Annotated in this window: 50 protein-coding genes and 2 tRNA genes (2 of these 52 running past the window's edge); 18 read left to right on the top strand and 34 right to left on the bottom strand. The window is 46.1% G+C overall.

What is annotated here, in order from left to right; genetic code table 11:
• From CWI76_RS00810 to dnaE, 6 genes are all read right to left on the bottom strand, one after another.
• Positions 1-729, bottom strand: partial view of an efflux RND transporter periplasmic adaptor subunit gene (locus CWI76_RS00810; protein ID WP_126758493.1) — the 5' portion only. The gene continues 489 nt to the left of window position 1, outside the view; 729 of the gene's 1,218 nt are visible here — the first part of the coding sequence; it begins with the start codon at positions 727-729; its stop codon lies off the left edge, out of view.
• Between the two features lie 119 nt (positions 730-848).
• A complete protein-coding gene (locus tag CWI76_RS00805; protein ID WP_126758492.1) occupies positions 849-2,531 on the bottom strand; it encodes a cation:proton antiporter in 1,683 nt (560 codons plus the stop codon).
• Entirely contained in the window at positions 2,501-3,382 is an 882-nt protein-coding gene (locus tag CWI76_RS00800) for a DMT family transporter (RefSeq protein WP_126758491.1), read from the bottom strand. The genes CWI76_RS00805 and CWI76_RS00800 overlap by 31 nt, the downstream gene beginning before the upstream one ends.
• Positions 3,383-3,417: 35 nt before the next feature.
• The gene (tilS, locus tag CWI76_RS00795; protein WP_126758490.1) at positions 3,418-4,452 is read right to left on the bottom strand and encodes a tRNA lysidine(34) synthetase TilS; all 1,035 of its coding nucleotides are present in this window, start codon (positions 4,450-4,452) and stop codon (positions 3,418-3,420) included.
• Positions 4,453-4,468: 16 nt separating this feature from the next.
• Positions 4,469-5,425 carry an acetyl-CoA carboxylase carboxyl transferase subunit alpha gene (gene accA, locus CWI76_RS00790; RefSeq protein WP_126758489.1) on the bottom strand — a complete coding sequence of 319 codons (957 nt, stop codon included), beginning with the start codon at positions 5,423-5,425 and terminating at the stop codon, positions 4,469-4,471.
• Between the two features lie 18 nt (positions 5,426-5,443).
• A complete protein-coding gene (dnaE, locus tag CWI76_RS00785; protein ID WP_126758488.1) occupies positions 5,444-8,947 on the bottom strand; it encodes a DNA polymerase III subunit alpha in 3,504 nt (1,167 codons plus the stop codon).
• Positions 8,948-9,118: 171 nt separating this feature from the next.
• Between dnaE and CWI76_RS00780 the strand changes: the two genes are divergently transcribed.
• Genes CWI76_RS00780 through CWI76_RS00765 form a run of 4 tightly spaced genes read left to right on the top strand, consistent with a single transcriptional unit; the run spans position 9,119 to position 12,485 of the window.
• Positions 9,119-10,240, top strand: coding sequence for an MlaE family ABC transporter permease (locus CWI76_RS00780; protein ID WP_126758487.1), 1,122 nt, complete (start codon positions 9,119-9,121; stop codon positions 10,238-10,240).
• Entirely contained in the window at positions 10,234-11,001 is a 768-nt protein-coding gene (locus CWI76_RS00775) for an ABC transporter ATP-binding protein (protein WP_126758486.1), read from the top strand. Before CWI76_RS00780 ends, CWI76_RS00775 begins: the two co-directional genes overlap by 7 nt.
• 3 nt (positions 11,002-11,004) lie before the next feature.
• Entirely contained in the window at positions 11,005-11,892 is an 888-nt protein-coding gene (locus CWI76_RS00770; protein ID WP_126758485.1) for an MlaD family protein, read from the top strand.
• Complete coding sequence (locus tag CWI76_RS00765; protein WP_126758484.1) at positions 11,889-12,485, top strand: ABC-type transport auxiliary lipoprotein family protein; 597 nt, start codon at positions 11,889-11,891, stop codon at positions 12,483-12,485. The genes CWI76_RS00770 and CWI76_RS00765 overlap by 4 nt, the downstream gene beginning before the upstream one ends.
• Positions 12,486-12,517: 32 nt before the next feature.
• On the opposite strand, the gene CWI76_RS00760 is transcribed toward CWI76_RS00765, so the two are convergent.
• The gene (locus CWI76_RS00760; protein WP_126758483.1) at positions 12,518-12,760 is read right to left on the bottom strand and encodes a hypothetical protein; all 243 of its coding nucleotides are present in this window, start codon (positions 12,758-12,760) and stop codon (positions 12,518-12,520) included.
• Positions 12,761-12,920: 160 nt separating this feature from the next.
• Here CWI76_RS00760 and CWI76_RS00755 point away from each other — a divergent pair, with 160 nt between their 5' ends.
• On the top strand, positions 12,921-13,466 hold the full coding sequence (locus tag CWI76_RS00755; RefSeq protein WP_157980786.1) for an Hsp20/alpha crystallin family protein: 546 nt from the start codon (positions 12,921-12,923) through the stop codon (positions 13,464-13,466).
• A 53-nt stretch (positions 13,467-13,519) separates the two neighbouring features.
• Here CWI76_RS00755 and CWI76_RS00750 read toward each other — a convergent pair whose 3' ends face one another.
• The 8 genes from CWI76_RS00750 to dnaQ form a co-directional block, all read right to left on the bottom strand.
• Entirely contained in the window at positions 13,520-15,745 is a 2,226-nt protein-coding gene (locus CWI76_RS00750) for an NADP-dependent isocitrate dehydrogenase (RefSeq protein ID WP_126758481.1), read from the bottom strand.
• 84 nt (positions 15,746-15,829) lie between these two features.
• Positions 15,830-17,035, bottom strand: coding sequence for an EAL and HDOD domain-containing protein (locus CWI76_RS00745; RefSeq protein ID WP_126758480.1), 1,206 nt, complete (start codon positions 17,033-17,035; stop codon positions 15,830-15,832).
• A 100-nt stretch (positions 17,036-17,135) separates the two neighbouring features.
• Complete coding sequence (locus tag CWI76_RS00740) at positions 17,136-19,730, bottom strand: TonB-dependent receptor plug domain-containing protein (RefSeq protein ID WP_126758479.1); 2,595 nt, start codon at positions 19,728-19,730, stop codon at positions 17,136-17,138.
• Positions 19,731-19,911: 181 nt separating this feature from the next.
• Positions 19,912-22,104 (bottom strand): M3 family metallopeptidase, encoded by a 2,193-nt coding sequence (locus tag CWI76_RS00735; RefSeq protein ID WP_126758478.1) that lies wholly within the window; start codon positions 22,102-22,104, stop codon positions 19,912-19,914.
• Positions 22,105-22,216: 112 nt separating this feature from the next.
• The gene (locus tag CWI76_RS00730) at positions 22,217-22,564 is read right to left on the bottom strand and encodes a YkgJ family cysteine cluster protein (protein WP_126758477.1); all 348 of its coding nucleotides are present in this window, start codon (positions 22,562-22,564) and stop codon (positions 22,217-22,219) included.
• Between the two features lie 39 nt (positions 22,565-22,603).
• A tRNA-Asp gene (locus tag CWI76_RS00725) sits at positions 22,604-22,680 on the bottom strand.
• 29 nt (positions 22,681-22,709) lie between these two features.
• Positions 22,710-22,786 (bottom strand) — tRNA-Asp (locus CWI76_RS00720).
• A 144-nt stretch (positions 22,787-22,930) separates the two neighbouring features.
• Positions 22,931-23,617: a DNA polymerase III subunit epsilon gene (dnaQ, locus tag CWI76_RS00715; protein WP_126758476.1), complete on the bottom strand. Its 687-nt coding sequence runs from the start codon at positions 23,615-23,617 to the stop codon at positions 22,931-22,933.
• Positions 23,618-23,806: 189 nt separating this feature from the next.
• Between dnaQ and rnhA the strand changes: the two genes are divergently transcribed.
• A complete protein-coding gene (rnhA, locus tag CWI76_RS00710; protein ID WP_126758475.1) occupies positions 23,807-24,277 on the top strand; it encodes a ribonuclease HI in 471 nt (156 codons plus the stop codon).
• Here the strand turns inward: rnhA and CWI76_RS00705 are convergent, their stop codons facing one another.
• Both CWI76_RS00705 and CWI76_RS00700 read right to left on the bottom strand, forming a co-directional pair.
• Positions 24,278-24,673, bottom strand: coding sequence for a rhodanese-like domain-containing protein (locus tag CWI76_RS00705; protein WP_126758474.1), 396 nt, complete (start codon positions 24,671-24,673; stop codon positions 24,278-24,280).
• 9 nt (positions 24,674-24,682) lie between these two features.
• Positions 24,683-25,429: a methyltransferase domain-containing protein gene (locus tag CWI76_RS00700; protein WP_126758473.1), complete on the bottom strand. Its 747-nt coding sequence runs from the start codon at positions 25,427-25,429 to the stop codon at positions 24,683-24,685.
• A gap of 65 nt (positions 25,430-25,494) precedes the next feature.
• Between CWI76_RS00700 and gloB the strand changes: the two genes are divergently transcribed.
• Positions 25,495-26,208 carry a hydroxyacylglutathione hydrolase gene (gene gloB, locus CWI76_RS00695; RefSeq protein WP_126758472.1) on the top strand — a complete coding sequence of 238 codons (714 nt, stop codon included), beginning with the start codon at positions 25,495-25,497 and terminating at the stop codon, positions 26,206-26,208.
• 41 nt (positions 26,209-26,249) lie between these two features.
• A complete protein-coding gene (locus tag CWI76_RS00690) occupies positions 26,250-27,848 on the top strand; it encodes a LysM peptidoglycan-binding domain-containing protein (RefSeq protein WP_126758471.1) in 1,599 nt (532 codons plus the stop codon).
• Positions 27,849-27,851: 3 nt separating this feature from the next.
• Here CWI76_RS00690 and ligA read toward each other — a convergent pair whose 3' ends face one another.
• From ligA to smc, 3 genes are read right to left on the bottom strand one after another with little or no spacing between them, the layout of a single operon-like run.
• On the bottom strand, positions 27,852-29,894 hold the full coding sequence (gene ligA / locus CWI76_RS00685; RefSeq protein ID WP_126758470.1) for an NAD-dependent DNA ligase LigA: 2,043 nt from the start codon (positions 29,892-29,894) through the stop codon (positions 27,852-27,854).
• A gap of 2 nt (positions 29,895-29,896) precedes the next feature.
• Positions 29,897-30,850 (bottom strand): cell division protein ZipA, encoded by a 954-nt coding sequence (gene zipA, locus CWI76_RS00680; protein WP_126758469.1) that lies wholly within the window; start codon positions 30,848-30,850, stop codon positions 29,897-29,899.
• Between the two features lie 33 nt (positions 30,851-30,883).
• Positions 30,884-34,345 (bottom strand): chromosome segregation protein SMC, encoded by a 3,462-nt coding sequence (smc, locus tag CWI76_RS00675; protein ID WP_126758468.1) that lies wholly within the window; start codon positions 34,343-34,345, stop codon positions 30,884-30,886.
• 244 nt (positions 34,346-34,589) lie between these two features.
• Between smc and cysZ the strand changes: the two genes are divergently transcribed.
• The 4 genes from cysZ (at position 34,590) to rnk (ending at position 38,396) form a co-directional block, all read left to right on the top strand.
• Positions 34,590-35,336 carry a sulfate transporter CysZ gene (cysZ, locus tag CWI76_RS00670; RefSeq protein WP_126758467.1) on the top strand — a complete coding sequence of 249 codons (747 nt, stop codon included), beginning with the start codon at positions 34,590-34,592 and terminating at the stop codon, positions 35,334-35,336.
• Between the two features lie 49 nt (positions 35,337-35,385).
• The gene (locus CWI76_RS00665) at positions 35,386-36,216 is read left to right on the top strand and encodes a hypothetical protein (RefSeq protein ID WP_126758466.1); all 831 of its coding nucleotides are present in this window, start codon (positions 35,386-35,388) and stop codon (positions 36,214-36,216) included.
• A 65-nt stretch (positions 36,217-36,281) separates the two neighbouring features.
• Positions 36,282-37,640: a 30S ribosomal protein S12 methylthiotransferase RimO gene (rimO, locus tag CWI76_RS00660; protein WP_126758465.1), complete on the top strand. Its 1,359-nt coding sequence runs from the start codon at positions 36,282-36,284 to the stop codon at positions 37,638-37,640.
• Positions 37,641-38,015: 375 nt separating this feature from the next.
• Complete coding sequence (gene rnk, locus CWI76_RS00655; RefSeq protein ID WP_126758464.1) at positions 38,016-38,396, top strand: nucleoside diphosphate kinase regulator; 381 nt, start codon at positions 38,016-38,018, stop codon at positions 38,394-38,396.
• Positions 38,397-38,410: 14 nt separating this feature from the next.
• Here the strand turns inward: rnk and rmuC are convergent, their stop codons facing one another.
• Both rmuC and CWI76_RS00645 read right to left on the bottom strand, forming a co-directional pair.
• Positions 38,411-39,784 carry a DNA recombination protein RmuC gene (gene rmuC, locus CWI76_RS00650; RefSeq protein WP_126758463.1) on the bottom strand — a complete coding sequence of 458 codons (1,374 nt, stop codon included), beginning with the start codon at positions 39,782-39,784 and terminating at the stop codon, positions 38,411-38,413.
• Complete coding sequence (locus CWI76_RS00645; protein ID WP_126758462.1) at positions 39,777-41,288, bottom strand: fumarate hydratase; 1,512 nt, start codon at positions 41,286-41,288, stop codon at positions 39,777-39,779. The genes rmuC and CWI76_RS00645 overlap by 8 nt, the downstream gene beginning before the upstream one ends.
• A gap of 155 nt (positions 41,289-41,443) precedes the next feature.
• Between CWI76_RS00645 and pabB the strand changes: the two genes are divergently transcribed.
• The 3 genes from pabB to CWI76_RS00630 are packed head-to-tail and all read left to right on the top strand — an operon-like array spanning position 41,444 to position 44,769.
• Positions 41,444-42,784: an aminodeoxychorismate synthase component I gene (gene pabB, locus CWI76_RS00640; protein ID WP_276567242.1), complete on the top strand. Its 1,341-nt coding sequence runs from the start codon at positions 41,444-41,446 to the stop codon at positions 42,782-42,784.
• Entirely contained in the window at positions 42,781-43,377 is a 597-nt protein-coding gene (locus CWI76_RS00635; protein ID WP_126758460.1) for a CoA pyrophosphatase, read from the top strand. The genes pabB and CWI76_RS00635 overlap by 4 nt, the downstream gene beginning before the upstream one ends.
• Positions 43,378-43,395: 18 nt before the next feature.
• Entirely contained in the window at positions 43,396-44,769 is a 1,374-nt protein-coding gene (locus tag CWI76_RS00630; protein WP_126758459.1) for an L-serine ammonia-lyase, read from the top strand.
• 24 nt (positions 44,770-44,793) lie between these two features.
• Here CWI76_RS00630 and cysB read toward each other — a convergent pair whose 3' ends face one another.
• Positions 44,794-45,768, bottom strand: coding sequence for an HTH-type transcriptional regulator CysB (gene cysB, locus CWI76_RS00625; RefSeq protein WP_126758458.1), 975 nt, complete (start codon positions 45,766-45,768; stop codon positions 44,794-44,796).
• Between the two features lie 91 nt (positions 45,769-45,859).
• Here cysB and CWI76_RS00620 point away from each other — a divergent pair, with 91 nt between their 5' ends.
• The gene (locus CWI76_RS00620; protein ID WP_198678541.1) at positions 45,860-46,198 is read left to right on the top strand and encodes a translation initiation factor; all 339 of its coding nucleotides are present in this window, start codon (positions 45,860-45,862) and stop codon (positions 46,196-46,198) included.
• 2 nt (positions 46,199-46,200) lie between these two features.
• Here CWI76_RS00620 and CWI76_RS00615 read toward each other — a convergent pair whose 3' ends face one another.
• The 4 genes from CWI76_RS00615 to CWI76_RS00600 all read right to left on the bottom strand — a co-directional run bounded on the left by CWI76_RS00615 (position 46,201) and on the right by CWI76_RS00600 (position 52,700).
• Positions 46,201-47,859 carry an ATP-binding SpoIIE family protein phosphatase gene (locus CWI76_RS00615; protein WP_126758457.1) on the bottom strand — a complete coding sequence of 553 codons (1,659 nt, stop codon included), beginning with the start codon at positions 47,857-47,859 and terminating at the stop codon, positions 46,201-46,203.
• Between the two features lie 2 nt (positions 47,860-47,861).
• Complete coding sequence (locus CWI76_RS00610) at positions 47,862-48,167, bottom strand: STAS domain-containing protein (protein ID WP_126758456.1); 306 nt, start codon at positions 48,165-48,167, stop codon at positions 47,862-47,864.
• A gap of 148 nt (positions 48,168-48,315) precedes the next feature.
• The gene (locus tag CWI76_RS00605; protein WP_126758455.1) at positions 48,316-49,602 is read right to left on the bottom strand and encodes an amidohydrolase family protein; all 1,287 of its coding nucleotides are present in this window, start codon (positions 49,600-49,602) and stop codon (positions 48,316-48,318) included.
• Entirely contained in the window at positions 49,599-52,700 is a 3,102-nt protein-coding gene (locus tag CWI76_RS00600; RefSeq protein ID WP_126758454.1) for an amidohydrolase family protein, read from the bottom strand. The genes CWI76_RS00605 and CWI76_RS00600 overlap by 4 nt, the downstream gene beginning before the upstream one ends.
• Before the next feature lie 126 nt (positions 52,701-52,826).
• Here CWI76_RS00600 and CWI76_RS00595 point away from each other — a divergent pair, with 126 nt between their 5' ends.
• Complete coding sequence (locus CWI76_RS00595) at positions 52,827-53,297, top strand: c-type cytochrome (RefSeq protein ID WP_126758453.1); 471 nt, start codon at positions 52,827-52,829, stop codon at positions 53,295-53,297.
• Here CWI76_RS00595 and CWI76_RS00590 read toward each other — a convergent pair.
• Positions 53,294-53,926, bottom strand: coding sequence for a cytochrome b/b6 domain-containing protein (locus tag CWI76_RS00590; RefSeq protein WP_126758452.1), 633 nt, complete (start codon positions 53,924-53,926; stop codon positions 53,294-53,296). The two genes, CWI76_RS00595 and CWI76_RS00590, sit on opposite strands and share 4 nt — an antisense overlap.
• Positions 53,927-53,984: 58 nt before the next feature.
• Between CWI76_RS00590 and CWI76_RS00585 the strand changes: the two genes are divergently transcribed.
• A complete protein-coding gene (locus tag CWI76_RS00585) occupies positions 53,985-54,365 on the top strand; it encodes a response regulator (RefSeq protein ID WP_241967917.1) in 381 nt (126 codons plus the stop codon).
• Here the strand turns inward: CWI76_RS00585 and tyrA are convergent.
• The 6 genes from tyrA to ffh form a co-directional block, all read right to left on the bottom strand.
• Positions 54,327-55,463 (bottom strand): bifunctional chorismate mutase/prephenate dehydrogenase, encoded by a 1,137-nt coding sequence (gene tyrA, locus CWI76_RS00580; protein WP_126758451.1) that lies wholly within the window; start codon positions 55,461-55,463, stop codon positions 54,327-54,329. The two genes, CWI76_RS00585 and tyrA, sit on opposite strands and share 39 nt — an antisense overlap.
• 97 nt (positions 55,464-55,560) lie before the next feature.
• Positions 55,561-55,920: a 50S ribosomal protein L19 gene (gene rplS / locus CWI76_RS00575; RefSeq protein WP_092854254.1), complete on the bottom strand. Its 360-nt coding sequence runs from the start codon at positions 55,918-55,920 to the stop codon at positions 55,561-55,563.
• Between the two features lie 20 nt (positions 55,921-55,940).
• On the bottom strand, positions 55,941-56,717 hold the full coding sequence (trmD, locus tag CWI76_RS00570; RefSeq protein ID WP_126758450.1) for a tRNA (guanosine(37)-N1)-methyltransferase TrmD: 777 nt from the start codon (positions 56,715-56,717) through the stop codon (positions 55,941-55,943).
• On the bottom strand, positions 56,717-57,247 hold the full coding sequence (rimM, locus tag CWI76_RS00565; protein WP_126758449.1) for a ribosome maturation factor RimM: 531 nt from the start codon (positions 57,245-57,247) through the stop codon (positions 56,717-56,719). Before rimM ends, trmD begins: the two co-directional genes overlap by 1 nt.
• Positions 57,248-57,274: 27 nt before the next feature.
• Positions 57,275-57,523: a 30S ribosomal protein S16 gene (gene rpsP, locus CWI76_RS00560; protein WP_055438631.1), complete on the bottom strand. Its 249-nt coding sequence runs from the start codon at positions 57,521-57,523 to the stop codon at positions 57,275-57,277.
• A gap of 107 nt (positions 57,524-57,630) precedes the next feature.
• Positions 57,631-57,671 carry the end of a signal recognition particle protein gene (gene ffh / locus CWI76_RS00555; protein WP_126758448.1) on the bottom strand. 1,333 nt of this gene lie beyond the right edge of the window, so the window shows 41 of its 1,374 coding nt (coding positions 1,334-1,374); its start codon lies off the right edge, out of view; the stop codon is at positions 57,631-57,633.

Below are 57,671 nucleotides of genomic sequence, written 5' to 3'. Positions count from 1 at the left end.
ATGAGGGTAAGCACCATCATGATTCGCTTCAGGTAAATCAATATAAGCCAAATCACGATCACTTAAAGGTACACGAATCTCCGCAACTTCTGAGCCAAACAGGGCACCTACTTGCGTATTCACACTGAGAAACTGACCAATATCGACATTTTTATTCTGTAGGATGCCGTCGTACGGCGCACGAATGACGGTTCGATCGAAGTCTCGTTGCGCTTTAGCTACCGCAGCCTCCGCTGATTGAACAGCAGCAACCGCACTTGCTACTTGAGGTTCACGTATACCTAATGCTGGAATCTCGCCCATTTGGAGCGATTCCCACTCATCTTTGGCGACTTGTGCCCGCGCACTTTCTTCAGCCAACGCGGCTTTCGCTTGAGCCAGTGACGCTTTCGCGCTTTGTAGCGCTACGCGATAATCATCTGGGTCAATACGGATAATCACATCGCCTTTCTTGAAAAAGCCACCATTTACAAAGTTATCCGAAACTTCAATAACTTGCCCACTCACTTGCGTAACCAAATTGGTCATATGCTTAGGCTTTACGTTCCCTTGTCCATTGACTTGAAAACGAATATTTTCAGGTTGTGCTTCAACCACCTCGACTAGCACTGGTGGTCGTTCAGTACTGCGCTGCGGCGGCTTAGGACGTAAAGCTGTCATTAAAATCAATAATAGAATTGCGACAATTAAAATGAGAGGGGGTAATAGTGCGCGTTTCTTAAAGGCCATAACATCCCAGTTCCGTAAGTTAAAATTCTTAAATTTATTTCATACCGTATAGTATGACGAAATCTTGCCATCGCCGTTAGTAACAATGTGTTAGCAGTTGTAAACGAAAAGCGCGCTTTCTATGCGCGCTTACGTATTTCCTCTAGCATTTTTTCAGCCGCATGATCCGCTGCGTCGTGAAGTGGAACAAATATTTCATCAACTCCCGCCTGATTGAGTTCTTTTCGTGTCCCTGGTTGATGCGCTGTAATGACAATTTTGCCCTTAAATTTATGTTGCTTTAGTGCATCGATTAACATCAGCTGCGTTTCAATATCCGGAATAGTACATACCACGGCGTGAGCCGAAGAAAGAGGTAGCGAATCAATAAATTCTTGATCGGAAGCATCACCATATCGCATCGTGATATTTGGGTGGTGGAGCGAACGAGTAACATCAGGATCAAAGTCAACAGCAATGACTCTTATGTTGTTATCGGCAAGTTTTAATGCATATTTTTCGCCGTAACGGCCCGCACCAAATACAATCACTTGCCCCTTATAATCAATCTCATCTGGACTTTGGGTATCGGCGATTTCACGAAACGGCTTGTGCCGCTCGAAAACATCTAAGTACGGTTCAAAGACGTTATATAATTGCCTCGAATACAGAATCATATATGTTGAAGCTGCAATCGTGACTAAGCCGACTAAGGTAACTAAACCTAAGGCTGATTGCGGAATATGCCCTAGCGAAATTCCCATCGCAATAAATATGATTGAGAATTCACTAATCTGCGCGACGGTAAGGCCAGCCATAAAACCTGTCCGTTTGCGATATCCCATATAGCCCATAATTGCCATGACAATCAGTGGATTTCCAATGAGTACAAACACCGATAAGACGATTGCGGGCGCAATCGCATCGCCAAGTGTTGTCATATCTAACGCGCTACCAAGCTCAATAAAGAAGAATAGTAAAAGAAAATCTCGCAAACTTGTTAATCTTGCGCCAATCGCTTCCCTATAGGAGGTTGATGCGAGTGAGAAGCCGGCTAAGAAAGCGCCAACTTCCTTTGAGAATCCAAAGTATTCACCGCTGGCAGCTAATAATGTTCCCCAAGCTATTGCAAACAACAAAAGTAACTCTTGAGACTTGCCAACTTGTTTTAGTAAGTAGGGCAACATAAACTTCATTGCCAATCCGACAAGAATGATTGCAATAATTAGTTTCATTGCAATTTCAGCAATAATGAGAAAAACCCCAGCGTCAGCAGCCGCAGCGCCGCCACTTCCCATAGCCATCATCGCAATAACCACAGCAATGTCTTGTACAATCAAAAACCCCATTGCAATTCGGCCATGGAGTGAATCAATTTCTCGTTTGTCAGCTAATAGCTTGACGACGATAATCGTACTTGAAAATGTTAGAGCGACAGCGACGTAAATCGCCTCAATCATCTCTAACCCTAAAACTAAGCCTAGTCCCCATCCGAATACAATAGTAAATAATAACTGACCTAAACCAGTTGCCAGTGCAACCGGGCCTAGATGACGAATGAGATGCAGGTCAAGTTTCAAGCCGACCACAAATAACAGTACGGTAATCCCAACACTCGCTAACAACGCAATTGGCGCATGATGATTAACCAAATCAAGGGCTGAAGGACCCACAACAATACCGGCGACAATAAACGCGACAATCAATGGCTGCTTTAACAACATACCGATCAGCCCAAGACCGCATGCTATTACCAGCAATAACGTAAACTCTGCATAGATATCTAACACGTTCACTCCCGCAGTCGATACAAACCAACGCATATAAGCGATAAGCCAATTAGCGTGGTTATTTGAATGGTTTCACCGAGTATAAAATAAATTAAGATCAATGAAATAAATGGGCTTAAAAAAATCAACGTTGAGATTTGTGCTGTTTTCGTGGCTAATCGCATTGCAGTAAGCCACAAGAAAAAGGTGATACCCATTTCAAAAAGACCAACGTAGATCCCTGCCCATATTCCCTGCCAGCTAAGATTGAAATAATTTATTCCTGAGTCAGTACTTGAACTAAGGAGATTAAACAGTACTAGCCAGCCACTTCCCCACGCAAAACACCAAAATAACGCAGGTACCGGTTTATCCGTATTCTTTGTGTTTATCAGCCAGTAGCTTGCCCAGAGTAAGGTGCTAAACAGAGCGAGGCCGATACCAATCCAATTCGTTTGTGCGAAATCCCAATTGCCTCCAGTCGCGATTAAGAAAACGCCAGCATAGGCTAATAGCATAGCAAACAGTTCTTTTGCCGTGAGTTTTTGATGCAAAAACGGCACTGCTAGAAGCGACATGGTGATTGCCCAAGTGTAATTTATGGCTTGAGCTTGCTGCGCAGGTAATTGGTTGTATGCCGCAAACAACACCCAATAGTAGGCGGCGGGATTAATGAAGCCTTGTAACGCATAGAAACCGAAACGTTCACGCCCTACTTGCCAGACTACGCGCCAACGTTGTTGCACTGACAAAATGACGGCAAACGTTAGCAGGCTAGTAAAGGCAGCAATTGTGAGTAATTGCAGTGGCGTTAAATAACGTAGTGCTAACTTAAAAGCCGTTGCGACGGTCGACCAAAGCAACACTGCGGCAAGCGCGTAGAAAATGGCTTTACGCTGATCCATATTGTTCCTTGAACAAAATGACGAAGTCACACAACCTAGCGTGACTTCAGAGTAAGAACAAGTAATCTGTCCTTGTTATCGGCGGTAATCCGCTTCACTGCACAGTTAGCCCATTCAACACAAGGGCTGGCGTCATTGGTCGTCAATAGCATTTGCGTGCGTAACTGTTCCAGTTGCGCATACGACGGAATCGCAGCTTGCTGGTGTTGCAACCAATATCGCAAAACACCACGTTGCAATTGTTCATCTGTATGTTGTAGCCAACGCGTTGCTAAGCGGCCCTGACTATCAATATGGGGGCGAACACGATCGTCCAACAATTGCTCCATAAGCTGTTGCGTCTCACTACAAAGTTGCGCACTTCGCAGTACCGCTTGACCAAAATGTGGCCAACGCTGCTCTAACTTTGGAATCACTTCATGACGTAAAAAATTTCGCTCGATGCTCGTGTCATAGTTGGTATCATCTTCAATCCAGAACAACTCACGCGCATTAGCATAACGATAAATTTCTTCTTTGCTGATATCTAACAGCGGTCGCAACCACGTTTGTCCGCCTTTTTTGCTCTGCATCGCCATCGCCGCTAAACCTTTGGGCCCTGCGCCACGTTTGAGTTGCAGTAAAAAGGTTTCAATTTGGTCATTGCGATGTTGGCCAAGTAAAAAAATAGCATCGGCGTCAGCAAGTTCATTCAAGCGCTGATAGCGCGCCTCGCGCCCCGCAGCCTCTTTACTAATACGACTACCGGAAGGCACATGTAGCGGCTCGCAAATCATCGGAAAGTTTCGACGTTGGCAGTCTTCGACAAGGCCTTGCGCCCAATCACCCGAGTTCGGATGAAATGCGTGATCTAAATGCACGGCCAAAAAATTGAACTGTGGAGATTCGGTGCGAAAATGGTCAGTTAAATCAAGTACAGTTTGCGAGTCCGCCCCTCCACCGAGGCACACGACAATTTGCTGGTGTGGCTTCGGTTCTAGCGCTAACAGACGTTGCTTAAACAACGTATAAAGGGGATCAGTGTTGCCACTGTCCCCTTTATTACTCGTTGTCGATGTCGCATTATTCAACGCGCATCACTCCAGTTTAACAATAACCAAATGACATCAGTTTTTGATAACGCTGCTCGAGGCGAGCTGCGCTATCTAGATTCACCAATGAGTCGAGGTCTGCTAGTAATTGTTTCTTCAATCGACGCGCCATTTCTTGATGATCCCGATGCGCACCACCTATCGGCTCTGCAATAATTGAATCAATTAAGCCTAGCTCTTTCGAACGTTGTGCAGTTACACCCATTGCTTCAGCTGCTAAAGGAGCTTTTTCGGCGCTCTTCCAAAGAATCGATGCACAGCCTTCCGGTGAAATAACCGAGTAGGTTGAATATTGCAACATATTCACGCGGTCACCCACGCCAATAGCTAATGCCCCGCCCGATCCACCTTCACCAATAACGGTACAAATAATCGGCGTATTTAAACGTGCCATGACTTTTAAATTACGAGCAATCGCTTCCGATTGACCACGCTCCTCAGCACCGATACCAGGGTAAGCGCCCGGCGTGTCGATAAACGTGATAATTGGCATTTTAAAACGCTCAGCCATTTCCATTAAGCGTAACGCTTTGCGATACCCCTCAGGCTTTGGCATACCGAAATTACGGCGAATTTTCTCTTTTGTTTCACGGCCTTTTTGATGACCAATAATCATCACTGGTTTGCCGTCAATACGAGCCGTGCCGCCAACAATCGCTTCGTCGTTCGCAAATGCACGGTCGCCAGCCAATTCGTCAAAGTCTTCAAAAATGTGTTGAATATAATCAAGCGTATAAGGACGCAACGGATGACGCGCTAATTGTGCGACCTGCCAAGCACCTAAATCGCCAAAGATCTTTTCAACTAATTGCTCGCGCTTCTCTTGAAGCTTTGCGATTTCTTCTTCGATAGAAATATCGAAATCACCCTTTGCGCCAACCGCTTTTAATTCTTCGATTTGCGCCTGAAGTTCTGCAATAGGCTGTTCAAAATCTAAAAATTTAAGACTCATTATGGCTCCCATTTGCCATTAAAATTCGAGTTCAACCGCTTGTTGACCAAGCTTTTGCTGTAACTCATACATCAATTCATCGGTTGGGGTCACATACCATTCTGTGGCCGCCACATAGTCTGCCGTTAAATCGGGGCGCACATAACGGATGTGCAACGGACACGAGCCCTGTTTAAACGGCTCAATCAGTTGTTTTAACTGAGCGAGACCTTGCCCTTCTAATTGTTCTTGACGCACTGTTAACCGCAACGTTTTTGCATATTGCTCACGCATGCCGACAATCGTCATCACCTCTCGAGCCGTCATTGTATTGGCAGAGGAGTAATCATCAAAGCTGACCTCTCCTTTTACCACTAAAATTTGGTCTTTTTCGAGCAGATGTTGATAATTTTCATAATCTTTAGCATAAAAACGCACATCAAATCGCGCGGTTTTATCATGTAAGGTGACAATTGCCCAACGTTGATTCTGTCGATTCAACATTGTGCGCACGTCGACCACGAGTCCTGCCACCGTTGTCGTTTGATCGCGCCCAGTTGGACGTACATCAGCCAACACGCACGGCACATAATTCTTCAGCTCTTGGCGGTACCGATTTACCGGATGTCCAGTTAAGTATAGCCCAAGAGTTTCGCGCTCGCCCTCTAGCCACATTGCCTCAGGCCATGGCGGTACTTGCACAAACTCATGTTCAATCTCAACATCATCGGCAGCCGAAGTGAGTACGCCGAATAAGTCGCTCTGGCCAATCGCTTCAGCTCGGGCGTGTTGTTCCGCCTGACGCATGGCTTTTTCAAGCGTTGCCATGATAGTCGCTCGGTGTGGGCCTAATGAATCCATAGCGCCAGCTTTGATTAATTTCTCAAGCACGCGGCGATTGAGCTTTTTCAAATCAACTCGACAACAAAAATCAAAAAGATCGGTAAATGGTCCCTCTTCGCGCGCTGCAAGAATTGCCTCAATCGGACCTTCACCCACACCTTTTATGGCACCAATGCCATAAACAATTCGCTGCTGTTCATCTACGGTAAACTTGTAACGTCCAACGTTCACATCTGGTGGAAGAACTTTCAGCCCCATGTTTTCGCATTCATCCACTAAGGTGACAATTTTATCCGTGTTGTCCATATCAGCTGACATGACAGCAGCCATAAATTCAGCCGGATAATGCGTTTTCATCCATAGCGTTTGGTAAGAAACTAAAGCGTATGCGGCCGAGTGCGACTTGTTAAAACCATAACCCGCAAATTTTTCAACGAGGTCGAATATTTTTATCGCCAACTCACCATCAATGCCATTTTTCCGCGCGCCTTCTTCAAAAACCGCGCGCTGCTTTGCCATTTCTTCTGGTTTCTTTTTACCCATGGCGCGTCGCAATAAGTCCGCGCCACCGAGCGAGTAACCTGCGAGCACCTGGGCAATTTGCATTACCTGTTCTTGATATAAGATAACGCCATAAGTTGGTTCTAGAATCGGCTTCAGGGATTCATGTTGATAATCTTTATCCGGGTACGAAATCGCTTCGCGCCCATGTTTACGGTCAATAAAGTTATCCACCATGCCCGATTGCAGCGGACCAGGTCGGAACAAGGCAACGAGGGCGATAATATCTTCAAAGCTATCGGGCAGAAGCTTTTTGATGAGCTGCTTCATTCCAGATGATTCAAGCTGGAACACCGCCGTCGTCGCTCCCTTTTTCAATAACGAAAAACAAGCGGGATCATCGAGTGGAATGTGATTAATATCGATTGGTGGCTGACCGTCGCGTTGACGATTAGCATTCACCATATCTAACGCCCACTGAATAATAGTGAGGGTACGCAGACCTAAGAAGTCAAATTTAACCAGCCCAGCAGCTTCCACATCGTTTTTGTCGAACTGTGTTACCGGTTGTTTCCCTTCTTCGTCGCAGTACAACGGCGAGAAATCAGTAATGCGTTCAGGCGCAATCACAACGCCACCAGCGTGTTTGCCGGCGTTTCTCGTTACCCCTTCAAGAATCCGCGCCATGTCGATAATTTCACGAACATCATCATCTTGTTCGTACATTTCAACTAAGCGTGGTTCAATTTCAAACGCCTTCTCGAGTGTCATTCCAGGATCACCCGGTACCAACTTGGTAATTTTATCGACAAAACCATAGGGGTGACCGAGTACGCGACCGACATCACGAATCGAAGCTTTGGCCGCCATGGTGCCAAATGTAATAATCTGCGATACAGCTTCACGCCCATATAATTCCGCTACGTGATCAATAACCTCGTCACGGCGGTCCATACAAAAATCGATATCGAAATCGGGCATCGAGACCCGTTCCGGATTCAAGAATCGCTCGAAAAGTAAGTCGAGTTCGAGTGGATCGAGATCGGTAATTTTCAGCGCATAGGCCACGAGCGAGCCGGCACCTGAACCACGCCCGGGTCCAACAGGAATATTGTTATCTTTGGACCACTGGATAAACTCCATAACGATTAAGAAATAACCCGGAAACCCCATCTGGTTAATAACATCGAGTTCAATCTTAAGTCGCTCATCATAAGGCTTGCGTAATTCTGCACGCTGCTGAGGATCAGGGAATAACACTTCTAATCGTTGCTCAAGACCTTCTTGTGATTTTTTCACCAAGAAATCTTCAGGTGTCATACCACCGGTAGGAAATTCTGGTAGAACATATTCATCAAGTGTAACCGTCACGTTACAACGCTTAGCAATTTCGACGGTATTGGCAAGCGCTTCGGGAATGTCCGAAAATAACTCAGCCATTTCTTCGGGGCTTTTTAAATATTGCTCTGAACTGTATTTCTTGGGCCGGCGCTTGTCGTCAAGCGTGTAGCCATCTGATACCGCAACACGTACCTCATGAGCTGTGAAGTCTTCAGGACGTAAAAACATGACTTCATTGGTTGCCACCACCGGCGTTTCGGTTGCGGCTGCTAACGCAACGGCTGCATGAACGTATTCGTCCTCGCCTGGGCGTCCTGTGCGTTGTAATTCAAGGTAAAATCGATCGGTGAAATGCTGCTGATAAAACTGAAGTAGTTGACGCGCTTCATCTTCACGATTCTGCAGAATTTTCCGACCAATATCGCCTTCTCTACCACCCGACAGGAGGATTAATCCTTGCTGGTGCTCAGCTAACCATTCTTTGTTGATACAGGGTTTACCGCAACGATGACCGGCCAAGTAACCACGACTAATAAGCTGGGTCAGTTGTTGATAGCCAGCATTGTTCATGGCTAATACGGTTAATCGAAATGGTTCTTCCTGAGCGTCTGTCGTCCAACCTTCTGGTAACACCCACAAATCGCAGCCGATGATTGGTTTTAAGCCTTTATCATGCGTTGTGCGATAAAAGCGAACCAAGCCACACATATTCATTTGATCGGTTAACGCGAGCGCAGGCATCCCCATCGCTGCGGTTGCTTCGCAAATAGGTTTTACCTTCGCTAAACCATCGATCATTGAGAAATCGCTGTGAATGCGCAGGTGAATAAATTGAGGCGGTTGGTTTACATCGCTCATGCGTTACTTCATACAATCCTTAGTCATCATTTGCCTATTGTGCCGTATGCGTTAGTGTATGTCATGTAGTGATTTTAGCCTTAACGAAACCCTGTAAAAAATGGCTAAAATCTGACTAAAAGTTGAAAGGTTGTTATAGTATTTCTGAATTGAATCACTAAGTTGAGCACAATGCCAGATTCTAGCTTTGTTGAATACGATAGTTCAAAACAGTCACTTCAATTGAGTGGCTCGTGGACGTTTGAGAATTATCTAAGTATCCAGAAGTCGCTACGCAACATTCCTGCCGATAATACCATTAAGACAATTGATTTCAGTCAGCTAGAACGACTTGACCTTAACACGGCGAGTTTAGTTGCTGAATTCGTTTCACCGTCGACTCTTGAGAAGCTTGTTGCATCAACACAACAGTTAAACCCTCACCATCGCGATATCTTTCAGCAACTCTTGCGTGCCTATCAGAACCAGCAAACAAGCTCAAGCGAAGCGAAGCAGCCATGGTTTGCCTTTATCGCGCAGTTGGGGGCTTGGGTCTCATGGCAAAGTTATCAATTCATTATTCTTGTGAATTTTATTGGTCGTGTGTTACTCACCACTTTGGCCGTGCTACCGCGTCCAACACGATGGCGATTTACCTCGTGGTTCTTTCACATGCAACAAGCAGGCTTAGCTGCCATTCCCATTGTCGCCTTGATGGCGTTTTTAATTGGAGCCGTTGTTGCTTTTTTGGGGGCCACGGTTTTAAAAGATTTCGGAGCCGCCATTTATACCGTCGATTTGGTTGCGTTTGGCTTCATGCGTGAGCTCGGGGTGCTGCTGGCAGCTATATTGCTGGCCGGTCGAACCGCTAGCTCATTTACCGCTCAAATAGGTGCCATGAAAGTTAATGAAGAACTTGATGCTATGCGTGTCGAAAAACTCGACGCCGTTGAGTTATTGGTTATCCCTCGTATTTTAGCCCTGCTAATTATGTTGCCCTTATTAAGTTTCGTATCGACTTTAGCCGGGTTGCTCGGTGGCGCTGCGGTAGCTATCGCGAGCCTAGATATTTCACCCACACAATACTTGTCAATTTTAAACGAAGTGCCACTACGGCATTTTTGGGTTGGCCTGAGCAAAGCCCCATTTTTTGCCGTTGTCATTGCCATCATTGGCTGCCTTGAAGGCTTCAAAGTAACCAACAGCGCCCGCTCCATTGGCGAACATACAACCTCGAGTGTCGTTCAAGCGCTGTTTGCGGTTATTTTGCTTGATGCTATTGCCGCCTTGTTTTTTATGGAGATGCAATGGTAATGAATGACTTACAACCGATATTATCACTTGAGGACATTACCAATCGATTTGGCGCAACAGTCATTCACGAGAATCTTAATCTCGACGTGAATACGGGAGAAATATTGGGATTAGTCGGAGGTTCTGGTGCCGGCAAATCAGTACTTTTGCGAACCGCTATCGGGTTGCATAAGCCAGTTGCCGGTTCCATCCATCTTCGTGCCAAGCAAGTTGGCGTGTTATTTCAGCATGGCGCTTTATTTTCATCAATGACCGTTATCGAAAACGTTGCCTTACCGCTTTTTGAGCACACTTCATTGTCGCGAGCTCAAGCACTACACCTTGCCAGCTTGAAACTTGCTTTAGTCGGGCTTGATCAGGCAGCTGGTGCACGCTATCCGGCTGAGCTATCCGGTGGCATGATAAAACGCGCCGCATTGGCACGTGCTTTGATTCGAGAACCAGACATGCTATTTCTTGATGAACCAACTGCTGGACTTGATCCAATTAGTGCTGCAGCATTTGATCAGCTCATTTTGACTCTATCCAAGGCTCTTGGCTTAACCGTTGTCTTGGTCACCCATGATTTAGATACGTTGCATGCTATTTGTGACCGGATTGCGGTGCTTTCTGACAAACAAATTATTGCTATCGATACGCTCGCCAAGGTGGCGGAACATAAGAATGACTGGATTCAATCCTATTTCCATGGTCCGCGTGGGCGTGCCATTATCGATAAGCCGCCATATTCACAACACTCAAGTCTTACCGTGGAGAATTAACTCATGGAAACAAAAGCGCACCATATTATTGTTGGAATTGCGACACTAGCAATTCTTCTGGCGGGACTTGCATTCACGCTTTGGTTAGCGAAAGCTGACTCTGAGCAAGCCTACAAAAACTACGATGTACTCTTTGAAGAACCGGTCTCAGGTTTGACGGTCGGCAGTCCAGTTCAATTTAATGGCATTAGTGTTGGCGAAGTGACCCAATTGAGTTTAGATAAAAACGACGCGCGCGTGGTACGAGCACGCATTCGCATCACTGCCGAAACCCCCATCACCAAGGCAACCAAAGCTTCACGAACATTATTAAATATTACTGGTTCAAGCGGAATCGCACTGGAGCAAAGCGTTGCAAGAAGCGAACCTATCAACAACCAACACGGTATTCCTGAAATTGTTGCTGAACCATCTGAGCTCACCCAATTACGTTTGAATACCGAGGAATTGTTCGTCAATGTGAGTCAGGTTATTAACAACGCGAATCGGCTTTTTTCTGAGAATAATATGCAAGCCATTGAATCAATTCTTGCCAATGTTGATACGTTTAGCGGTGAACTAGCTGAGCAATCGCAGAACTTCGCGTCAGTGCTCGACAACTTGGAAAACAGTACTAGGCAACTGAATGATTCATTGATTACTTTAGAGAGTGAATTAACTCAACGTAGTGACCCCCTCTTTAATAAAGCCGAAGAAACGCTCGCCAATTTGGCAGATGCCAGTAATCAGCTTAATGAATTGATGCAACATAATCGTGGCAATATCGATGCTGGCATGGCCGGTATTGCCGAAGTTGGCCCAACCCTACTCGAGCTGCAAGTTACCCTTAAGCGCCTTAATGCGATTGCTGCGCGCTTCGAAACTGAACAGATGAAGGAGTATCAACCGTGAAGCTAAACAATATCATGATGGCTGTTGGCCTAGTCTTCGTTTGTACAGCGTGTAGCGTGATACCTGAGGCTAAACCAATCGATTTTTATACGTTACAGCCAGCTTCGGTTAATCAAAGCGAGTCAGTCAAGTTATCTCATATTCGCGTTGCGGAGCCAGAACTCAACGACGCCCTGCAGCTCGAGCGTATTGTTCGAATCACTGCCGATGGTAGCATCTTGGCCTACCCGAATGCGAAATGGAGCACATCTATTGCCACCCTCTGGCAAAGCTGGATGCTCGATGCATTGTGGCGCGATAGTCGCTTTGAACACATTAGTTCAAGTCAGCAAGGGTTTGATAGCGATTGGCAAGTTTCAGGGCGGCTACAAGCGTTTCATATTGAGGAAACAAGTTCCGGTCCGGTCGCTGTAGTACGCTACGATGCGCAGTTGGTTAATACCAAACAGCGTAAAGTGACGAAGAGTGAGAGTTTCGCTGCACGGATTCCCCTCAGCGGAGATGAAACCGATCACGCAATTAATGCGTTAAGCGCAGCAAGCTCAGAAGTTGGTGAGCGTTTACTTGAATGGCTGGCGGCGTCATCCAATTGACGCCGCGAACTTATATTACTGGTTTGAGGTTCTTAACTAAACGTACCGACAAACGCTTGAATTCCCTCTTGCTTTAGACCATCTAAAGCTTCTTCAAGTGCCGCGGCATCGGTTTCAAAATGATCTTCCCAAACTGTCGAATTATTATCGGCATCTACAATTTCAAGAATCCAGTTACTGTCTTCGGTGCGATAAATATCAATGCTAACAGTTAAACCGTCGGCAGAAAAATCTTGGCATAACGGGCTTTGAATATAGTCAACCGCGTCAGTCATATCATGTCCTTTTTGAACTCATTGGTAGAATAAGCGCGCATTCTAGCACCATCTGAAAAAAATTTGATAACTATCATTGATTAATTTTTAAACAAAACCATATTAAATCTCGTGTTGAAACGCTCAGCACATGATGCCATTTAAATTGGAGGTCATTATTATGAATGATTCTAATTTGTCTCGGTTAGCTCCTTGGAACTGGTTTAAGCATGAGAGCGATAAACCACAACAGGGTAACCGTTCTAGTTCACTAACCCCTTTCTCTCGTTTCCACGATGAAATGGATCGGCTTTTAAATGATACGTTCAAAACCTTTACGGTGCCTCGATTATTTGACGAACATAACGCCGATTTTTGGAAGAATACGGACGTTATTTTTCGGCCTAAAGTTGATATTAGTGAATCACCTGAGCAATACAGTATTAGTGTTGAATTGCCAGGCGTTGAAAAGAAAGACTTGAAGCTCTCAGTGGAAGGAAACTACTTGACTATTCAAGGCGAAAAACGCTCTGAAGAAACCAGAAAGAATGATAATTACCATACCATAGAGCGCCGATATGGACATTTTCAACGCGTTCTAAATTTACCTGACGACGTAAAAGCAGATAGTGTTTCTGCAACATTTAAAAATGGTGTTTTACATATTTCTATCGGCCGAGATAAATCGAAGTCAACGTCTGATCAACGAGAGATTCCCATCTCCTAATAAAAAGGGCATCCACATGGGATGCCCTTTTATTGCGCCATTTTTCGGCGAGGTTATAGGTTCGCTAATGCGTTATTTAAAGTTGCTGATGGGCGCATTGCCTTATCAACCAAATCAGCATTTGGTTGGTAATATCCACCAATTTCAACTGACTGACCTTGAACACCGTTGAGCTCTTCAACAATCTTCGCTTCGTTCTCATTCAAGAATTTAGCGAGTTTACCAAAGCGCTCAGCCAAAGCAGTGTCTTTGCTCTGTGTTGCAAGTGCCTCTGCCCAGTACATACCGAGATAGAAGTGGCTACCGCGGTTGTCTATCTGACCAAGTTTGCGCGCTGGCGATTTATCATTTTCTAGAAATTTCGCTGTTGCTGCATCAAGTGCATCGGCAAGAATTTGTGCACGCTCATTGTTATTGCGCTGTGCAAGATGCTCAAGTGATGCTGCCAACGCGAGAAACTCACCAAGTGAATCCCAACGCAAGTAGTTCTCTTCAACGAACTGCTGAACGTGCTTCGGTGCAGAACCACCAGCGCCAGTTTCAAATAAGCCACCGCCGTTCATCAACGGTACAATTGACAACATTTTCGCAGAAGTACCCAGCTCAAGAATTGGGAACAAATCCGTCAAATAGTCACGCAACACGTTACCAGTAACAGAAATGGTATCTTTGCCGTCTTTCATACGCGCCAATGTGTGTTTGGTCGCTTCAGTCGGAGCCATAATACGCAAATCTAGGCCGTTAGTGTCGTGCTCTTTTAAGTACTCATTTACTTTTTTGATTAGCTCGGCATCGTGCGCACGATTTTCATCGAGCCAGAATACTGCTGGCATACCGCTTAAACGTGAACGGTTGACTGCTAACTTAACCCAGTCACGAATTGGTGCGTCTTTCACTTGGCACATCCGCCAAATATCGCCTTTCTCAACATCGTGAGAAAATACCGTTTCTCCCGCTTGGTTTAAAACAACCACGGTGCCATCAGCAGGAATTTCAAAGGTTTTATCGTGAGAGCCGTATTCTTCAGCTTTCTGCGCCATCAGACCAACGTTTGGTACAGTACCCATGGTTGATGGGTCGAATGCGCCGTGTTCTTTACAGAAATCGATGGTCGCTTGATACACGCCGGCGTAACAACGATCAGGAATCATCGCTAGCGTATCTTGTGTTTTGCCTGCACGGTTCCACATCTTACCGCCATCACGAATCATTGCTGGCATTGATGCATCAATGATGACGTCACTTGGTACGTGCAAGTTAGTGATTCCTTTATCTGAATTCACCATCGCTAACTCTGGCTGTTGGTCATATACAGCTTGGATATCAGCTTCCACTTCAGCACGCTGATCAGCTGGCAGTTCAGCGATTTTTGCTAAAACGTCACCAAATCCATTGGTCGCATCAACACCTAATTCCTTGAACAGACCAGCATGCTTTGCAAATACATCAGCGAAATAAACTTTCACCGCATGACCGAACATGATTGGGTCAGAAACTTTCATCATGGTAGCTTTTAAGTGCAGCGACAATAATACGCCCTGCTCTTTAGCAGCTGCGGTTTCTTTTGCAAAGAACGCTTGTAACTGTGCTGCACTCATGCGCGCCGCATCGACAACTTCGCCGGCTAATACTTTAACCGAATCTTTCAGTACTGTTTGACCAGCTGGTGTGTTTAATACAATTTTAAGATCGTCAGCTTGAGCAAACGTGGTTGACTGCTCGCTACTATAAAAATCACCGTCGCTCATATGAGCAACGTAAGTTTGTGAGTCTTTTGACCAGGTCCCCATGCGATGCGGATGCTTCTTCGCATAGTTTTTAACCGAAGCAGGTGCGCGACGATCTGAATTACCTTCACGAAGTACTGGGTTTACGGCAGAACCTTTGATTTTATCGTAACGTGCTTTGACATCACGCTCTTCATCGGTTTGCGGTTCAAACGGATAGTTTGGAAGATTATAACCTTGGGCCTGCAACTCTTTGATTGCTGCAGTTAACTGTGGAATCGACGCACTGATATTCGGTAACTTGATGATGTTAGCTTCTGGTGTCTTAGCCAATTCACCAAGTTCAGCAAGAGCGTCACCAATACGCTGCTCGGCTTTTAAATACTCTGGGAAATTCGCAATAATACGACCAGCTAACGAGATGTCACGGGTCTCAACAGAAACACCTGCAGCATCAGTAAACGCACGAATAATCGGTAGCAACGAATAGGTTGCTAAACGTGGTGCTTCATCAGTTTCGGTATAAATAATCTTTGAACTATCAGTCGACATAGTGATTCCTATTCATTAGTTCAGGACAGAAAAAAGTGGCCCGAATTATAGCAGGATATGCCGGTAATCACTAGCGCTTAGCGATTAGTCAATCATGACATTGTTCAATAATTCATCAACTAAGAAGTGACATTGCTGATAAATATCGAACAAGTCGCCGTGTGCTTCAAGCGAGTTTTTCATAGCCAGATCGTACTCAAAGTCGAGAATTTTCGTTAAATAATTCCCAAGATCGCCGGTATGGTGCAGCACGGCTTCGCGTACATTCTCCGAGATGTGTAAGTCTTGTAAAAACGTGTCTTTGTCGATGCCCACTAGAACATCAGAACCCGACAACAGGCCAACCAAAAATGCCGGACCTGAAAGTCGGTTGAATGGGTCTTTTTTACGTGCAAGTTCACTACACATATAAGCGCGGGTAAGAACCAATTTGGTTTTTGTTGGTGCCTGACCTTTCACCGATACAATTAGCAAAACCCATTTACGCAAGGGCTCTAAGCCCAACAACATCACCACCTCTTTTAACGATTCAATTTGTCGTGTGAGGCCATAGTATGGACTATTTGCAATGCGCAATAGATTCACAACTAACACGGGGTCAGTTTGCAACGCAGCAACAATCTCATAAAGTTCGGGGTCTTCGCTAAATAACTGATTAATCACTAAGGTCAATTGTGTCGCGGCGGCTGACGGAACACGCTTTCCTTCAACCGTTGTTGGACGCGCTAAGTAATAACCTTGAAACAAATCAAAACCGAGCGCTTTATACTCTTCGTAAGTTGTTTCATCTTCGATGCGTTCGGCAAGCCACAACACGTTTAGGTGCTGAAGTTCTTCGAATCGCTGTCGAGCTATATCAAGGGGGGTTTTCTCAATATCAACCTTAATAATTGATGCGTATTCTAGAAGCGGCGTCCAACTATCCTGAAACTCGAAATCGTCTAGAGCGAAACGGAATCCTTTATCAACCCAACGTTTAATAGCATCAACAATTTCGGGGGTTGGCTCGATACGTTCAACCAACTCGACAATCACATGGTTTGGCGCTAACGGTAGGAATAAACCCGACAGAAGAAACTCTGTTGAGACATTGACGCAAACTGGCAGTTTTACGTGCTCGACATAATCTAAAAGTCCAGTGCAGAGATTATATAAAACTTCACTGGTTGCAACACTGTCACCAACCTCAAATGCGCTAATACCGTTTTCATGACGATACAACAGTTCATGCGCATAAACTTCATTATGACGGTTATAAATAGGCTGCGACGCAAATAAAATCTCGGACATATTTGTACTCGATAGATTACAATTTATTTACCATCCTATATATCAAAAAAAGGAGGACAGAGCTAGCTCCGTCCTCCTTTTGCTATCGTTCTTTACGATGTTAGAACTTGAAGTTCACCTTCGCATAAACAAATGCACCACGTGGGTTATGAACACTTGAGGCATAACCATAGAGGTCACCATCTCCATCACCAATTGCAAATGGCGGTTCCTCATCAAGTACGTTATTCGCGCCAAATGTTACTCGAGTGGTTTGGCTAACATCGTAACGCATTTGCAGATCAAGCAGCATCATGGCATCAACTGTGCGCGCTTCACTCGCCTCAACGTCTTGCGGTGACTGATAATCTTCAAACTCGCCGATATAGGTCACAATGGCAGTTGCGCCCCACGCATCACGGCTCCAATCAACGCTACCAATCCAGCGATGCTCTGGGTAGTTATACTCACCCGCATAATCAATGCCGTTCTTCTCAAACTTTGTCATATAGGACCAATCTAACGCGAATTTCAGATCGCCCATATCATCCAATGACATCAAATAGTTTGTTGATAAATCAAGACCACTCGCTTCTTGAGAGCTGATATTGATGTAACTGTTATATAACGTTGAAAGAGAACCGAGTTCTTGCCCTGGCAACGGATCTAAACGAACACAAATGGTACTATTTTGATCGTTACATTCTGCCTCGTACACTAACTCGAAGTCATTGCGGTCAATTTTGTTATCTTGGGTAATCGACCAGTAATCCGCACTAATATCCCAAGCGTCATTGATTTGCCACACGCCGCCAATATTCCAGCTTTCAGATTCTTCTGCCTCCAGATTTGGGTTACCGCTGAAGACAATGGTGTAATCGGTTGCGGCACAAGCTGGATTACTTGGATCAGGTGTCGGACAACGATAGGTATCGGTAAAGAACTGCGATACTTGCGAAGGTCCTAAGCCGATTTGCGCAAGCGATGGTGCACGGAACCCAGTACCTGCCGAAGCGCGCAAGGTAAAGTCATCACTCACGAACCATTGAATTTTACCTTGTGGGTTAGTGCTTGAACCAAAGTCGCTGTAATCATCGTGGCGTACCGCTAAGGTAAGCTCCACAGTATCCGCAACAGGAACCAAGAACTCTGCATAGGCAGCCCATTGATCACGTTCGGCCTGAGCCGATACCGATTCGGTACCAAAAATAAGTCCCCGTTGGAACTGGTCATCTGGCGTATCAACAACATCTTCTTCACGGTATTCAAAGCCGGCGGCCATTGATACATAGTTATCACCTAATTGAAATAATTCACCGGTAATGCTTCCATCTAACGCAGTCAAATGAGATTCGCCACGACGCACGAGGCTGGTTGTGATGGCGTCGATGACAGCTGGATCATTAGTCACCCCGCCGAATGGGTTGTATCGGCCGGCATTGATTTCTTCTTGCAAGAAGTCAGTGCGTACCCAACCTTGATCTTTACTACCGGTTTGTAAACCGCGACTACGAGCCTTAGTTGCCGAAACATCCCAATCCCAAGCGCCAAGCATGCCGCGTAAGCCTGCTACGAAACGCAATGTATCAGATTCGATATCCCAAACACGGTTACCGGCATCGACAGTACGATAGCGATTAATATCAACATACTCACCAAATGGATTATTCGGGTGATCAGCAGGCACGTATAACCCAGCATCGCCATCTAGCGGCGTTGCTGCACCACCAGCTTTTGACGTGTTGTGCTGTACAGCAAACTCAATATAGGCATCAACATCGGCGCTCACTTCAAAGTTCGATAGAACCATGGCACCGACTCGCTCAGCCTCCGGCCAAGTCATTGTAGCGGGACCGTAATCATACACACAGGTTTGACCAAACGTATTCTCTTCTGGACAACCTGGATCAATCACCACTTCGCCATTGAGGATAAAGTTGCCGGGATATCCGCGTGATGAGCGGAAATCGTTACCGCCATAAGGCGCTTGATTCGCTGTACCAAAGCGACCCATTTCACTGCCCATAATCGACGTGTTTCGATAATAGTCAAAGATGACGGTTGTGTTATTACGTCCAGATCCTGTTCCCCAGACCGTACTCATCGACGTTTCATCGTAGCTCGGACCCGTGGTACCACCGTGACTTAAACTCACTTCCATGCCATCGAAATCTTTACGCAAGATAACGTTGACCACGCCTGCCACTGCATCCGAGCCGTATAAAGCTGACGCACCGTCTTTCAAAATATCGATTCGTTCAATTGCCGATACAGGTATCGTATTAATATCGACAAACGAGTTTGCTACCCCTTCGGCAAAAGCAGATACGTTGACGCGACGGCCATTAACTAAGACCAAAGTAGCGTCGGCACCTAAACCTCGCAGGCTGACAGCTGCACCACCATTAGCTGTCGAATCTTGACTATTGCCACGTGTGGAGAACGTTCCTGCACCTGCAGCAGGTGAACGCTCAAGAATTTGTTGGAGATTTGAAAAACCAGACGCCTCAATATCATCTCGAGAGATAACTTCAACGGGAGAAGCGGTTTCCATGTCGGTACGGTTGATTCGCGAACCCGTTACTATAATCCGCTCTTGCGTTTCTTCGACGTTCTGATCGGCTGATTGATCTTGTGCTACAGCAACACTAGGTAGCAATGATGCGACAGCAAGCGCACTTAACGATAAATTAAATGACTTAACTAAACTTGTCATAATAATGTTCCCTGGTTGTTTTATTCATGTGATCAAATGATCATCTTTATTTATGACGTATTTTTGACGAAAGTCAACTTTTCGAGTTTAAACATCATCTTATAAAGAGTATTCAGCTATTTAATAGACAAAAAAAAGGGGTAAAGCCGAAGCTTTACCCCTTTTTAACTTTGTTTTTTTGTTAATCGATTTTCGGTGCCGTTAAACCACGGCGCTCTAGAAGAGCTTCACCGGTAGGTTCTTGACCACGGAAATCAATGTATTGCTGCATTGGATCTTTGCTGTTCCCTTTCGACAAAATCGTGTCGCGGAATTTCTGACCATTTTCCAGCGTCAAGCCACCTTGCTCTTGCATATATTTGAATGCATCAGCAGCCAAAATTTCAGACCACATGTAAGCATAGTAACCAGCTGAGTAACCACCAGCAAATACGTGGGCAAAGAAAGTTGACTTATAACGTGGTGGCACCGCATCAACAGCAACGCCATTGCGCTCTAACGCTGCTGCTTCAAAAGCTGCTACGTCTTCAATGCTCGCCGCAGCTTCCGGCGTTAACGTATGGTATTCGAAGTCCAACAGAGCCGACGCAATATACTCAAGCGTGTCGTAGCCCATGTTAAAGTTCTTCGCCGCCATCACTTTATCCAACAACTCTTTTGGCATTGGCTCGCCAGTTTCATAGTGTTTCGCAAAGTTATTCAACACTTTCTCGTTCAACATCCAGTCTTCTTGGAAAGTTGACGGGAACTCTACGTAGTCACGCGATACTGATGTACCAGCCAATGATGGATACATTACATCCGAGAACATACCGTGAAGACCGTGGCCCATCTCATGGAACATGGTGCTTACTTCGTCAAAGCTCAAGAAGGTTGGGCCTTCCGCTGCTTTTTTAATGTTTTGGTTGTTCAAGATGACTGGCTTCTGATCAAGCAAGTTTGATTGACTAACAAATGAACTCATCCATGCTCCACCACGCTTACCATCACGGGTAAACCAATCGCCGTAGAATAAGCCAAGTGTTTCACCATCGATATCTTTGACTTCGTATACGCGTATGTTGTCACCGTAGGTTGGAATATCGTCACGCTGATCAAAGGTAATACCGAAAAGCTGGTTCATTGCAAAGAATACACCATCTTCAACAACACGGTTGAATTCAAAGTATTTCTTCACTTCTTCAGCGTCTAGCGCATATTTTTCAGCGCGTACTTTTTCCGCATAGTATGCCCAATCCCACGGCTGTACTTCGAAGTCGCCGCCTTCTGCGTCAATCATCGCTTGGATTTCGGCTTTCTCCGCTTCAACATTACTAACTACCGCTGGTACCAAATCACGCAGCATTTTTTGCGCAGCTTCTGGCGTACCGGCCATGCTAGTTTCAAGTACGTACTTACCCCAGTTATCGTAACCTAAAAGCTGAGCTTTTTCGGCACGCAACTCAGCAAGACGCTTCACTAATGGGCGGTTGTCCGTCTCAGTATTACCCGTACCGCGGTAAGCTGATGCTTCCCATACGCGTTGACGCAATTCACGATTTTCTAGCGATGAAAGAATCGGCTGACGTGTCGTGTTAGTAATAGAAATAGCATACTTACCTTCATGACCTGCCGCTGCTGCAGCATCTGCAAGTTGCTTAATTTCTGCATCACTCAAACCAGCAAGCTGTGCTTTATCATCAACAACAACCATGTTCTCTTTTGCAAGATTCATCAGGTTACGTTGAAACTCGGTGGTTAAAGATGAAATTTCGCTATTAATTTCACGAATTTGTGCTTTCGCTTCGTCGTTTAGTTCAGCGCCAGCACGAACAAAACCTTTGTAAGTATCTTCAACCAAACGCAGTGCTTCGCCTTCAAGACTGTCACGGTTTTCATAAACAGCTTTCACGCGCGCAAACAATTCAGGGTTCAACATAATGTTGTCACGGTGCGCAGCCATTTTTGGTGCTAATTCACCTTGCAGTGCACGCGTATCATCGTTGCCATTAGAGCCCGCGACGTTATAAAACACTGAAGAGACACGGCCTAGCAATGCACCTGATTTTTCCATCGCTACAATGGTATTTTCGAACGTTGGTGCTTCAGGATTCGTTGCGATAGCCAAAATTTCTTCAGCATGTTCAGCCATACCAGCTTCGAAAGCTGGCTTATAGTGCTCAAATTTAATCTTTGAAAAGTCAGGAGCATTGTATGGCAGTGTGCTCTCTGCATAGAATGGATTGCTTTGATTAAATTCAGCAGACTGCGCTTGTTGAGTCTGCGACTGTTCAGTTTGTGCAGTGTCAGTTACTTGCTGTGTTGCATCTTTATCTGAACATGCGGCAACCGTTAATGCCGCACCAATAGCAACAGCGATGAGGCTCTTGCGCATAATGATTCTCCCTTGTGATTGTATTTAACCGTACTAATGTACCCCTCCTAGCAGCAACGCTCAAGAGCCGTTCATGGCACAATTGTAACAATTTGCCCCAATCTGCTGGCTTCTAGGCTACTTCTTGCACAGGAATAAGCTGACTTAGGCCATATTTTGCACGGGCTTTATCACAATAAGGATTAGAACCGTTCACCGACATATCAAATTCGCGACATGGGCTAGGTCGATTGGCGTAAATAGAGCAGCTGACTTGTTGCCCAACATTGCCTTCAAGTGCAACGCAACGAGGTTTTTTCTGATTGGTGCCTTGCATGCACAACAAATGGGGATGAAAAGATTCGGTCAGTTCGCTTGGAACATAGCCTTCCGGAGCGCCAGTAGCTTCGCCCCAATAAAACGACACACGATAAGACGCGCAGCAAGCCCCACACGTCAAGCAGGCGTTAGCCAAACTCATCGCACGACACTCCAATATAGAAAAGATAATCGTTTGAAATGGCGGAGCGGACGGGACTCGAACCCGCGACCCCCGGCGTGACAGGCCGGTATTCTAACCAACTGAACTACCGCTCCGCAGCGGTATGAAACCAATTTTAGGAAAGTGGCGGAGCGGACGGGACTCGAACCCGCGACCCCCGGCGTGACAGGCCGGTATTCTAACCAACTGAACTACCGCTCCGCTTTCCTAATTCCGAGTTTCCCGGATGGGTCCCCCTGAATGCGGAGCGAATATTACGAGCGCCGGATTCTATCGTCAACCTTTTTTTTCAACTTTTGATTCGTTTGCATGAAAAATCGTCAAAACAGTCAAAAACAAGATGTTTTATGACCAAATCGAATTCTCAATTAACTTTAAACGAGCTTGATGTTGTTGCTCTTCTTCAGCCGTTGCCCGCACGACTTTCAGTGGCGGCTTATTTTCAATACGTGTCCAACCACTGCTTTGTGCACCTTGCGCATTTTTGTTTTGTGCTGCTAATTCAAGTTTGGTTTGGCCACCTGTCATCATCAGATAGACATCAGCCAACAACTCCGCATCTAACAATGCGCCGTGGAACGTACGATTAGAGTTATCAATGCCATAGGCTCGACACAGAGCGTCGAGGTTGTTTTTCTGCCCTGGTCGCTTTTCACGCGCCAGCATTAAGGTATCAAGGACTGTACAGTAATCTGTTGTTTTCCCAATCCCGTTGCGAAGCAGTCGAAATTCATGGTCAATAAACCCCACATCAAACGCTGCGTTATGAATCACTAACTCAGCACCCTCAATAAATGCGAGGAATTCATCCGCGATTTGCGCAAACACCGGCTTGTCTTCAAGAAATTCATTTGTAATACCGTGAACTTCTATCGCTTCTTGTTCAACCACGCGCTGCGGATTGATATAAACATGGAAGGTGCGACCGGTAAGCTTTCGACGAATCACTTCTACCGCACCAATTTCAATAATGCGGTGCCCTTGTGCGGGGTCTAAACCTGTGGTTTCTGTATCAAGAACTATCTGTCGCATGGTGATTCCGTTATTCGTTATTCGTTATTCGTTATTCGTTGTTCGTTGTTCGTTGTTAGTGTGCTTGTTTTATCGAATTGGAACAAGTAAATACATTTAAAATTATCTAACGCACTTTAATCTATATATCTGTTAGACTCGGTTTTTCGAATGACGAATAACGAATAACGAATAACGAGTAACGCTCTCATGTCTAAGAAAGTGCATATCTATACCGACGGCTCATGCCTTGGCAACCCTGGTCCTGGCGGGTACGGAATTGTTATTGAGTATGGTGAACATAGAAAAGAGCTGTCTGCTGGCTACAAATTAACTACCAATAATCGAATGGAAATGCTAGCCGCGATCAAAGGTTTAGAAGCGCTTAAAAGACCCTGCGATGTGATCTTAACCACCGATAGTCAATACCTGCGTCAGGGGATTCAAACGTGGATACATAACTGGAAGAAAAATGGATGGCGCACATCCGCTAAAAAACCAGTAAAGAATGCCGATTTATGGCAAGCACTGGATGCAGCCTGCCAACGTCATACAATTCGTTGGGACTGGGTAAAAGGCCATAACGGTCATCCGCAAAACGAACGTTGCGATGAATTAGCCCGCGCCGCCGCTGAAAGTTCAAAGCTTCTTGACGACACGGGATTTGTACCGAATGATTAATTACTCGCCAGCCACCTGCGGATATTTAGCCTCTTCCCAAGCTTGCATACCACCAGCAACTGAAATCACTTTAGCTTGATCGAATCCCATACGAACAAGTGATTCCGCGGCTAAGGCTGAGCGCCCCCCTGATCGACAAATCAAATAAAGCGGCTCTGCGGCAATACGCTGCAGTGCATCGTCATAACCTGCTACTGCTGGGTGTTGATTAATCTGCATTTCTAGAACACCTCGCGGCATATTTACGGCTTGGCGAATATGACCAGCGGCGAACTCACCTGGCTCACGCACATCGACCACGCGTGCGCCTTCAGCAATCTTTTGCTGTAATTCGTGAACATCAATTTCAGAAACATTTGAACGCGCCTGTGCGCATAACTCCTGTGAACTTAACATCAACAACTCCTATTTAGGTTCCATATCAGGTGATTTAATTCGGTTCGCTAACGGTACTGCATTCACGTGCGGCTTAGCTCGCTGCTTGTGACGAATCACCGTTAACGGAAACTCTCGTTTTCTAGCGACGATGTAGTACATGGCACCAACTTGCGGAATGAATCGAGATACATGCGTTAAACCTACGCTCGCCGAAGCCGTTTTCGAAAACATCATCGTTGGTGCAACATAACCGCTATCAATAATTTCAAAATTTAACAGAGCTAGCCAATCATTAATACGTGCTTTACTAAAATACCGCCCACACCAAGGTAACTTTTTTACATTTGCTGGCCATACACCAGTCATAATGGCTGGGCTGAGTGGGTTAAAGCCCGCTAAAATAATGTGCCCATCTGCAATAAGACTGCGACTTAACTCTCTTAGTACTTGGTGTGGATCTCGCTCAAATTCAAGTTGACCGATCATCATGATCGCATCAAGTACTCCCTCAGCAAATGGCCAGTATTCAAGATCGGTTCGGATATTAGCTTCCCCGGTAAGAGCTGCTGAAAATTGATGTTGAACGCGCAAGTCTGGTAGCTCTACGCTTTTGGCGAGTTGCCCAACGCGGGCAAAGTAATAACCAAACACCTTGGCACAATGCGGTGCCAATGCCTTACTCAATTCCGCCCTCATCCACTCACCATGAGGTAGTTGCAACCAACTAGTTGGAGCCGTCGCGGCGCTCGCCCGACGTGCTGGCATTAACATCATTGCTTGCCCCCTTTATAATCTGCACCTATAAAGTGTTAATACCCATTTAACTTTTAGGTGACTTCATGCATGTAGCGGCCATTCCTGCCTTTGATGATAACTACATTTGGGCAATTCAGCCATACACTGGTGCTGACGCGATTATTGTTGACCCAGGCGAAGCTGAGCCTGTACGCGATTGGTTACGTGGCCACGATGTAGGGATTATGGCGTTCTTTATTACCCACCATCATTGGGATCATACCAACGGCTTAATCGATCTATTAAAAGATCATCGAGTTCCGGTTTATGGACCTAAGGGCGGACATATTCAGGGAGTCTCTCATCCATTAGACCACCTTGACCGATTTTCAGTTGCTGGGGACGATCGCGAATACACCGTATTTAGCACCCCTGGACATACCCTCGACCATATCTGTTTCTATACCCCTGGCCATGCTTTTGTCGGAGATACATTGTTCTCAGCTGGTTGTGGACGCATGTTTGAAGGTACTCCTGAACAGTTTCACAAATCTTTACAGTGCTTAGCTGAACTCCCCGACTCAACCAACGTCTATTGTGCTCATGAGTATACTGCCGCAAACCTCGAGTTTGCTCTTGCTGCCGAACCTGAAAACCAGGAAATCCAGCAATATAGCGAGCAGGTGAAGGCATTACGTGAACATGGGTTAAAGACATTACCCAGCACAATTGGCCTCGAAAAACAGATTAATCCGTTCTTGCGGGCAACAACGGTTGACCATTTTGCTCGATTACGACAGTGGAAAGACCAGTTCTAATCCCGTAAACTGCCAGCAATTTAGAGTTTTGGAATGATTACATGAAAAAATGGTTAGCTATCGCAATATCTTCAAGCATTCTCAGTGGTTGCTCTTCTTTTCCGTGGCAAAATGAATCGGAAGCGGTCGATGTAGCCGTACAAACAATACCGGAAGTGCCCGTTGCATCGCCGGTTGATGAAGATTCCGAAACGAAGCAAGAAACTATTAGCGAAGTGGCCGAGGTTGAATTAACGCCGCAACAAGAAGCTGATTTGTGGTTACGAATTAAACGGCAGCTTACATTCGAAGCGCCAGAAGTTCCGCGCCTCGTCAGTCAACGTAACTGGTATCTCAATAATCCAACGTACATGGAACGGGTAGCTAAGCGCGCACAACCTTTTATGTATTTAATTGTTGACGAAATAGAGCGACGTAACATGCCCCTCGAATTGGCATTGTTACCGATAGTCGAGAGTGCGTTTGACCCGTTCGCATACTCTCACGGTCGTGCCGCAGGTGTTTGGCAATTTATACCCGGAACAGCACGCCATTATGGCCTCGAGATCAACTGGTGGTATGACGGACGCCGCGATGTTTACGCAGCGCCCCATGCGGCGCTGGATTATTTGGATGCACTGCAAAAACGTTTTGACGGCGACTGGCTGCATGCACTCGCAGCTTATAACTCAGGCGAAGGTCGCGTTGCTAACGCCATTCGTAAGAATAAACGAGCAGGCAAACCAACCGATTTTTGGTCGCTCGATTTACCGCGCGAAACCCGAGCCTATGTGCCTAAATTGCTTGCATTAGCCGATATATTGAAAAACTACGATGACTATGCGCAGCACTGGCTCCCTATCGACAATAAACCGTATCTAGCGATAGTTGAAGCGCAAAGCCAAATCGATTTAGCAAAAGCAGCGGAAATGGCTGAGCTCGACTTAGACACGTTACATCATTACAACTCGGCGTATAACCGCTGGGCGACCGACCCAATTGGTCCTCATCGGTTATTACTTCCGATTGAGCATGCCGAGAAACTGCAAGCGTGGTTAACAACGGCAGATAACAAAGACCTTGTTCAGTGGACACGTCATAAAGTGAAATCTGGCGAAAGTTTGCTCGTTATCGCCAAGCAATACCACACCACAGCGAAAGCGATTCAGCAGGCTAACAATATTTCAGGGCATATCATTCGCGCTGGCGATCATTTACTCGTGCCGGTTGCTACCCGTGATCTCGATGATTACAGCTTATCTGCAGACCAACGATTAGTGACCAAACAGTCACAGTCTCGAGGTGCTTACAAAGTTGAACACGAAGTTGTACGTGGCGACACGCTTTGGGATATTAGCCGAGAGTACAATGTCAACTTACGTAAATTAGCAAGCTGGAATGGCATGGCACCGACCGATCCGTTGCGGCCGGGAAGAAAACTTGTCGTCTGGTTACCGCAATCCGAAAAGCCATCTGGTGTGGTTCGCAGTCTCAATTATAAAGTTCGTTCCGGCGATTCGCTTGCTCGTATCGCATCGAGATTCAATGTCACAATTAATGATATTGAGAAGTGGAACCAAATTAGCCGTAGTAATTATTTGCAACCGGGTCAACAACTCAAGTTATATGTCGATGTAACCCGGCTCAATACACAGTCTTAAGAATTACTTGAGGAGGTCGATTAAATCGGCCTCACTCAAAATTGTCACGCCCAGTTGCTCCGCTTTCGTTAGTTTAGAACCCGCATTATCACCAGCAATAACCGCTGTTGTTTTTGCCGACACACTTCCCGAAACTTTTGCCCCTCTCGCTTGCAGTGCTTGTTTCGCCTCATCGCGCGTCATTTGCGTTAACGTACCTGTTAAAACATAAGTATTTCCGGACAATGTCGCTTCACTTTCGGCAAGTTTTTCAACCGCAGGCCATTGAATTCCAAGCTCAATTAACTCGTCAATGACTTGCTGATTATGCGGCTCTCGGAAAAACTGATATATATGACTAGCAACTATCGCTCCGACATCATTAACTTGCTCTAGCTGCTCGAGTGTGGCCTCAGCGATAAGGGATAACTCACTAAAGTGAGTTGCTAAGTTAGCCGCCGTAGCTTCGCCAACTTCTCGTATGCCGAGAGCGTATAAAAAGCGCGGTAATGTTGTTTGTTTACTTGCACCGATAGCAGCAACTATTTTTTCAGCAGATTTTTCCCCCATCCGCGGCAAGTGAGCCAGCTCACGTACACGAAGGCGATATAAATCTGCGGGCGACTTAACCCAGTCACGTTCTACCAATTGTTCAATTAATTTGTCACCTAACCCATCGATATCTATCGCCTTACGTGATGCAAAGTGTTTTAACGCCTCACGACGTTGGGCTGCACAGATAAGTCCTCCAGTACAACGAGCCACGGCCTCACCTTCGGCGCGTTCGATATGCGACTCACATACGGGACAATGTTGCGGAAATACAATTAACTCGGCATGTTCAGGACGGCGTTCATGAACCACCTGAACAACTTGCGGAATTACATCACCGGCGCGGCGAATAATCACTGTATCGCCGATACGAATGTCGAGCCGCGCTATTTCATCAGCGTTATGCAACGTTGCATTTGAAACGGTCACCCCGCCCACAGCCACTGGTTCCAAGCGAGCGACTGGCGTAATTGCGCCGGTACGTCCTACTTGAAAATCAACGCCCCGAATAATGGTTAGTTCTTCTTGAGCTGGGAATTTCCATGCGATTGCCCATCTCGGCGCTCGCGATACAAAACCTAAATCATTTTGCAAAGCAATCGAGTTTACCTTGAGCACAATGCCATCTATTTCGTAGCGCAAATTTTCACGGCGCTGCAGAATATCCTGATAGTAGGTGTAACATCCTGTGGCCTTTTCAACGACCGTAATTTCCTCACTAATTGGCAACCCCCAACGCTGTAATTGCTGTAAACGCTCAAAGTGCGTTGGAGCTAACTCAGAATCTTCACTAACGACACCCATGCTATATGCATAAAAATGCAACGGTCGACGGGCGGTAATACGACTATCGAGTTGGCGCAAGCTGCCGGCCGCAGCATTACGTGGATTGGCAAATGTTTTCTCGCCAGCGGCAGCGGCCTTTTGATTGTATTGTTCGAAGGCATGGGTTGGCATGAACACTTCGCCACGCACTTCGAGCCGCACCGGAAAGTCTTCTACAAGTTGCAAAGGAACATTTCGAATCGTGCGTACGTTGGCGGTAATATCTTCACCAGTTTGTCCGTCACCGCGCGTGGCAGCACGAACCAGCACACCCTTCTCATAAAGGAGACTAACCGCAGCACCATCTAGCTTAGGCTCGCAACAAAATGCAATATCATTGGCGCTATCAAGGCGCTCAGTAATTTTTTTTACAAACGCATTAAACTCTTCTTCTGAAAATGCGTTATCAAGGCTCAACATCGGTGTTTCATGTTCAACCTGAGTAAAAGCATCTAATGCCTGCCCACCGACTTTTTGCGTGGGTGAATCGGGATGCCATAACTCTGGATAATCCTGCTCTAATTGCTGCAGCTCTCGGAACAACCGATCATATTCTGCATCGGGCACTGAGGGCTCATCAAGCTCGTAGTATTCACGGTTATAGCGAGTTAAGAGGTCACGTAAATAAGCGGCACGCCGCTCTTGTTCTGGCGACGCTTGCGACGCATCATCAAATAAATCTTTGGTCATGACTAGTTTTGCTTAATTAGACGTTTACGTTCGAACTCGCGGATACGCTGATGAATGTGCTGCAAGGCCTGCCGCGTTAAAGGATTGCGATGTTCGTCAAGTACTTGACCGCGACCTACCGCCGCGGCCAGTTTCACCGCGGCGTTGTGCATCATGTTAAAGGCCTGCAATGAGTTACTTTTAATCGGCAACGCCAAAAATAATGCGACACCTTCTGTATGAAATGTTTCGATGGTATCGATATTGAAGCTGCCTGGGTTAAACATGTTCGCTAGACTAAAAAGTACAGGGCCATTGCCAGCCGTATCAACATGGCGATGGAAAATATCAAAGTCACCAAACTTAAAGCCAAGTTCGGTCATTTGCTGTAATAAGATTGCCCCTTCAATATTACCCGTTACGTGCAATACGATAACCTCTTCAGGTTCTTCGGTAATAATCGGTTCGTCATCATTGCGCTCAAGCGGCAAATCCATACTTTGCTGCGCTGGCTGCGGGCTTGTTTCGGCCTTTTCTGCTTTCTTCGGTGCTGGTTTCGGTTCAGTCTTCGATGTTGATGAACGTGCGTGAACCTCCTCCGCTTCGACATTGACTTCAGGCAAATCTAACTCGCCATCGTCTTCGGTGGCACGTATTGTTGGAGTTGCAGATTGCGGGCGCTCTTGTTTTGGTGTTATCGGTTTTTCAGTCTCCGAGGCATCGCTGCGCCGCTCAGGCTTGTTGATGGATGTACCGCTCTCAGCTGAAGTACCCGCCGTGCGTTTAACAACCCGTACTTCGCCAATACCATCATCATCAAAATCACCTGCACTTGCCCGCTGGCGTTTTTGTTCAACGGCTGCCGCGCGCTCACGTTGAAGCTTTTCATTACGGCGAATCGTCCACACACCATGCCCCACAATTGCGGCAATTAGCACTAATCCGATGATACTAAACACAATCTGCATCGTACTCATAACATGCTACTCACTTGCTTATTCGTTTTTATATTAGGACGCTTCTGTGAGCGCCACGGCTTCGTCTATATCCACTGCGACTAGCCGTGATACGCCGGCTTCTTGCATGGTAACCCCAGCCAAATGCGACGCCATCTCCATCGCCACCTTATTATGACTGATATAAATAAATTGAACCGTCGCCGACATTTCTTCGACGAGTCGACAGAAACGCCCAACGTTGGCATCATCCAGAGGCGCATCCACTTCATCAAGTAAACAGAACGGCGCTGGATTCAATCTAAAAATTGCAAAAACTAATGATAAAGCTGTTAATGCTTTTTCACCACCCGAAAGCAAATGAATTGTGCTGTTTTTCTTTCCGGGTGGTCGCGCCATAATCGTGACACCGGTTTCGAGCAAATCATCGTCGGTTAATTCGAGATAAGCACTGCCGCCGCCAAACACTTTTGGAAATAGCTCCTGTAAACCACTATTTACCGCATCATAGGTTGCTCGAAAACGCTGGCGCGTTTCTTTATCAATTTTACGAATTGCGGTTTCAAGCGTTTCTAAAGACGATGATAAATCTTCATGTTGTTGATCTAAATATTCTTTTCGCTCTGCCAGAACTTCTGCTTCTTCAATGGCAGCTAAGTTAATGGCACCCAAACGTTGAATCGAGTTCTGTAAACGCTCAAGTTCTGCTTGCCAAGCTTTTTCATCAGCTTCTTCTGATAGCTGCTCGAGTACCGGTTTTAACGGTTGCTGCATTTCTTGAAGCACAGCCAATACGTTGCGCGTGCGTTCCTGTAACGCTGCTAATTCCATTTGGCTACTTTGCAGTTTAGCGCGTACTTTCTCAATTTGCCCTTGCACCCCTTGTGCACCGGAACTAATTTCTCGAATTTGTGCCTCTTGCTCACTGAGACGATTCGCCCATTCTCGACGCTCTTCATCGACTTGTTCTCGCCGTTGAATAAGCTCTTCGAGTTGTAACGCCAACATTTCCAATTGCTCCTGACTATCAACGTCAGGTTCGCCTATCATTTTGAGTTGCTCTTGAGTTTGCTGTTGCTGGGCTTCGATTCGACTCATCAGCGTTTGCAAATGATGTCGTTGAGACTCAATTTGCTGAGCTTGTAACATTAACTCCTGATGCGTCTTTTGCGCCACGTTTAACGCATTCTGGGCTTGCTGGCGAGCGGCTTGAAGTTGAGCGCGACGCTCTTGCCAATCCCCGTCTTCGCTATGCTGCTGCGGCTCATGCAACAACTCATGTTGCTCCGACAATTCTTGCAGTTCAACCTGAAGTTCTTCAAGCTTCTGTTTTAACACGACTTGTCGCTCTTCAAGGTCGTGCTGCTTACCAACCACGATATCGCGTTGCCGCTGTTGCCACTGAAGCTTCTCTGTACAACTAAGCAACTGCCCTTGAATTTCACTTAACTGTTCACGCTGCTGCTCACGTAACTGCTGTAATTCGGCATTTGTTGACTTCGCTTGTGCTAGCGTTTCATTTACCGCCATGAGTTGCTGTTCAAGTTTGTCTAACTCAACAACGACGGTCTGTAACTCTTGTTGCTGCGCAATCTGGCTATTTTCGGCCGCTACTTGCGGTGCTTGATAACCAGCAATAGACCAGCGCTGTCCTAACTGATTAATCATTGCGACAGAGGACACATCAGCCGCCGCATTGGTATCGCCAGAGCAGCTGATCTGATTGAGTATCTGCCAGTGTCGTAGCGGCCCCGAAACTTGTTCAGCTAGACTGCCTTGATTAACTTTCTCATTCTGTAATACAACAAGCTTGGCGCCCAAATGGTTGGGCCAATGCTGTGGGCGGTCTTTCAATACCCAAGCGTCGAGCCAGTCGCCCACGACCTGTTCAGATGCTAACTGCCAGTCTGCATTAACTTGAAACAGCTCACGTACTTGCCCTAGTGGCTCAATGCCTTGCTCTAGCAGCCACTGGCGAACAGCCGTTGGCCAATCCTCCGCTTGCGCTGCTTGAAGTAAATGCTCAAGCGAGCTTTGCCGCCCTATCAATTGTTGCTGTGTACTTTGGAGCTGATCTCGTTGAACGTTAAGCTGTTCGATATTGGCGACGGTAGCGGCGATCCTTGCATCTGTTTCGCGCAATTGCTCCTGGAGTTCTTCGCGGGTAAACGATAATTCGTCCGTTTGTTGTTGTAATTTAGTATCCGAAACTTCGGCAAGCTGTTGCTGCAGCTCGATTAATTCGGCGGTGGTACGCTGTAATTCATCTTGGTGACGTTGTATCTGATGATCCACGCGTTGCTGTTGCAGTTGCACTTGTTGCTGCTGGTCGCGCTGGCGCTGCAATTCATTTAAATGGATTTGATAGTCATCCTGCCACTGCAACCACGCCTGCTCTTCTAATTCGAGTCGAGCTTGAGTTTCTTGCAGCTGTTGCTCAGCCAATTCCACTTCTGGTGCAAGTTCCTCGCGCTGCTGTTCAAGTTCCTGCCACTGCGTTTTATCATCTTGTAACGTCTGTTCGAGCTGGGTTAGCTCTGCCTGCAGCTGGTGTCGACGTTGCTCGCGCTGCTGTTGCTGCTGACGCACCCCCTGCAACTCATGTTCATGACGAGTGATGTCATTACCAAGCTGATAGAACTGCTGTTGAATAGCATCTAATTTTTGTTTGGTTTCTTCGGCTTGCTCACGCAGTTCTAGTGTACCGCGCTCACTACCGCGTTGCTCAGCTAACCAACGTTCAAGCTCCGTTTCTTGCTCACGAATCGTCGCTCGAATTTGTTCAGCTTGTTGTTCTTGTGCTAGCCATCGCAACGCTTGCAACTCAGCTTTGTATTTTCGTTCTTGTGCTTTGAGGTCTTTATACCGCCGTGCCGCGGCAGCTTGTCGCTGCAGTTTGTCGAGTTGGCTACCTAACTCATCACGAACATCATTTAAGCGATCAAGGTTATCGCGGGTGTGTTGCATGCGATTTTCGGTTTCGCGCCGACGTTCTTTATACTTCGAAATGCCCGCCGCCTCTTCAATAAAAATTCGCAGCTCTTGTGGCTTAGATTCAATGAGTCGCGAAATCATACCTTGTTCGATAATGGCATAACTACGCGGGCCGAGGCCGGTTCCTAAGAATAAATCGGTGATATCACGACGACGGCATTTACTGTTGTTGAGGAAATAATCTGAACGGCCATCGCGGGTAACCAAGCGCTTGACTGAAATCTCCGCATAATTTGCATACTCGCCCTGAATACGCCCCGATGCATTGTCGAATACCAGTTCGACACTTGCTTGAGAGACCGGTTTGCGAGAGCTTGAGCCATTGAATATGACATCCGTCATGGCATCGCCACGCAGATTTTTCGCCGAGCTCTCTCCTAGAACCCAGCGAACCGCATCTATGACGTTTGATTTGCCACAACCATTAGGCCCAACTACGCACGTCATCTGATGTGGAAATGGAACCTTGGTGGGGTCTACAAACGACTTAAAACCAACCAGTTTAATATGTTTTAGGCGCATTTATAATCGTTGTCATTTCGCTACCAAAAAGAAGAAACATCCCGTGTTTAAACATCGCATCGACATTAGCAGATAATCCGCAATTTTGTAATAGCTTTACACGTTCTAGAATGATTAACTAACGCTTACATTTTCAAGAAATTAGTAATCGTTTCGCAGGTTATAATCAATCCATCTACGTTGGTAAACTGTTTGATAACCAGTCAACGTAGCAAAAAATCATTCGATTGATTAAGGAATCATCATGCAAGTCTATAGCGAATTTGGCGGTAGTTATATTCAGCGAGGGTTTGAGCTTGCCTTTCAAAAAGGACTGCGCCGCTACGTACTTATTCCACTGACTATCAATATTCTTCTCTTTAGCGTCGCTATTTACGCAACATTTCATTACACCACAATCGGTGTTGAAAAATTAATGGCATGGTTACCAAGCTATTTATACTGGCTGGAAGTCATTCTATGGCCCCTAATTGTGATTGGCATTGTATTAATTTTTGCACTGACCTTTACTAGTGTCGCCAACATCATTGCATCGCCATTCAATAGTCTGCTCGCTGAACAAGTTGAACTTAAGCTTACTGGCAAGGGGCCTATTGATGGTGGCGTTGCCGGAATGATTCGAGACATTCCCAGAATTATCATGCGTGAATTTCAAAAAATTCTTTATTTTCTTCCACGCCTCATCGGCTTTGGTCTATTACTGCTTTTTGTGCCTATTTTAGGGCAAATTTTGTGGTTCCTATTTGGCGGTTGGATGATGACTATTCAATATGCCGACTACCCTTTTGACAATCACAAAGTTCCATTCAGAACAATGCGCTATGAATTGTGGCAACGCTCTGGTAAGAGTTTGTCATTTGGCTGTATCGTCGCTGTGCTATCAAGTATCCCATTGATTAATTTGATGATGATTCCAATTGCTGTGTGTGGCGCAACAGCAATGTGGGTGGATCACATACAATCTGCGATGAATGAGTCTAGTAATCAATAACGGGAATGACTATTATTTTTATAACAATAATTGAACGTTGCACTTTGAGATGAAATATAAAGGATTATTACTCAGTTTTATTATGATGTTAGCGGGTTGGGCTTGGCCCCACTCAGCTAAGGCCGAACCACACGAGATTGTATGGGCCGCAAATATTGCTCCGCCCTTTCACATCGTGACAGGGCCTTATGCCAAACAAGGGCTTTGCGATGCGTTAGTCGACGCATTTATTGAAGCGATGCCCAATACCAATCATAAAATTGAATATTTACCGCAGCTACGAATTGGTATGTTGTGGGAACAGGAAAAAAACATCTGTTTTCCATGTATGATTCATCGAGCTAACGAGCAAAGGCTCATTGCTTTTTCAGAACCAACCCACAATTACCCTACGCACGGCATTATTACTCGACCCAGTCTCGTTTCTGAACTCACTGAGAAGTATGGCAATCCCATTGATCTGGAGCGCTTACTTCAAGATCGAATGTATCGTTTTGGTCAACCCGTTGGCCGACTTTATGGCAAATTACAGCCCTTACTCGAAGAACATATCATTGGTACGACGCAGCACATCGATGTTTCGGGGGATACTGCAAATACCAGCATGATGTCGATGATACTTAGTAAACGTTTGGATTTTACAATCGATTACCCAATGGTAGAGCGATTTTATGAAGAGACCGAAGGTCGTTCTTTAGCATTTATTCCGATCTCTCAGCTAGCCAACGACGTCATCGTTGGAGCTGTTGCTTGCACCAAGAATGCTTGGGGCGACGAAACAGTGCGACGCATCAACGAGGTTATTCCCGAAGTGCAAAACAACCCTCACTTCAATCAAGCACAAGGGCTTTGGCTTGAAACTAGTGCCAGTAGCAATTAGTACCAGTTAAAATAACCATGATATAATTGCGCTCGATTGTTTATTTGTAACTAATTGAGCGCACCATGACCGTTGAAAAATTCCAGCCTACTTCCGTTGCATCCAATGAAGCTACTGCACGAATTGGCTTTGTCAGCTTAGGCTGCCCGAAAAACCTAGTCGACTCCGAACGAATTCTCACCCAGCTTCGTACCGAAGGTTACGACATTGTAAATAGTTACGATAACGCTGACATGGTCATTGTGAATACCTGTGGCTTTATTGATTCTGCAGTGCAAGAATCACTCGATGCTATTGGTGAAGCGCTTAACGAAAATGGCAAGGTGATTGTCACCGGCTGTCTTGGCGCAAAAGACGATGAAATTCGGGAAGTGCACCCGAATGTGCTTGCCATCACTGGTCCTCACGCGTATGAGGAAGTTATGGGTCACGTTCATCAATACGTACCCAAACCGGCGCAGATCCCTTTTGAGAACCTCGTACCTGAAACAGGGGTGAAACTAACCCCGCGCCATTTTGCGTACTTAAAAATTTCTGAAGGCTGTAACCACCGCTGTACATTTTGCATTATTCCAAGCATGCGCGGTGATCTTGTCAGCCGACCTATCGGCGATGTATTAAGCGAGGCACAACGTCTTGCTAATGCAGGCGTTAAAGAGTTACTGGTCATTTCACAAGACACCAGCGCTTATGGTGTCGATGTGAAACACAAAACCGGGTTCTGGGAAGGTCAACCAGTTAAAACCAGTATGCTCGCGCTATGCGAAGCTCTTGGGCAACTAGGAATTTGGGTTCGTCTACATTACGTATACCCATACCCAAGCGTAGATGACGTGATTCCATTAATGGCACAAGGTAAACTACTGCCGTACTTGGATATTCCTCTACAACATGCCAATAAGCGTATTTTGAAGCTAATGAAGCGTCCAGGTTCGGCTGATCGCACGTTAGAGCGTATTCGCAAATGGCGCGAAATCTGTCCAGATCTAACCATTCGCAGTACTTTCATTGTAGGTTTCCCCGGAGAAACTGAAGAAGAATTTGAAGAGTTATTGCAATTTTTACGCGATGCACAACTCGATCGCGTTGGTTGCTTTACCTATTCCGATGTTGAAGGTGCCAAAGCCAATGAATTGCCTGACCCAGTTCCGGAAGAAGTGAAGCAGCAACGTTATGCACGCTTTATGGAAGTTCAACAAGAAATTAGCGCAGCACGCCTACAGGCGAAGATTGGTCGTACACTGAGCGTATTAATTGATGAAGTTGATGAAGAAGGTGCAATTGGTCGTAGTTATGCCGATGCGCCGGAAATTGATGGCTTAGTGTATTTAAATGGTGAGTTTGATGTGCAACCGGGCGATCAGGTCGATGTGTTAATTGAGCACGCCGATGAGTACGATTTATGGGGTACCGTACAACGTTAAAGACTCTCTTGCGTTGTCTAGAATAAAAGCCTCGCCACTCATTTAGTGGCGAGGCTTTTTTACTTGCCTTTAAATTTTCTGACACTATGATTAAGTGACATTGTTTCGAGGAAAATCATGAACCATTATTTTGCGCTACGCAACGCGCAACATACCGTTACAACACTTACCTTACCTATTTGAGCCGGGCGTAATCGGATACGTCCGGCGCGCATGGCTGAATCTCCAAAACGTACAGAATTAACCATAAAATTTCCTATAGTTTAACGCCTACTTAGCATGATGCTTGCTGGTAGCTATGTTGTAACGAATGAGTTGTTACGAATAAGTCAGATTGACGACATCGCCACTAATTTGTTTAAGAGAGTATGTGATATGAATCAACAACCTGAAATTATGATTACGAAAAAAGATCTCGGTCAAATTGAGTCATTGTTGGCGACAACAAAGCCTTTACCTGACTGTGCAGATGAATTAGAGGGTGAGCTAGCTCGTGCAAACGTTGTAGCGAATGATGCATTACCAGCGAATGTTGTTGCGCTAGGTAGTAAGGTAACCTTTAAGATAATTGCTACAGGAGCAACCTTTACCAAAGTGTTGTGTTTACCGTCTGATGTGAGCCAGATAGATGAGGGAATTTCGGTATTCGCACCAATCGGAGCGGCTATCCTTGGTTTATCAGAAGGGCAACAGATCGATTGGGATAGCCCACGAGGTCAGCAGCGCATTGAAATTATCAAAGTTGCGCACAATTAACTTGTGCGCGTTCTTTAATCGTTATCAGCGTCGTCAGTGTCGCCATCGTTAAGCAACTTATTATCAATTTGCTTCGATGTTTGAACCCCAAGTTTACGGAAGTTTTCAACACGTCCAACCAAATTGCCACGCCCCGTTGAAAGCTTGTTCATAGCGCCATCATAGTGTTTGCGTACGCTATCAATGGCGTTGCCAATCTTCTGCATATCGTCAATAAAGCCGACAAACTTGTCGTACAATTTTGCTGCTTCAGTGGCAATGACTTGCGCATTTTGATTCTGGTATTCGTACTGCCAAATATTGTTCACTGTGCGCAATGCAACCAACAGATTGGTTGGGCTGACAAGCATGATGTTGTTGTCTAATGCCAATCTAATCAACTCGGGGTCACGATCAACGGCAAGCAAAAACGCTGGTTCAATAGGGATGAACATCAATACATAATCAAGCGTACGTACGCTGTCCAGCTGTTGATAATTCTTTTTACCTAGCCCTTTGATATGGTTACGTAAAGAGTTGACGTGCTCAGTCAGTGCTTGGTCACGTTCAGTGTCATTATCGCTGTTAAAATAACGCTCATAAGCGACTAATGAAACCTTTGAATCAATCACGACATCTTTGTCGTTTGGTAGGTGAACAACCACGTCCGGTTTAAAGGTTTTTCCATCGTCGTCTTTATGATGTGACTGGGTATGGTATTCATTTCCCTCAGTTAAACCTGATTGCTTCAAAATTCGTTCGAGTACAACTTCACCCCAAGTACCTTGCGCCTTCGTATCACCCTTTAGAGCTCGAGTTAATGCTTCGGCTTCCGCCGCCATTTGCTTATTCAAATCACGTAACGAGTTCACCTGAGCAGTTAGTTCAGAACGCTGTTTCAGCTCTTCAGTATATTGCTGAGTAACCTGATTCTTGAATGCTTCCAACTGCTGTTTGAACGGCGCTAAAGTTGTTTCTAGAGTTTGCTTACTGTTCGCCTGCAGGCGCTCTGATTTTTGCTCGAAAATTTGCTGCGCTAAACGTTCAAACTCTTTCTTCAAACGTTCTTCACTAGCCTCCAACAATTTTTGCTTTTCTTCAGCGCCTTGCAGCTTTGCACTTAAATCAGCACGAACGCCGGCTAGCTCGGCTTGTAAATCACTCCGTTGCTGCTGAACTTGCTGTAATTGTTGCTCACGCTGCGCCAGCCGCTGTTCATAACTAACTTGCAACTGCTCGTTTTGCTCTCGTAGCTGTTGCAGTTGGTTTTCAAGGAAGCTTTGCTGTTGCAAAGCTTCCTGTTGCAGCGATTTATTCCGCGGCGCAAGAACTAACCACACCACCAGCCCAACAATCGTTGCAGCCGAAGCAACGGCTGCAATAAGTTGCCATAGCTCGAGATTAAGCATCAGCGGCTTCCAGTTTCACACGCCAAATAGCAGGACCGGTCTCATGCGCATTCTCACCAGTACTATCAACTGCCACAGTCACCGGCATGTCTTCTACTTCAAATTCGTAGATGGCTTCCATACCGAGATCTTCGAACGCCACAACACGCGCCTTCTTAATTGCTTTCGCAACAAGATAAGCAGCTCCGCCAACGGCCATCAAATAAACCGCTTTATGTTGCTTAATGCTTTCGACTGTTGCTGGACCGCGCTCGGCTTTACCGATCATGCCTAAGATGCCGGTTTTATCGAGCATCAAGTCGGTAAATTTATCCATCCGCGTTGCTGTTGTTGGGCCCGCAGGGCCAACAACTTCATCGCCGACCGGATCAACTGGACCAACGTAGTAAATGAATTTATTAGTAAAATCTACCGGCAGTTTTTCACCGCGATCGAGCATATCTTTAATCCGCTTATGCGCAGCATCGCGACCGGTAAGCATTTTGCCGGATAACAGAACCGTTTCACCGGTTTTCCAAGTCTCAATATCCGCTTGCGTCACGGTATCCAAGTTTACGCGGCGCGCATCGTCACCCAATTCAAACGTAATATCCGGCCAATCTTCTAACTTTGGCGGCTGCAAATCTGCAGGGCCTGAACCATCGAGCACAAAATGCGCATGACGGGTAGCTGCGCAGTTAGGAATTAGCGTCACCGGCTTTGATGCGGCGTGCGTTGGTGCAGTTTTAATTTTCACATCCATCACGGTGGTGACACCACCTAAGCCTTGTGCACCAATACCTAACTTGTTCACTCGATGATAAATTTCTAAGCGTAATTCTTCGTCAGCGTTTTCAGGGCCACGGTCAAGCAGTTCTTGAATATCGACGGGATCCATTAATGCTTCTTTGGCCAACACCGCAGACTTTTCCGCAGTACCACCAATGCCTAAACCGATCATGCCTGGCGGGCACCAACCAGCGCCCAATTTGGGCATGGTTTCAACCACCCAATCAGCAATATTATCGCTTGGATTGAGCATGACCATTTTTGATTTATTTTCAGAGCCGCCACCTTTGGCTGCAATCATTACCTCAACCTTATCACCTGGCACCATATCGATATGCACAACCGCTGGTGTGTTATCGCCAGTGTTTTTACGCGCGCCAGCTGGGTCAGCAACAATGGATGCGCGCAATGGGTTTTCTGGGTTGGTGTAGGCGCGTCGAGTGCCTTCATCCACCATCTGCTGTACCGTCAAGTCAGTTTTATCCCATTGCACACCCATTCCCACTTTTACGAAGCAGGTCACAATACCGGTATCTTGGCAAATTGGACGATGCCCTTGCGCTGACATACGCGAATTGGTTAGAACTTGGGCAATCGCATTTTTTGCCGCTTCGCTCTGCTCGCGGTGATAAGCCTTCTCAAGAGCTTGAACAAAATCGAATGGGTGGTAGTACGAAATGTACTGTAGAGCATCAGCAATACTCTCGATAAAATCTGCCTGACGAATTGTGGCCATGAATACCTCGGAACTTAGCTTGGTTCGAATTTCAAGGGGTAACGTAAAGTTGACGCTATCATAGCGTTTTGTCGGCTGGCTGACTAGTTTCGTTAACGCTTCCGCTAAGCAGATTATGGTATGCTGGTGCGCATATTAGCAACGGAGAGAATGTTGTGCCCTTACAAGCAGTTCAATTAACCATTTCCGATTCTTTTGTCGAACTATTTCGGCGCTGCAAAGATGAACCTATGGCGCTATTTCTAGATAGCTGTGAGCATGCTGCGGGTCAATGGGATTTTATCTTCCGTCAACCTCAACAAATCATAACAGCAGGCGCAAATTGGCCACGTGTACTTGAAGATGCGTTAGCCACACTCCCTACCTACCAAGGGCCAAGTGAACTGCCATTTCAAGGCGGATTAGCCGGTGCTTGGAGCTATGATGCCGGGCGCGCATTAGAAACCTTGCCATCTGAGGCACGAGCAGACATCACACTGCCTGAATTAAGTGTTGGGCTCTATACGCAGGCACTGATGCGTCATCGTCAGTCGGGCGAAACGTGGCTTTTGGCGCCGCAAGAAGAACTTGAGACAGTAAAACAGTTCTGGTTATCCCCGTCGCCGCAGTCACCCAACCAATTACCATTTCGGCTAATGACATCATGGCAAAGCAATATGTCTGCTGTTGATTACGCCGATAATTTCGCGCGTGTCCAAAGTTATTTGCGCGCTGGCGATTGTTATCAGATTAATCTTGCCCAACGATTTACCAGTTTATACGAAGGCGATACATGGCAAGCCTACGAGTTACTTCGACAGCACAACAACGCCCCCTTCTCGGCTTTTATGCAGCTTGAACAGGGCTCGCTATTATCACTATCTCCAGAGCGATTTCTTGCTATTGATGAACATGGCCACGTCGAAACCAAGCCGATTAAAGGTACACGTCCACGCGCGGCCGATGCAGAACAAGATCGTCAGCTTGCTGAAGCCTTACAATGCTCAAGTAAAGACCGCGCCGAAAACGTCATGATTGTCGACTTATTACGAAATGATTTGAGCCGCTTATGTTTACCAAACTCAGTGAAAGTACCAAAACTATTTGCCATTGAATCTTATCCAGCAGTCCACCACCTCGTGAGCACGGTTGTCGGCAAATTAAGTTCAACCGATGAAAATATCCAGTTACTCGCGGCTTGTTTTCCTGGTGGCTCGATTACCGGTGCACCTAAAATTCGGGCAATGGAAATTATTGATGAACTCGAGCCACACCGTCGTAGCTATTATTGTGGAAGTTTTGGTTACTTCTCACAGCACGGCCGTGCCGATACAAGTATCGCTATTCGAACCTTAGTAGCTACTCGCACAGATGATAAACAAGGTGCTGTGCACTGTTGGGCCGGCGGAGGTCTTGTAGCGGATTCAGATTGCGCCAGTGAATATCAAGAAACATTTGATAAAGTCGCCCGCATTATCCCTGTGCTCAGTCAACAGTTTGGGTCAAATTCGTCATGACTCGCGATGAATTCTTGCGCCGCTTTCAACTGCATCCGGCCCCCTTTATTCAGCGCCCGTTGATTAAGCGCTTGCGCCCTGCGGCGGTATTAGTAGCGTTATTTGAGCAACAGGGTGAGTTACATGTGATACTGACTCAGCGTAGTGCACAATTACGTCATCATGCCGGCCAAATCAGTTTCCCAGGCGGACGCCAAGAGCCGCATGATGCAGATTTATACGCCACAGCAGTGCGTGAAGCCCAAGAAGAAATTGGTTTATTACCAGAAGATATAACGCTAGTGGGACAACTTCATGATTATCCGGTCATCAGTAATTTTCTAATTCGACCTTATGTGGTGCTCATTAATCCAAGTCAGCCATTGCAACGTGATCATCGCGAAGTTGCTGAAATCTTCACCGTCCCCTTACGTGAAGTCTTGCATCAAAACAAACATTTTGTATACCGATTAAGGCGTTTCATATACGATCAGGTATACTTTATCCCGTATCAGCAAAGAAACATCTGGGGCGCTACCGCTGGAATTTTGCGTGAACTAGCTGATCACGTGTATCCTGAGCGACAACTTATTTATCGTCCTTTAAACGACTAATGGAAGCATAGTTAATTTATGATCAGTGTGTTTGATATCTACAAAGTTGGCATCGGTCCTTCAAGCTCGCATACCGTTGGGCCAATGCGTGCCGCTTATGAGTTTTTGTTAGCCGCAGATAAAGCGGTTGGGCTATCAAATGTCGATGGCATTGTCGTTGAATTATTCGGCTCATTGGGACAAACCGGTAAAGGGCATGGAACTGGTAAAGCTGTCATTCTTGGGTTGGCTGGTGAGCAACCGGAAACTGTTGATACAACAACTGTTGATGACTTTTTAAAGCGCACCGAAGAATCACAGCGATTGGCGTTGTTGGGTCAGCATGAAATTAAATTTCCGCGCGAAGGTGCAATAGTTTTTCATCGCCGCAAAACCATGCCACGTCATGCTAACGCGATGGAGTTACGTCTCTACCAAGGTAATGACGTTATCTACAAAGATCTCTATTACTCGATTGGCGGCGGTTTTATTGTGCGCGATGCCGATTTTGAGGAAACCTTAGAAGAAGCAATCGAACAATCGTCCAAACCAATTCCTTACCCTTTTGATAGTTGCGATGAGCTACTCAAGCACTGTAATGAGCACGGCTTACGTATAAGCTCACTGATGCTAGCAAACGAAAAAGTTTTCCGTAGCGAAGACGAAATTCGTAAAAATCTTATGCACATCTGGAAAACTATGGATGAGTGCATTGATCGGGGTATTCGTACCGAAGGTATTTTGCCAGGCGGCCTCAAAGTACGTCGTCGTGCACCAGGTTTATATCAACGATTAAAAAACGAGAAATCGGCTGACCCAATGCAAACGATGGATTGGGTTGATCTGTTCGCTCTTGCTGTAAATGAAGAAAATGCTGCCGGCGGACGCGTGGTAACAGCGCCGACTAACGGCGCCGCCGGAATTGTTCCGGCGGTGATGAAGTACGCCGATAAATTTATTGCCCCGTTAGATGAGGAAACCGTCGTTCGCTTTTTACTGACCTCTGCAGCTATTGGTATTTTATACAAAAAGAATGCCTCTATTTCTGGTGCCGAAGTTGGTTGCCAAGGTGAAGTTGGCGTAGCTTGTTCTATGGCTGCAGGCGCGTTAGCAGAACTGATGGGCGGCAGCGTGAGTGCCGTTGAAAACGCCGCAGAGATCGGCATGGAACATAACTTAGGTCTTACCTGTGATCCGGTTGGCGGTTTAGTTCAAGTGCCATGTATTGAGCGAAATGCGATGGGCTCAATCAAAGCGATCAATGCCGCTCGGCTTGCCCTACGCGGTAGTGGTGATCACAAAGTATCCTTAGATAAAGTAATCAAAACCATGTGGGATACTGGAAACGACATGAAAACCAAGTATAAAGAAACCGCTCGCGGTGGGCTCGCGGTAAATATTATTGAGTGCTAACTCTGTGAATGTTGCGCTGCCCAATTATAAGGTGGGTAGCGCAATATCGCGAAACAACCGATCAATTTCATCCTGTGAGCGTTTCGTCATTGCTGTTTCAACTAACGAACGATTTAAATGCGGTGCGAAACCTTCCATAAAGTCAAACATATAACTGCGCAAAAAGGTTCCTTTACGGAAACCAATTTTTGTTGTACTCGGCGCAAACAAATGAGCCGCTGGAATGTTCACCAAATCAGCATCGTTTTTCTCATCAATTGCCATGCTAGCAACGACACCAATACCTAAGCCCATTCGCACATAAGTTTTAATAACGTCGGCATCTGTTGCCGTGAACACCACGTTCGGCTTAATTCCTGCTTCATTGAAAGCACGGTCGAGTTCTGAGCGCCCAGTAAAGCCATGCACATAAGTCACAATCGGATAGTCACCAAGATCCGTAATGGTTATTTCTTCAAGTTTACCTAACGGATGACCCGCTGGTGTAATAATCGAGCGATTCCAGTGATAGCACGGCAACATAATCAAATCTTGATAGAGGTGCAGTGCCTCGGTCGCAATCGCAAAGTCTGCTTTCCCCTTGGCTGCGGCTTCACTAATTTGTTCAGGAGACCCTTGATGCATGTGTAAACTCACATTCGGATAACGCTGCATGAAGCCTTTAATCATATTAGGCAAGGCATAGCGTGCTTGAGTATGCGTTGTCGCAATATTAAGTTTACCTTGGTCGGGTTGCGTATACTCTCCGGCAACTGCTCGAATCGCATCTACCTGCGACAATACCTGACGAGCTATCGAAATAACCTCTTCACCAGCTGGCGTCACCTGAGTTAAATGCTTGCCGCTACGTTCAAATATCTGTACACCAAGTTCATCTTCCAGCATGCGTACCTGCTTGCTAATACCCGGTTGGGAGGTATACAAGCTATCAGCAGTCGCTGAAACATTCAGATTATGATTTAATACTTCGACAATGTAACGCAGTTGCTGCAACTTCATGGCATCGCTCATTCGTGATAAATTGAAAAGCACTTATGCCAAAAATATATAACACCTCGGCTATTTATTCCAAGATGAATTTGAGGAAATTGTGAGCAGTTTACAGGAACAACTTAAAAAACTTGGTTTCCAGCAAACCGAAACGACCGCTGAAAACGCAACGGATGACGCCTCTTTACCCATCGATAAATCTCAGGTTGTTCGTATTCAACGCCAGACGAAAGGCCGTAAAGGGAAAGGTGTTACCGTTTTATTCGACCTCCCGCAGCAATCAGATTTACTCGCTGACTATGCCTCACAATTACGCAAAATCTGCGGCGTTGGTGGCGCGGTGAAAGATGGAACCATTGAGCTGCAAGGTGATCAGCGTGAAAAAGCAAAACTTTGGTTAGAACAACGTGGCTTCAAAGTGAAATTAGCTGGTGGCTAACCTCAAAGCACGTATTTGAATGAGACCGTTCGGGTTTCTGAATCCCAGTGTAAATCGGTTGTCATTTGCCGCAGTAGTTCTAACCCTCGACCATGGCTTTTCTCGGTAAAATTCGGTGAGGTCGATATTTCTGCCGCTCCGCTGCCATTATCAGAAACACTCACTGTGAGTTCTTTCGAATTAGGTTCGAAGTGAACGCGAATACGAATCTCGCCATGCTGAAGTGCATGTAAGCGCTCAAGCCGAAGTTGGTAATATTCAGCAAACCCTTCAGGATCTTGCTTCATCGCCGAATCAAGCGCTAATAACCCATGTTCCAGCGCATTATTAAATGCTTCAGCTAAAAACAAATAAATGGTCGTTCGATGGCGACGAAGGTGTGGCAACTGACTCAAGGCCGACAGAATATGAGCAACTGGGTCCACAGTCGTTAGGTGTTCGGGATGTAATACCGATTCAAACACAAATGGGAGGCCAAATTGTTCTGGCTCGACTTTTACTTCACCTAAACCAGTTGGACGGCAGCTTAAGATAGCGAGAGATAAGTCATCGTGTAAGGGGGTTTCACCACGGAAACGCTCAAGCTCATCAACTAACGAAGTAAAATCTTCTGTCCGAGGATACTTTGATAACAGCATTTCGAGTGCTTCCGAACCCAAGAATTTATGCTGATGCCCAAGTAACTCGGTTACACCATCGGTAAACAAGGCGATTGAGCTGCCTTTTGGTGCCCGAAACGTTGCTACACGGCTATCAAATTCATCATCATCGACCACCCCCAGAGCCATATGCGCTGGACTTAAACGCTTTAAAATTTCGCCTTGTTCATCAAACAATAAGGCGGCCGGCATCCCGCCATTCCAATAAGTTACTCGCTCACCATTAGCAGATAATTCCAATAAAATTGCCGCACAGAACATGTCATCAGGCAACAGACGGCTCATACGGTAATTAAACTCGGTGACCATTTCTGCAACCGATACGCCGCGATCAGACATGGCGAAAAACGCCTGTGATAGCGGCAACGCACCGGTGGCAGGAGCTAATCCGTGTCCGGTAAAATCTGCCATAAGCATGTATATGTTGCCTAGCGGTCCGGGAGCTATCAGGCAAAGATCGCCATTAAACTTTGAAACAGGCGTTAAATAGGTATGAACGTGAGCATACTCAAGATAATTTCGACTCAACGCATTTTGGAATATGTGTTCAACAAGCTGGTGTTCACGATCGACGCGAGCTTTATGCCAAGCCAATGATTGTTTTAATCCATCCAGTTGATCATGTGCCACTTGTAATTGGTGCAGATAATTAAGACGCTGTTGCAGCAGGTTGGACGCCAATGGCCACAGTAAGGCGTCAGTCGCAAACTGCCCGAGCTGCTGAAACACTATAGGGCTATCGGTGATGAGAATACTTTGAGTACTGCTTGATTGTAACAGCGCGCTTATTTGTGCTACTTGAGCTTTTTCGCCAGCCACAACGAGGTAGAGGACTTTCTCATTTGGTGCTGACAACGTAGCCACCTGCTCAATTGAGCAGGTACTCACCGCGAAAAGTTGATATGAACGCAACTGCGCATTGACGTCGCGCGCCAAGTCAGAGCCGTCATCAATCACATAAACGTGCATCGATTGAGCTGTTGACTCATAAAAACTACTCATCTTTATTCAATGACAAATAATTTATCGAAACGAGAAATATCTAAAATGCTTCTTACTTCCGGTCGACAATTGATGATGTGAATCCCTTTAACCGATTTCCCTAGTGATTTACGCATATTAAGCAGCATACCTAACGCAGAGCTGTCCAAATATTCAGTTTCTCGCAAATCAATAAATACCGTAGGCTGTTGATCTCCGACGTTACTGTAGGCCTGACGAAACTCTTGGACCAAACCGAAATCGAATTTTCCTTTGATGGCGATAATCAGTTCTTTTCCGTCATTGGCAAACTGGCGGTGTAATGGCATCGTTTCTTCCTTTTTAGATAGCTTTGCGTAAATACTGCCAATTACTGTTAACTAACACAATACTTACTTTTTGATACTGTTGCGAAAACACAAAAAAAGCCAGAACAAATGTCTGGCTTTTTGCAGGACTTGCCAATTAAGCAATTCTTTATGGCTTTTGACGATATTTTTGATACAGCTGGTTATGACGATTGTTAAGATCAACCTCTGCACCATCAATAAACATCAGTTGTACTTTTTGGCCAAGTTGATCCATGACATCACCATCAGAAACAAACAGTGATGCATTCTTACCAACTTCTAAAGAACCAATTTTGTCGGCAACTCCCATAACCTCAGCTGGTTTTAAGGTAATCGCGGCCAATGCTTGCTCTTTATCAAGACCATAAGCAACCGCATTCCCTGCAGCAAAAGCAAGGTTACGGATATCCCAGAAGCCGGTTGAATAGGCAATAGCAAAGTCAACGCCAGCAGCAGCAAGTGCAGCTGGTGTCGCATAGGCTTGGTCATATGCTTCGTCATGGCGTGTTGGCAAGCCATACGGTTCACCATAGACTACAGAGATATCCTGTGCAGCAAGTTTGTCGGCAATCCGCCACGCATCGCGTGCACCAACAAGAACGAGTTCAAAGCCCCACTCTGATGCCAGTTCGATAGCTTGCTCCATCTGACGTTTGTCGTGCGCATGAACAAACAGCTTGCTTGTTCCGTCAAATAGACCTGTCATCGCTTCCCAGCGTACATCAGTGCCATTAAGTTCGTTGGCCTGTTTGGCATCGTAGTACGCTTTTGCGTCAATAAAAGCAGCTTTCAATTTTTTCAAATCTTCGGCATTTGCTTTACGTTGCTCTTCAGGCGAACGACGCTCCCACCACGACGTGCTGATACCAACCCGTGGCCAATTAACGTGAACGCCAACATTCAGTGCTTCAGCAGCGTCCTCGAACGTCCAACCGTCGGTTTGCAGCAAGCTAGAACGACCAGCAATTAAATTGCGCTGTGGCACAATTTCTGCGTGAGTAATACCGTTATGGCGAACCGTCGGGATAACTTCAGAGTCAGGGTTGTACGCTGTGTGCCCACTCACTTCAGGAGTAATGTCACCCACCTCACTCATGTCATTCGTTGCACGTACCGCGGCCAACTCAATCAAGCCTAACGTGGTATCCAATGCAACAATGCCTGGATAAACTTGTTTACCCGAGACATCGATAACGCGAGCGTTTTCCGGTACCGATAAATTTGCACCAATTGCGGTAATTTTACCGTTCTCGAACAACAAATCGGTATCCGTCATAACACCATTTGTGACGGTATTTAATGTTCCGCCTTGCAGCAATACCGGTTGCTCCTGAGTTTTACCAGGAACCATATCATGAGCGACTGCTGCCGCACTCAAACTTGCAGCAACAACGGCTGTTAATAACTTTTTCATAGTTGCTCTCCTTGATGTGCGTGCACATGTTGATGGTCGCCATGAACTGTAAATTGATCACTCCAAACGTCGTGATTATCTTCACAATGCCACGTTGGCTGTGGTTTTTTATAGCCATTGCCGTTACCGTTCTTAGCGCTTTCAGGGCTACGTAATAGCTTCTGAATCAACTGCTGTTTCTCGGTTTCAAGCTCAGCACGCAACTGCATATCACGTTCACGATCGAAGTACTTGCGAGCATTAATCCAAGTCTCTTCCACTGACGCGTAAGCGCTTAATGGATGATCATTCCAGATAACAAAATCAGCATGTTTGCCTTCTTTGATGCTACCTACATACTGATCAATTTTTAGTTGCTTCGCAGGATTCAACGTGATCATTTGTAACGCGTCATGCTCCGACATGCCACAGTACGTGACTGATTTCGCCGCTTCAGTATTTAGTCGGCGTTGTAAATCATTGCTGTCAGAGTTAATGCTGGTTAACACGCCCTTCTCAGACATTAAACATGCATTTTGTGGAATCGCATCGTATACCTCGAATTTAAACGCCCACCAGTCGGCAAAGGTAGAGCCACCGGCACCGTGTTTCGCCATTTCCGAGGCTACTTTATAGCCTTCCAATATATGCGTGAACGTGGTCAGGGTAAAACCAAACTCTTCCGCTAAACGAAGAAGCATTAAAATTTCTGACTGAACATACGAGTGAGCATGAACAAATCGTTCACTGCGCAGAATCTCGAGCAATGTTTGCAAACGATAATCTGGACGCGGCGGTGCGGTTTTTGCTTTTTCGCTACGGCTCAATTTCTCGTACGCATCCATACGTTGCTTGTATTCTCGAGCCGCAGTAAAGCCATCGCGCATAACCGCTTCGACACCCATGCGTGTCTGCGGATAACGGACGGTAAAGGTTGTGCCCCAGTTACTTTGCTTAACGTTTTCACCTAGCGCAAATTTAATGCTTGGCGGCGCTGCGTCAAACTTCAAAGTATTCGCGTCGGCTCCCCAGCGCAGCTTAATTACTTGCGCTTGTCCACCAACAGGGTTGGCAGAACCGTGCAGTAATTGCGCCATGGTCGTGCCACCAGCAAGCGAACGATAGATATGAATATCATCTGGGTTCACCACATCACCAATACGAACTTCGGCCGTAATCGCTTCTGAACCTTCGTTGACACCGCCTTCGATAGCGATATGCGAATGTTCATCGATAATACCAGGAGTGACATGCTTACCGGTGCCATCAATCACGGTATAGCCCGATGGCGTGCGTAGGTCTTTACCAATGCGATAGAACTCACCGTCACGAATTAGAACATCGGTGTTTTCCAGTACGCCAGCTTCATCTGCAGTCCAAACTGTCGCATTTTTAATGTGTACATTCTGACGCTCAGGTAATCCATCTAAACCGTAAGCAACATTTGGGAAGGTAACCTTGCCAACATATTCTTTTTCGGTATTCGACGAACCTTCTGCTTGCTGTTCACCCGCCGCAGTGCGGCTTGCAGTAAGCGGAAGTTCGCGTCCATCTGGTGCAATCGCAACACCGGTGTAACCATCAGCTGAAGCTTGCTCAAGGCGCATACGCCAAGCGCCATCTAAACCAGCAAAGTTTGCGTCAACGACAAATTCAACAGCTGAATCGCTACGCTTCGCATCACGAATTTTATTGCTATTAAATTCACCTGAAATTGACTTACCTGACTTTAAGACAAGTTCTGCTTGTTCATTCGCAACAGTAACGACTAATGTGCCGGCAAAATCTGCTTGATGAAGTGGCACTAATTCAACTTCATTTCCTTGTAACCACACTGATTTGATCGTGCCGTTGGTAAATAAATCCCCCTCAGCAATTACAAAATCGGCCATGTAACCTGGTGCTAATTTACCGGCTTTATCGCTAACACCGGCTATTTGCGCTGGCACCGTAGTCAATGCTGCAAGCGCCTTATCAGCATCCAGACCATGTTGAATGGCACGGCGCAGATTCGGCCAAAAATCATCAGCCTTCTTTAATTCGCTTAATGTGAATGAAAAGTCGATGTCTGCTTGAGCAAGCGCAGCTGCGTTGCCTGGTGCTCGTTCCCAATGACGCAGGTCAGCTAAACTTACATCCAAATGGTCATCCACACCTTTCACTTCAGGAGCGGCAGGGAAGTTTAATGGCAGAATAATCGATGAGTTGGTGTTTTTGATCGCATCGAGACGCGCATATTCATAACCTGAACCCAAATAGGTTACTGGTATTTGAAACTGTGAAAACACATCATGCGCGCGAAGTAATGAGCGATCATCAGAGATCTTAAACACCATCCCCTCTTGCTCTACATTGGTGAGTTCAGCCAGCGCCGCATTGTATTCAACACGCCCATTGTGTACATCTTTACCATTGGCTTGCTCATACCAGTTCGCATCTGAAAGAGTTTGACGAATAAGTGCAATAGAACCCATCAAAGAGGATGGATATTGTTGCAGCGAAGAGCCCTTATCGAACGAACCAAAATGACGAGCACGTGGGTTATAAACCGCATTATTGGCGATAGTATCGGCCAATGAAACGGTTACCGCCTGCCCCTGAAAGATGCCATCTAATCGCGCACTTTGTACGGCGGTGAAGCCTTGATTAATGTAATCTTTAGCAGCTTTACTATCCGTCGCGAACTTATCGACCCAGTCAACTTGCGAATGGATTGCGTCGTTTGCAGCGTTGCCACCTTCGCGTTTATTGTTATATTGCGGCGTAGTGCTTCGATATGGTGGACGATCTGGCTTCTCGACCGCCGGAACACCATAATTACTGTAGGCGTCAATAAAACCTGGATAAATAGTGTGTCCACTTGCATCAATCACGCGCGCACCTTCTGGAGCACGATTATTTCGAGCAACCGAAACGACCTTGCCATTTTTAATTACTAGTGTCGCATTTTCGAGTTTTTTACCTGGTTCTGTCACAATCGTCGCATTCTGTAATGCTATAAATGTGGACGAATTATCGTGTAAACCCCGCACTGGTGTTGTTTGCGAAGCCGCTGCCACTAACGGCAACGCTGCGCAAACTGACAATGCCAGTTTACTGAGATGCTTAATCCCGTTCATCTGGTTCCCCTTTTATGATTTTTACGGTTATCATGGTCACATTAATGGGGAATGATGACTCTGCGCAATCCATTTAAGGATGAAAAGCGTATTGCAGTCGTTAAACAACACAATAAGGAGAACAACATGAAGTCAGTGTTCAAAATCGCAGGCAGTTTCTTAAGTATTGTGGCACTAACTGTATCAGCAAGCGCTTTAGCACAACACGCTTTCAACGATGCAGACAAAGCCGTTGAATATCGTCAAAAAGCATTATCCATCATGCAGAATAACTTCGCTGTGATGGGTGACATGGTAAAAGGTGATATTGAATTTGATGGCACGATTTTCGCTGAGCGTGCGAATGACTTCGCCGCTTTAACCAGCATCCCTTGGATCGGTTTCAGTCAAGAAGGTGCCATGCCAGGTAACAATACCGATGCGTTACCGGCTATTTGGGATAACTGGGAAGATTTCGTCGAACGCTCCGAGCAATTGCAGCAAGATGCCAAAGCGCTTCAACAAGCAGCTAACGCAGGTGAGCAAGGCGCAATTCGCGATGCATTCATGGCAGCCGCTCGCAATTGCAAGGGCTGCCACGACCAGTACAAAGATTAATTAATCCAGAAGAACAACGCAGCAGCGATTACCGCTGCTGCGATTATGCCAACAAGTCCTGACACTAGCTTCGGTTCAGAAACACCTTCACGATAGCCATGAAACATCGCGCTGATCAAATTAATTCCGCGAATTCGGTAAAGCACAATGGCGATAATATGTAGAATAGCCACGGCAGCTAGTACATTAAAAATAGTTTCGTGAACCTCACCGGCAAGCTCACTCACTTCGCTACTAACGCTACTGGCTAATGGCCCTGAAAAGAAAATATCGTCGCTTGAAAACAAACCTGTTCCGAACTGTATCAATAACAATATCAACAGCGCTACAACAGCCCAACCTCCGGCTGCGTTGTGGGTGTTTGACGGTTGATATTTTCCCGCTTTGAATTCTGACAGATGCTCCGCAACAGCTTTGGGCCCTTTTACAAAGCGCGAAAAGCGAGCTGATTCACTACCCCAAAAGCCCCATAAAATTCGTGTAATAACCAATGCACCTAATAGTCCTGCAAGTTGCAAATGGCGTTCCATCAGGCCTTCTTCTGCGGTGTACCACATAAGAACGATTAGAATTACCATCAGCCAATGGCTTAATCGAACGAAGCTATCCCAAATTTTTACCCGTTGCATTTTCAGTCTTCCTTCTGTTCAATACACTATGATTCTTTTGGCAGTATAGGATACAACAATGACCCAATCAGTGAATAAAGTATTAATTGTTGACGACGATTATATTTCGCTCGAAGTATTAAGAGCGATGGTGCAGCAGTATCCTGTTGAAGTTATTACCGCTGAAACTGGGAAAGAGGCTGTTAAGTTAGCCGTGGAACAGCGCCCCACTCTCGTACTTCTCGATCATGAATTACCCGATATTGATGGTATCGATGTGTATTGCAAAATTGTCGCCGACCTTGGCGCAGAAGCACCGCGCGCAGCAATGATTACCGGCCATCAGCAAGAGGATTTCGCGCAGCGATGTACTGCTGCGGGCATAGATACTTGCTTACATAAACCAGTCAGCCCTAAACAGCTAGCTGACCTGCTTCGTATCGCCAGCGACGTCAAGTAACCGTTGGCTTTCGGTTAAAAACTTCTGGGCGAAATCGCCGAAATAGTCGCGCACATGCTCGAAGCGACGGATGAACTCGACTTTATTGCCGTGTTCAAGTTCCGTTAATAACTGATCGAATAAGCGAACGTAACGGCGCAGCATCATAAAGTTATGCGGATCAGACAGAATGATGTCAGCGTAGAGGTTCGAATCCTGAGCAAATAAACGCCCTACCATCATCAGCTCAAGTCGATAAATTGGCGAACTCAAATCAAGGAGCTGCTGCACATCGACTTGCTCGTGGGCTAAGTGAGCACCGTAGACAAATGTCGATAAGTGGCGTAATACCTGCACGAACGACATTGCTTGGTCGTGTTCGGTTGCATCGATAAATTTAATCTGTGCTCCCCAACGTTCAATGCTTTGTAACAACCACTGATAATTCTCTTCATCGCGCCCGTGACAGGCCACCATGAGTTGCTTGGCGAGAGTTGCCTGTTGCGGACCAAACATTGGATGAAGTCCAATTACCGGCCCACTATGTTTCGCCATCATTGCTGCGAGAGGCTTTTCTTTGATGCTAGTTACATCGGCGAGCACGCAACTGGGCGGTAATACCGGTAAGTCAGCAATAACATCAACAGTGGCTACAACAGGAACAGCAACCAAGACCAGATCCGCTTGAGCGCAATAAATCTCCGCCATTTCCCAATTATCTTTCTCGATAATATTGACGGTTGCACCGGCCGACTCGAATAAACGCACAAATAACTGACCTAATGCACCTGCACCACCAACGACTACGATCGACTTACTCTCTAAATGCACATCGGCGGCTTGCTGTTGCTGATAAGATTCTCGAATAACCCGACGCAATACATCTTCAATCAACTCAGGAGACAACCCCATTTGCAGCGCCTGCTCGCGTCGATTAGCGAGCATAGCGGCTTCACGCTCGGGTACATATAACGGCTGTCCAAGTTTGCGTTTTACCACACCAACCTGACTGGCGAGCTGACGTCGCTGCAATAACAACCGCACTAATTCACTATCCGTGTCGTCAATTTGTTGACGCAATACTTCAAGTTGCTGTTGTTCGTGCTTCGAATTCGACATGTCCTCAACTCCACAGGCCAATTTAGTGTGTATTAGCGCATTTGTACCATAAAAAAACCCGCCAGCGGCGGGTTTTTTCGAATAAGCTTGATGCTTATTAAGACAACTTCTCGCGGATACGCGCAGATTTACCTGAACGCTCACGGAGGTAGTAAAGCTTAGCACGACGTACCGCACCTTTACGCTTCACAACAATGCTATCTACAATTGGGCTATGTACTTGGAAAGTACGCTCAACGCCTTCACCGTTCGAGATTTTACGAACAGTTACTGCGCTGTGTAAGCCACGATTACGTTTTGCGATAACCACGCCTTCAAATGCCTGAATACGCTCACGGTTACCTTCAGTTACCTTAACATTAACGACCACTGTATCACCCGGCGCGTACGCTGGAAGGTCGCTTTTCAATTGCTCGTCTTCGATCGCTTTGATCAAATTTTGATTTACTTTTGCCATGATAGCCTCACTTGCCTAGATTAACTGCCCGAACCTGTATCAGAGGCATCTTGATGTTGCTGGATAAACTCATCCAACAACTGCCTCTGCTCGTCAGTCAGAGCTAGGTGTTTTAACAATTCAGGACGTCGCAACCAAGTTCTCCCAAGAGATTGTTGCAAACGCCACTTGCGTATATTTTCATGGTTTCCGCTTAACAACACAGCGGGAACCGCCTCACCATCTAAAACTTCCGGTCGTGTATAGTGTGGACAATCTAGTAAGCCATCGGCGAATGAATCTTCGCTAGCTGAATCTTGATGCCCTAAAACACCGGGAATCAATCGCGCTACCGTGTCAATCATCACCATGGCTGGCAGTTCGCCACCACTTAACACGTAATCTCCAATCGACCATTCTTCATCAACGTGACGAGTAATTACTCGTTCATCGATGCCTTCATAGCGACCGGCGATTATGATGAACTTGTCATGCTGCGCTAATTCATGAGCGCCAGCGTGGTCAAGTTTGCGACCTTGAGGTGACATATAGATCACCTTGGTATTGGCACCGAGCTGTTGTTTAGCTGCTGCAATCGCGTCTGTGAGCGGTTGCACCATCATCAGCATTCCCGGACCTCCGCCGTAAGGGCGGTCATCAACAGTGCGATGCCGATCGTGGGTAAAATCACGTGGGTTAATCAGTTGGATATCCAACACCCCATCGCGAACTGCCCGACCAGTCACACCGTTATCGGTAATGGCCTGAAACATTTCAGGAAAGAGGCTGATAACCCCAACCTGTAATTTCGCAGTCATTAAAAGTCCGACGGCCAATCCACAACAATACGTTTGTTTTCTTTGTCAACTTCTTGAACATACTGACTCTGAATAAACGGAATCAAACGCTCTGAGCGACCAAATGCATCGTTGCTATTCGCTTTCACCACCATCACATCATTTGATGCTGTGGCCATAATCTGGTCAACGACTCCCATGTTATAACCGTCAGTATTTACCACGGCCATACCAATCAAATCGCGCCAGTAAAATTCATCCTCTGGCAATTCAGGTAGTAGCTCTACATCGATGATAATTTCCGCGCCTGTTAACACATGGGCTTGGTCACGATCTTCAACGCCGGCTAACTTTGCAATCAGTCCTTTATTGTGTCGACGCCATTCTTCGACTTGAACTGGTTGAGTTTTACCTTGCTTAACTAGTTGCCAAGGGCTGTATTCAAAAATGGCTTCCGGATCATCGGTATAGCTTTGAACTTTAATCCAGCCTTTTACGCCATACACTGCGCCTAGTTGACCAACGACGACGGTTTCAGCAGGAGTATTCATAGCCACCTATAATACGGATTTAAATCATTAAGCTGCGCTACGCGCGTCTTTTACAAGCTTCGCTACACGCTCAGACAGTGATGCACCGTTAGATACCCAGTGATCAACACGATCTAAATCAACGCGCAGTTTTTCTTCCTGGCCACGAGCGACCGGGTTAAAGAAGCCTACGTTCTCAATAAAACGACCGTCGCGGGCATTGCGACTGTCAGTAACTACCATTTGGTAGAATGGGCGTTTTTTAGCGCCACCACGTTGTAAACGAATGGTTACCATTACGTTCCTCGATACAGTTTCTAATGTTAAGTAAATAAAAAAGTCTCCGACCGGGGTCGAAGAGGTCGTGGAATTTACCCGAAATTTAGTCCGAATGCAAGTTTTTACTAGCCTTTCGGGAACATTCCTGGCGGCAATTTACCACCCA

The organism is Pseudidiomarina marina, assembly GCF_003987045.1.
In the GTDB taxonomy this organism is placed as follows: Bacteria; Pseudomonadota; Gammaproteobacteria; order Enterobacterales; family Alteromonadaceae; genus Pseudidiomarina; species Pseudidiomarina marina.
This window is presented reverse-complemented; position numbering and strand designations above follow the sequence as displayed.

Excerpts from the sequence above, each read along its gene's own strand:
- CWI76_RS00705 (WP_126758474.1), bottom strand. The coding sequence starts at position 24,673 with ATGTTAAGTTCACAGGAGTTATGCGCACAGGCGCGTTCAAATGTTTCT.
- rmuC (WP_126758463.1), bottom strand. The coding sequence starts at position 39,784 with ATGCTTAATCTCGAGCTATGGCAACTTATTGCAGCCGTTGCTTCGGCT.
- CWI76_RS00665 (WP_126758466.1), top strand. The coding sequence starts at position 35,386 with ATGAAATATAAAGGATTATTACTCAGTTTTATTATGATGTTAGCGGGT.
- CWI76_RS00615 (WP_126758457.1), bottom strand. The coding sequence starts at position 47,859 with ATGAGTAGTTTTTATGAGTCAACAGCTCAATCGATGCACGTTTATGTG.
- CWI76_RS00740 (WP_126758479.1), bottom strand. The coding sequence starts at position 19,730 with ATGACAAGTTTAGTTAAGTCATTTAATTTATCGTTAAGTGCGCTTGCT.
- accA (WP_126758489.1), bottom strand. The coding sequence starts at position 5,425 with ATGAGTCTTAAATTTTTAGATTTTGAACAGCCTATTGCAGAACTTCAG.
- ligA (WP_126758470.1), bottom strand. The coding sequence starts at position 29,894 with ATGACCAAAGATTTATTTGATGATGCGTCGCAAGCGTCGCCAGAACAA.
- CWI76_RS00630 (WP_126758459.1), top strand. The coding sequence starts at position 43,396 with ATGATCAGTGTGTTTGATATCTACAAAGTTGGCATCGGTCCTTCAAGC.
- trmD (WP_126758450.1), bottom strand. The coding sequence starts at position 56,717 with ATGACTGCGAAATTACAGGTTGGGGTTATCAGCCTCTTTCCTGAAATG.
- CWI76_RS00690 (WP_126758471.1), top strand. The coding sequence starts at position 26,250 with ATGAAAAAATGGTTAGCTATCGCAATATCTTCAAGCATTCTCAGTGGT.
- CWI76_RS00735 (WP_126758478.1), bottom strand. The coding sequence starts at position 22,104 with ATGCGCAAGAGCCTCATCGCTGTTGCTATTGGTGCGGCATTAACGGTT.
- CWI76_RS00750 (WP_126758481.1), bottom strand. The coding sequence starts at position 15,745 with ATGTCGACTGATAGTTCAAAGATTATTTATACCGAAACTGATGAAGCA.
- CWI76_RS00595 (WP_126758453.1), top strand. The coding sequence starts at position 52,827 with ATGAAGTCAGTGTTCAAAATCGCAGGCAGTTTCTTAAGTATTGTGGCA.
- CWI76_RS00700 (WP_126758473.1), bottom strand. The coding sequence starts at position 25,429 with ATGATGTTAATGCCAGCACGTCGGGCGAGCGCCGCGACGGCTCCAACT.
- rimO (WP_126758465.1), top strand. The coding sequence starts at position 36,282 with ATGACCGTTGAAAAATTCCAGCCTACTTCCGTTGCATCCAATGAAGCT.
- rnk (WP_126758464.1), top strand. The coding sequence starts at position 38,016 with ATGAATCAACAACCTGAAATTATGATTACGAAAAAAGATCTCGGTCAA.
- dnaQ (WP_126758476.1), bottom strand. The coding sequence starts at position 23,617 with ATGCGACAGATAGTTCTTGATACAGAAACCACAGGTTTAGACCCCGCA.
- CWI76_RS00635 (WP_126758460.1), top strand. The coding sequence starts at position 42,781 with ATGACTCGCGATGAATTCTTGCGCCGCTTTCAACTGCATCCGGCCCCC.
- cysB (WP_126758458.1), bottom strand. The coding sequence starts at position 45,768 with ATGAAGTTGCAGCAACTGCGTTACATTGTCGAAGTATTAAATCATAAT.
- CWI76_RS00605 (WP_126758455.1), bottom strand. The coding sequence starts at position 49,602 with ATGAAAAAGTTATTAACAGCCGTTGTTGCTGCAAGTTTGAGTGCGGCA.
- CWI76_RS00590 (WP_126758452.1), bottom strand. The coding sequence starts at position 53,926 with ATGCAACGGGTAAAAATTTGGGATAGCTTCGTTCGATTAAGCCATTGG.
- cysZ (WP_126758467.1), top strand. The coding sequence starts at position 34,590 with ATGCAAGTCTATAGCGAATTTGGCGGTAGTTATATTCAGCGAGGGTTT.
- CWI76_RS00730 (WP_126758477.1), bottom strand. The coding sequence starts at position 22,564 with ATGAGTTTGGCTAACGCCTGCTTGACGTGTGGGGCTTGCTGCGCGTCT.
- CWI76_RS00770 (WP_126758485.1), top strand. The coding sequence starts at position 11,005 with ATGGAAACAAAAGCGCACCATATTATTGTTGGAATTGCGACACTAGCA.
- CWI76_RS00775 (WP_126758486.1), top strand. The coding sequence starts at position 10,234 with ATGGTAATGAATGACTTACAACCGATATTATCACTTGAGGACATTACC.
- CWI76_RS00760 (WP_126758483.1), bottom strand. The coding sequence starts at position 12,760 with ATGACTGACGCGGTTGACTATATTCAAAGCCCGTTATGCCAAGATTTT.
- rplS (WP_092854254.1), bottom strand. The coding sequence starts at position 55,920 with ATGGCAAAAGTAAATCAAAATTTGATCAAAGCGATCGAAGACGAGCAA.
- CWI76_RS00600 (WP_126758454.1), bottom strand. The coding sequence starts at position 52,700 with ATGAACGGGATTAAGCATCTCAGTAAACTGGCATTGTCAGTTTGCGCA.
- CWI76_RS00755 (WP_157980786.1), top strand. The coding sequence starts at position 12,921 with ATGAATGATTCTAATTTGTCTCGGTTAGCTCCTTGGAACTGGTTTAAG.
- CWI76_RS00585 (WP_241967917.1), top strand. The coding sequence starts at position 53,985 with ATGACCCAATCAGTGAATAAAGTATTAATTGTTGACGACGATTATATT.
- CWI76_RS00745 (WP_126758480.1), bottom strand. The coding sequence starts at position 17,035 with ATGTCCGAGATTTTATTTGCGTCGCAGCCTATTTATAACCGTCATAAT.
- CWI76_RS00780 (WP_126758487.1), top strand. The coding sequence starts at position 9,119 with ATGCCAGATTCTAGCTTTGTTGAATACGATAGTTCAAAACAGTCACTT.
- tyrA (WP_126758451.1), bottom strand. The coding sequence starts at position 55,463 with ATGTCGAATTCGAAGCACGAACAACAGCAACTTGAAGTATTGCGTCAA.
- dnaE (WP_126758488.1), bottom strand. The coding sequence starts at position 8,947 with ATGAGCGATGTAAACCAACCGCCTCAATTTATTCACCTGCGCATTCAC.
- CWI76_RS00805 (WP_126758492.1), bottom strand. The coding sequence starts at position 2,531 with ATGCGTTGGTTTGTATCGACTGCGGGAGTGAACGTGTTAGATATCTAT.
- rpsP (WP_055438631.1), bottom strand. The coding sequence starts at position 57,523 with ATGGTAACCATTCGTTTACAACGTGGTGGCGCTAAAAAACGCCCATTC.
- smc (WP_126758468.1), bottom strand. The coding sequence starts at position 34,345 with ATGCGCCTAAAACATATTAAACTGGTTGGTTTTAAGTCGTTTGTAGAC.
- rimM (WP_126758449.1), bottom strand. The coding sequence starts at position 57,247 with ATGAATACTCCTGCTGAAACCGTCGTCGTTGGTCAACTAGGCGCAGTG.
- CWI76_RS00645 (WP_126758462.1), bottom strand. The coding sequence starts at position 41,288 with ATGGCCACAATTCGTCAGGCAGATTTTATCGAGAGTATTGCTGATGCT.
- CWI76_RS00610 (WP_126758456.1), bottom strand. The coding sequence starts at position 48,167 with ATGCCATTACACCGCCAGTTTGCCAATGACGGAAAAGAACTGATTATC.
- gloB (WP_126758472.1), top strand. The coding sequence starts at position 25,495 with ATGCATGTAGCGGCCATTCCTGCCTTTGATGATAACTACATTTGGGCA.
- zipA (WP_126758469.1), bottom strand. The coding sequence starts at position 30,850 with ATGAGTACGATGCAGATTGTGTTTAGTATCATCGGATTAGTGCTAATT.
- rnhA (WP_126758475.1), top strand. The coding sequence starts at position 23,807 with ATGTCTAAGAAAGTGCATATCTATACCGACGGCTCATGCCTTGGCAAC.
- CWI76_RS00800 (WP_126758491.1), bottom strand. The coding sequence starts at position 3,382 with ATGGATCAGCGTAAAGCCATTTTCTACGCGCTTGCCGCAGTGTTGCTT.